We start from the raw sequence: 45045 nt of genomic DNA on the forward strand, positions 1-45045 counted from the left end.
TTCTCCCCAGTGATGAACTTCTCCAACTAAAAGTAGGTCACGATAAACCTCAACAACTGCTGTCAAAGGATTCAACCAAAACACCAAGTTCCGCCACTGCGGTGGAATTGATGAAGCGGGATAAATAATAGGTGTTAAATACATCCAGATGTTTAAAGCTACAACTAAAGTCTGAGGTATATCCCGTAAAAATACGGTGATTCCAGCCGTCAAATAGCCTAATCCAGCTGTTAATAGTAACTGCGGCAGCCATACCAATGGCAATAGTGCTAATGTGGGAAACAAGGTGTGAGAAGTTAATGCTACAAAAAAAATCAACGCCATTAAACCAAAGGAACTTTCAATAAATGTCGATAAAATAGGAACTAAAGGTAATAAACCCAGAGGAAACACTACCTTTTTTACTAAGTTAGGCTGCGCTACTACGGAGCTAGCTGCTAGAGTTAAACCGCCACTAAAAGCAATCCAAGGCAATAGTCCAGCAAATAACCACAAACCAAAGGTAAAGTTATTCTGTGGTAAATGTGTGAGGTTTAGCTTTACTTTCAGTACAATCGAAAACACATAGGTGTAAATTAATAGCTGGGACAACTGATTCAACAATGGCCACAGGTTACCTAAAACAGAACCTTTGTACCGTACTTCTAAATCTCGTCGCACTAGAGTTCTTAACAGGTCAAATTTTGCCCATAACGTTTCATTAAAGGGTAGAATCCGTTTGACCCTCCCTAGGGTACCGACAACTCCTCGCATTGTTCGTTTTTCCTCCCTCACTACCTATAGAAGCCGTTTTGCTCAACTACCAAGAAAAAGCCTGACCTTGGAAATCTTAGTGGACATCATAACGCTTGTACTACAATCCCTCCAAGCTTAAATTTTTAGTAAATTTATTAACTGCCAAACACTAACAGAATATATTGTAAAAGACTCCCAGTAGTTATAAATGCTTACGAATCCTTACGCTTGGATAGAAGAATCGCTAAAAACCATTCATCGCGCTGATTGGTATCGCTCAGTACGAACAGTGGATGGTCTTCCTGGTGCTACAGTTCTTTTAGAAGGGCAAGAGGTGCTTAATTTTGGGAGTAATGATTATTTAGGATTGGCAGGAGATGAACGCTTGATTGCTGCTGTAACTACTGCTGTTCAAGAGTATGGAGCAGGTAGTACTGGTTCTAGATTACTCAGTGGACACCGGGAATTACACAGAAATTTAGAGGTGGCGATCGCCACTTTAAAACAAACAGAAGATTCTGTCGTCTTTAGTTCAGGTTATCTAGCAAATTTAGGTACAATAACCGCTTTAGTAGGCAAGCGTGATTTAATTTTATCAGACCAGTACAATCACTCCAGTCTTAAAAACGGTGCAATCCTCAGTGGTGCAGTCGTAATCGAGTATCCTCATTGTAATATTGAAACGCTACGAACTCAACTCAGTCAGCAAAGGCAAAACTATCGACGCTGTTTGATAATTAGCGACAGCGTTTTCAGTATGGATGGTGATTTATGTCCATTACCCGCTCTATTGGAACTAGCTGCTGAATTTAACTGTATGCTGCTAGTTGATGACGCTCATGCTACTGGAGTACTAGGAACAACTGGAGCAGGATGTGTTGAACATTTTGGTTGTACAGGAAAACAGCTCATCCAAATTGGTACTTTAAGTAAAGCTTTCGGTAGTTTAGGTGGCTATGTAGCGGGAAGTAAAAATCTAATTGACTTTTTGCGAAATCGTTCAGCGAGTTGGATTTACACCACAGCCCTTTCACCGGCTGATACAGCAGCGGCTTTAGCTGCAATCAACATAGTGCAACAAGAACCTGATAGACGCACCCAGTTGTGGAAAAATGTAAATTACTTTAAATTTTTATTACAAAAGCAGTTAGTAAATCTAAAATCACTACCTTCTGAATCTCCTATCCTCTGCTTTGAATTAACAAGTGCAGCAGATGCACTAAAAGTCGCGAAACATCTAGCGAGTGCTGGTATCTTTGCCCCTGCTATTCGTCCTCCTACTGTTCCTACCAGTCGGGTGCGCATTTCTTTTATGGCAACTCATCAACAATGGCATATTGAGAAATTGGTAGAAGTCCTTGGTGATGCTGTAGCAAGGAAAACATAACTAAAGAAGGGCATAGGGCATAGGGCATAGGGCATAGGGCATAGGGCATAGGGCATAGGGCATGGGGCATTGAGTTTTAGACTACCTGCTCCTCTGCTCCTCTGCTCCCCTGTTCGCTCCCACAGGCTCTCAGACTTGTGACAGTCTAAATACTATCCGCTAGTGGCTGTTTTAGCTCGATTTGGGGTGATATCATCATCAAGCAGCCTAAAGTGTATGATATTACCTCTGCCGTAGGAGTGAGAACAAAATTAAATTAATTTGCCGTCATAGTAATTATGAAACTCATTGACTTTTCCCCTAGAACGCAAACTAAATAGGTTTGTCATTAAATCATATGAATCTGATTTACTTTCTTTTGCGTTCGTCTTGGGGGATGATGGCGATCGCTATCATCACCGGACTTTTAAGTGGTACAAGTAGCGCTAGCCTAATTGCTCTGATTAGCAGTGCTGCGAGTGAAAGTACCAATTCACACCTCACATCTATAGCGTGGGGTTTTGCAGGACTTGCCTTAGTCGCACTTATTACTAGTATTATTTCTCAAGTGATGCTGGTTCAGTTGTCTCAAAATGCGGTCTACCATTTACGGATGCGCTTGAGTAACCAAATTCTGGCTTCTGAACTGAGACATTTAGAACAGCTAGGTAATCCCAGGTTGTTAGCAACGCTTACAGAGGATGTGCAGTCAGTATCGAATGCCGTCTACGATATCCCTTTTCTTTGTATAGATATTGCGATCGTTGTAGGTTGCCTAGTTTATATAACTTGGCTTTCTTGGACAGTATTTATGATGGTTTTATGCCTCATATTAGTCGCTGTCGTCACCAACCAGTGGTTATTAAAAAGAGGACAAAAATTTCTCGCTCTGGCGCGTGAAGATCAAGATCTTCTGTTCAACCATTTTCGCACCATCACAGAAGGAGTCAAAGAACTTAAGCTACACTACGGACGACGTCAAGTCTTCCTTAACCAAGATCTTAGAGGAACCGCCGCAACATTACGCCGCCATAACGTTAATGGTCTAACCCTTTTTGCAGGCAGTATGAGCTGGGGAAGGCTGCTGCTTTTTTTTGCTATTGGTTTTGTACTGTTCGCACTTCCTCATCTCCTCACGATTAGTCGCCAGACTATCTCCGGTTACATATTGACCTTCACGTATTTAATGTTACCGATGGACAATATTGTTAATAACCTTCCTCGTTTCATTCGTGCAGGAGTCTCTTTGCAAAAAATTGAGTCGCTAGGCTTATCTTTAGCGGATCGAGCCGAATTTTCATCGGTTCCGCCTGAAATTAAGCTTTCGTGGCGTTGCTTACAGTTAAAAGGAGTCACTCACACGTACACTCATGGGGGAGAAGACAGTAGCTTTATCATAGGTCCGATAGATTTAACATTCTATAGGCAAGAACTAGTTTTCATTGTGGGTGGCAACGGTAGCGGTAAATCGACTCTAGCTAAGCTTATTGCAGGACTTTACATTCCTGAAGATGGAGAAATCTGGCTAGACAATCAGCTGATTACCGAACAAAATCGAGAGTGGTATCGTCAGTATTTTTCAGCCGTATTCTCTGACTTTTATTTGTTTGAAGAGCTTGTAGGGACAGAAAATATAGACATAGATATTCAAGCGCAAGAATATCTGAAACTACTCCAGCTAGATCATAAGGTCAAAGTTGAAAATGGCAGACTTTCCACAACTGCTCTTTCACAAGGACAGCGTAAACGACTGGCTTTACTTACAGCATACTTGGAAGACCGACCCATTTATCTATTTGATGAGTGGGCAGCTGACCAAGACCCAGTTTTCAAGGAAATATTCTACACCCAGTTGTTGCCAAAACTGAGAAGTAGAGGAAAAACTGTGATAGCAATCACTCATGATGATCGCTATTTCCATGTAGCAGACAGGATAATCAAACTAGAATACGGACAGGTGATTTACGACAAACAATATTCCGAGCAGGAGAGGTAAATTCCCCGATAATTTGCTTTATTGAAAATACTCAAATGTACAGATAAAATTAACTTGGTTTTGAGTAAAAACCAAGATATTTACTGTGCTTATTTAAGCAAGCAATCAACAGAAAAATATTGTATACTGGAGTCTTCGATTAGTCAGTATATGGAAAAAATTTTGGTTACTGGCGCGGCTGGGTTTATCGGTTTTCATTTAAGTCAAAAACTTCTGATGCTTGACAAAGAAGTTCTTGGTGTAGATAATCTGAACGATTACTACGATATAAACTTAAAGCAAGCTCGGTTAGCTAAGCTAGAAAATCACAAGAATTTTCGGTTCTACAAATTGGATTTGAGCGATCGCACAAGCATATCTGAATTATTTGCTAGCGAGCCGCCATCCAAAGTTATTCATTTAGCTGCTCAAGCTGGTGTTCGTTATTCACTTTCCAATCCTCACGCTTATGTAGACAGCAATGTAGTAGGATTCCTCAACATTCTTGAGGGCTGCCGTCACACATCAGTAAAACACCTAGTTTTTGCCTCTTCTAGCTCAGTGTATGGAGCTAATAAAAAAAGACCTTTTTCTGTTCATGATAATGTAGATCATCCTATTAGCTTGTATGCAGCTACAAAAAAAGCGAATGAATTAATGGCTCATTCTTACAGCCATTTATATAATTTACCAACAACAGGTTTACGTTTTTTCACGGTCTATGGTCCCTGGGGAAGACCAGATATGGCTCTGTTTTTATTTACTCAGTCTATCTTGTCAGGAAAATCTATCAACGTCTTTAATAACGGCAACATGCGTCGAAACTTCACTTATATTGATGATATTATTGAAGCAATTATTCGCATTCAAAATAAAATTCCTGAGCCCAATTTAGACTCATCGGATTTCATATTAGACCCAAGTACAAGTTATGCTCCCTATAGAATTTATAATATTGGTAGTGACAAACCTGTATTATTAAACGACTATATCGAGATTCTAGAAAATTATCTAGGCAAAAAAGCGAAAAAAAATATGCTTCCACTTCAGCCAGGCGATATTCCCGAAGCCGATGCGGATGTACAAGATCTAGAGAAAGAATTTGGCTTCAAGCCAACTATTCCTGTTGAAGTTGGAATTCCAAGGTTTGTCGATTGGTATCGTTCTTACTACCAAACCTGAAAAACCCTAGTTAATGATAAAACTAGGGTTTTTCGTATTGAGGTGCTATCACTTAGAACCAAGATAAGCTGCTAGTGCCTCAGAACCACCAATTAACTTACCATCAATAAAGACCTGAGGAACTGTACTACCTCCACTAACTGCCTTGAGAGAGTGCATAGTAGCATCTCTACCCACAACAATTTCTTCATAATCCATGCCATGTTCCTTCAGCATAGCCTTAGCGCGAGCACAGAATGGACAACCTATTTTGGCGAATAGGGAAACGAAATTGGGTTTTGCTGCTTCAGGATTGATGTAACGAAGCATTGTATCTGCATCGGATACCTTAAATGGATCACCAGGTTCTTCTGGCTCAATGAACATTTTTTCAATCACGCCATCCTTCACTAGCATAGAATAGCGCCAAGACCGCTTCCCAAATCCGAGATCTGCTTTATCTACAAGCATTCCCATACCTTCGGTGAATTCACCATTCCCATCAGGAATCAACCTGATATTCTCTGCTTGCTGATCTTTTGCCCATTCATTCATGACAAAGGCATCGTTAACAGATAAACAGATAATGTCATCTACTCCATTCTCTTTAAATACTTTTGCCAACTGGTTATAACCAGGAACATGTGTCGATGAACAGGTTGGCGTAAAAGCACCTGGTAATGAGAAGACAACGACTGTCTTACCAGCAAATAGCTCATCAGTCGTAATATCAACCCACTGGTCTTTTTGACGAGTATGGAAGGTAACTTGTGGAACTCTTTGTCCTTCTCGATTGCTTAACATCAGTGAAACTCATCCTCCTTAACCGGCTATTGGCTCTTGTCTCTGAAGCGTACTCATTATGAGTATACTTGTCAATAATTTCAAACTCTTATGGAATCTTGCTCAGTCAGTGTACCGCCCATTCCAATCTGGAGCCGTCTTCCACGCCAGTAGATGCTTTTGCTAACACCGCCACCGACAAAGATAATAAAACTCAATAGATCGCGGAGTGGTAAAGCCCAGAGCCAGGTAGCAAGTTTGGGACAATTCATTGTATAAATAGCTGTCAGTGATTGAACAATTCTAATAACTATAGTGACGATAGATACAATCACTGCCCAGAGTTGAAAACCTGAAAGCAAAAGTAAAGGAACGCAGTATACTGTACCATAAATGAACACATTGCCATAATACAAAAGACCTTCGGTGTAACGGATCGTTATCGCCCAGCGCAATTCCCGTTGGAAAAGTTGCTGGAAGGTTTGACGCCCACCGTCGGTCTCTATGATATATCGCGAAAGTTCAATCCGGTAGCCAGCATTTACTACCATATTTCCTATCAGGTAATCCGAGCCAATTCGGTTAACAATGCTTTGTAATCCACCTACTTGAGTAAGTAAAGATTTACGTGTCGCCATCGTTGCTCCGAAAGCAAACCAAAGACCCCCACCATTCAATTTACGAGCCAACAGCACACTTGGAATATTGTCTAAACACCTTCCCAAAGCAGCTATAGCTGGCACGAGAAAATGAGGTTTGTGAGCAACATAACTGCATGTGACTAGACCGATAGAAGAATCTACTAGCGGAGCAGTGACTGTACGTAGATAATGTGTTTTTACGTATACATCGCTATCGGTAAAAATTACTAATTCGTGTTGAGCAGCCTCTAGTAAATGCATTAGATTGCTGACTTGATGATTAAGACCAAGCACCTCCAGGCAAAAGATTAACTTAGCGCGACCAGGAAATTTTGCAACTACTTCTTCTAATATAGGAACGGCTGGGTCTTTTGGGTTCATAACGCCAAACAACACCTCGTAATCTTCATAGTCTTGCTGGCAGAAACTTTCCCAGTTTTCTCTAGAGTGGTCATCAACTCCACACACCGGAATCATTATTGATACTGGTTGGTAGTTAATGTCCTCTTCTTGTTTCGGAGCTAGGAAGAACTCCGCAGTGGAGACTGCACACCAGATATAGAAGGCTACAGATCCTGCAATGAGGATAAGCAGGACTAACTGTAAAGCGATAATCATAGTAGTTTTTGTGCTACCGGATAGCTTTTCAGTCTGAAAATAGCATATAGTATGCTCACAGTAACTGAGCTTTAGAGTGGAATTTGCTCGCTCTGTGGTGAGAATAGTGAAGTACCTCAACTTGCCTCCGGCTGAAGTTGGGGCTTCCCAACCTAAACACAAAGAACAAGGACGGTCTTATTCGTCTTCTCCCAAGGGGAGACGCTACGCGAACGAGGTTTGGCGCTTCATTCGCGGATGCCTCCCTAAACCCGTGTTTAGCTTGGTCTTACTCTGCGTCCACACCCAGCCGCCTCACTTCCTGGGGCGGGTTCATAGAACACTGTTTCGACAATCGGCTTGATCTCAAGGATCAGTGGTCAATTGCATTTACCGTTGCTCACGCTAGTTACCTTGGCAAGCGTATTACCGCTACTAAGCGCCTTTTGTTGTCAGCCGTGCGGAGGGTCATCAACCAATACTATACTACTACATACTTTGATGTTATTCCGGACAAGTCTATTGGGAAAATTTCGCCGATTTCTAAGAAATCAGCGAAATTTTCCCGGCTATCCATCCCCACCGTAAGACGGATGGGGAATTTCGCGAAATAGGTTAAAATTACTTGTTTATTAAGTTCTAATGACTGACTCTTCAGCTAAAACTCCTAGTTATTTAGAGAAGCGTGAAAAAGGCTCGTATTCACGCCGTCGGTTCGTTATCATTAATGGCGATGATTTTGGATTCTCATCTGGTGTAAATCAAGGAATCATAACAGCCCATAAAGAGGGAGTCCTGACAAGCACAAGCTTAATGGTAACTGCTCCAGCATTTGATGAAGCCGTGGCTCTTGCTCATGAGCATCCAAAATTAGCAGTTGGGTTGCACTTGGTTTTGGGTAGTGGTAAATCAGTATTACCTCCTTCACAAATACCCCACTTAGTGGACTCGAACGGTAATTTCTCTGATAAGCATAATGAAGCTGGAATACACTACCACCTGAGTAAAGGTGCTCGTCAAGAACTACCTTTGGAAATTCGCGCTCAGTTAGAAAAATTTCGCTCCACTGGATTGCAACTCTCTCATGTTGATGGTCATAACCATATGCACTTTAACCCAATAGTGCTGCATACTCTGGTTAGCCTTGCTGAGGAATTCAATATTAAAGTGATCCGGCTACCTTATGAGGAATTGGGGTTCACTTTAAATGTCGATAGCGGCGATCGCGTCATGAAGATCATCTGGTATCTTGTTATGTCTGGTTTACGCCGGTATGGAGAACCTTTACTGAAAGCAAAAGGAATTATTTCCCCTAAGCGTGTTTATGGCTGGCTTGAAAGTGGGCGGATGTCAGAAGATTACTTACTCGGGTTAATTCCGCAGATCCAAGAAGACTTTGTAGAAATTTATTGCCATCCTGCGATCGCAATTCCTGGAGAACCAAGAAATGGACCTCAAGGAGCAGGTCAGTTAGAGCTTAATGCCCTCACGAGTCCACGAATTCGCGAAATGCTCGCTTCTAAGGGCTTTGAGTTGATTAACTACAACAATCGCGATGCGATCGCCTTACAGCAATAGCAACGCCAATTCGTTTCTATACAAAGGTGCAACATGTGTATTATTCACGAAATTACTTAAACTAAATTTAATCTAAGCTTGTATATTCTTTTACTTGCTATAGATATCTTTTGTATTATTTTCTAGTTGGCAATACCAATCCTAAATCATTAGCAAAGTTAAAAAAAGTAAGGTTATTTGACTAATTGCTTTTCCAAGACCTAAAACGGTACAAACGTGATAAATAGGGTATAAAAGAGATACAAGCGGTATTTCGTTCCCCCAGGGAAAGCGAGTCTTCTAGGTTTATCCCCCATCCTCCAGAGGGATGGGGGATAAAAGTGTTTTTGCTAGATTACGGAAATTTCGAGATTATAGCCCAAAGCCCATTGTATAGCGGGCTTTGTGCATGTTAGGTAGTATCCGGATGAGGTAATTTTATGTTTATAGAATTTGGACGTGAAATTTGCGGTTATCTTGACATTGCACAATCAAGGGAGTGGTTAGTAACTAATGGTATTGGTGGTTACGCATCTGGAACCATTGCTGGAGTGCTGACTCGCCGTTATCACGGGTTACTGGTAGCCCCTTTAAAACCACCCCTAGGTCGTACTTTATTGCTTACTAAGCTTGATGAAAGCATTTTTTATGGTGATCAGTACTACCCTCTCCATACCAACCGTTGGGCTGATGGGACTGTTAATCCTCACGGTTATCAAAATATTGAGAGTTTTTCACAAACGGGAACTATTCCTGTTTGGAAGTTTGCTTGTGCTGATGCTCTTTTAGAAAAACGGGTGTGGATGCAACAGGGAGCCAACACAACCTATGTGCAGTATGTTTTACACAGAGCTTCTCAACCGCTTAAATTAACACTCAAAGCAATGGTTAACTACCGTGATTATCACGGTATCACTCAAAGCTATGGCAGAGGTATGACAGTTGAGATAGTTGCACAAGGAATATGCGTTACTGCTTATCCTGATGCTGTACCACTTTACTTGCTTAGCGATAATGCCAAAGCATCTGTTGCAAATATTTGGTATTACGGATTCGATTTGGAGGTAGAACGCTACCGAGGGCTGAGCGACAAGGAAGATCATCTCCATGCTGCTACCTTTGAAGCAACATTGAATCCTGGAGAATCTCTAACCATTGTTGCTAGTACACACAAACAACCAGATTTGAATGGTGAAACATCTCTACAATTACGCCGAAGTCAGCAACAGAAGTTAATTGATATTTGGAAAACCAACCACGCATCCAAGATTAAAGACTCCCCAGCTTGGATAAAGCAATTAGTGCTTGCTGCTGATCAATTTATTGTTGATCGACCATTACCCAATGAACCCTATGGTAAAACTATTATCGCAGGTTACCACTGGTTCAGTGATTGGGGTCGCGATACCATGATCAGTTTACCAGGATTGACTATTTCTACTGGACGTACAGAGGTTGCTCGCTCTATTCTTCGTACTTTTGCAAAATATGTAGACCAAGGTATGTTACCCAATCGCTTTCCTGATGCAGGGGAAGTACCAGAATACAACACAGTGGATGCGACACTTTGGTATTTTGAAGCCATCCGCAGCTATTACAGCGTGACACAGGATAATGATCTGCTCAGTGAACTGTTTCCAATTCTGGCGGATATTATTAATTGGCATTGTCAAGGGACTCGTTTCAACATTCACCTTGATGCGTCAGACGGGTTACTTTATGCTGGTGTTGATGGTGTCCAATTGACTTGGATGGATGCTAAAGTAGGCAGTTGGGTTGTTACACCTCGTATTGGTAAACCGGTTGAAATCAATGCTCTGTGGTATAACGCTTTGCGAACAATGGCTAAATTTGCCCGTCAAATAGGTAAACCATATCTTGAGTATGAGGCGATCGCAGATCGTTCATTAGCCAGATTTTCTCGATTCTGGAACAACACTACAGGTTACTGTTATGACGTTTTAGATGGTCCTAATGGAGACGATCCATCCTTGCGACCTAACCAAATTTTTGCTGTATCATTGCCAGAAAGTCCTCTGACACCTGCTCAGCAACAGAGAGTGGTAGAAGTTTGTGGACAGATGCTACTCACTTCCCATGGATTGCGTTCGCTAACCCCTAAAGACCCGAAATACCAAGGACATTACGGCGGTAGTGAGTACCAGCGTGATAGTTCTTATCACCAAGGGACAGTTTGGGGCTGGCTCCTTGGTCCTTTTGTTTTGGCACACTTGCAAGTCTATAAAAATCCTGCTCAAGCCCGTCAGTTTTTGCAGCCCATGGAGAATCATCTCTGCACCCACGGAATTGGTAGTTTGAGTGAGATTTTTGATGGCGATGCTCCTATGATTCCAAGAGGCTGTATTGCTCAAGCTTGGACAGTGGCAGAAATACTAAGAGCATGGGTAGCAGTAGAGTATTTCAATACCTGAACTACTATGGTCAAAATTTCAAATCCTCTAATTCTTTCACAGCAAAAGTCATTAGTCAAGCCAAACGCATATATAAACATAGTATATTTTTCGACGGCTTCCACATTCCTTAGTTTAACTAGAGACAAAGGAGCAGCTTCACTATACAATCTTCTAAATTCAATAGATAACAGGCAATTATTTGAATCAGATTGTGCAACAAGACCATTGATAGATAAAATGGTTGCTCAACGTAGAAACACTGTAGAAATTCTTCAATAGTGCTTGACGCATGTTCATAGGATACGAAATGATGAGTATAATCTGGGAGAGACAAATTCGGCAACTAGAAAATGGTATATTCAGACACCGAGTGAAGAAACATTGACAGAGATCACAAAGTGGCTAAGTAACCAGATTGCACTCTAGCTGATGAAAGTTGTTTACAACTATTTTTAACTGCATGATTGTTTTTCAAGAAAAAGTGAGGGGAGATGCAAAAGGATGAAGCCAACCTAAAAATAGCTATGAATGGTAATAGTCCTGGAATAATTCCCCCGAAATATTCAACTATAGCTTTAATTGATAAAAATATTAAAAGCTTAAACCTTTCTTAAGAATGCAAAAGCAACTGCTCATCCTTAAGGTTTGCACTTGGCGGGAACTATTAAGAGGCTTTCGCGGACAAGCATTATACAACAAATATTTCCACGGATGGCAAAGGAATGGAATGTGGGCAGAGATTAAAAGCAGCCTTCTGGGACAATTCAATGTTCAAATAGGCAAAATATACCCTCAAAGTAGCAATTATAGGGCACCACTCGGCGACGAAAATAATGGAGCCTCTATAGCTTTGATGAGGAGAGAGTTATTTAATCTTAGATGTCTAAACTTACAACCTGCGGCTTTCTATTTTCTGGTGAGCGCTAGTCCCAAAAGCAATAGGGATGCAAGATTGGTAACGCGGAAATTTAGCCTAGTAGCGACGGTGCATTTACTTGTGGCTAGCGCCGCTGCGCGAAAGTCAAAAGTTAAAAGTCAAAAGTTTTATATATCAAGGCTTATGACTGTTTGAAACGGTTGCTTTATTTACGCCGTGCTGTACTAGTACTATCGCTCAGCTGTTTGAACTTTCTTCAAGAAAATGCTACATTTGCCTACCTTACCCAGCTTACAATCCACTAAAACGAATCAACTTTTGTCCAAGTTACCATTCTCGGCAATCCCAACCTTATTTATGATGAGCAGTTAATTTTTCACAATCTATATTCAGTCTAAGTAGACAATACCCCATGGAGTTGCAATAAATGGATCTATACAGCGATGCATTGAAAATCCTCAAAGGAACTAGCCGAACTTTTTATATCCCAATTATTCGTCTACCCCTTGGCTTGCAAGAGGCAGTGGCATCAGCTTATCTGTGTTTTCGAGCTATTGATGAAATTGAAGATCATCCAGAACTAGATAACCCTACTAAGGCAAAACTTTTACATGCGATTAGCTTAACATTACAAGAGGCTAGGGTTGATGGCTTCTCCATTGATGCCTTCTCCATGGGATTCCGTCCATACGAGCATTTATTACCAGAAGTCTCTACTAGGATTAGAGACTGGACGCTATTAGCACCTGGAACAATTGCTCCTCGAATATGGGATGCTATTGCTGCAATGGCTGACAGAATGGCATTCTGGGCAGAAGTAAACTGGAAAATAGAGACACAATCCGATTTGGACCGTTACACTTTTAGTGTTGCAGGTGCGGTTGGCTTGTTGCTCTCAGATTTATGGGCTTGGTACGATGGAACACAAACAAACCGTACTTTGGCAATTGGATTTGGGCGAGGGTTACAAGTGGTGAATATGCTGCGTAACCATACAGAGGATTTGTCTCGAGGGGTGGACTTCTTCCCCCAAGGTTGGAGTCCGGAAGATATGCAAAAGTATGCCCGTCACAATTTATCAATGGCAGATACTTATACTAATGCCCTTCCTGCTGGACCAGCATTAGACTTTTGTCAAATTCCCCTAACTTTGGCTTATGGTACCCTTCAAGCTCTAGAAAATGGCAAAGACAAACTTAGCCGCAGTGATGTTGTTGCACTGATTGAGCCACTGATTGGTATGAATATGAATGCTATTTAAGAATTCAGGAGCCAGGAGCCAGGAGTCAGAACGAATTTTATGTGTCTGGCGGGTTGAATAAAGGGGTTTAAATGTCAAACTCATTAATTCTGAATTCTGAATTCTGACTCCTGAATTCCGTATTCTGGCTGCTTCTTTAAAATTCTGACCTAAATATAAGGAGAGATCTCGTGAAGAAAACTTTGTTCCTCAGTCCTCCTTCCTTCGATGGGTTTGATGGTGGTGCGGGCTCACGATACCAAGCTAAGCGCGAAATTACCTCTTTCTGGTATCCAACGTGGTTGGCTCAGCCAGCTGCTCTGGTGCCAGGTAGCAAGCTTGTGGATGCTCCACCACACGGTCAAACTGTGGAAGATGTGCTGAAAATAACTTCAGATTATGAACTAATTATTATGCACACTAGCACGCCTTCTCTGGCAAATGATGTAAAGTGTGCTGAGGCCATCAAAGCCCAAAAACCTGATGTACAGATTGGTTTGATTGGCGCACACGTGGCAGTTTTACCACAAGAAACGCTACGTGAAAACCCAATTATTGATTTTGTGTGTCGCAATGAGTTCGATTACACATGTAAGGAACTGGCAGAAGACAAACCTTGGAATGAAATTAAAGGTCTAAGCTACCGTGACAAGAATGGTAATATATGTCACAACCCAGAGCGTGAATTGATCCACGACTGGGATGCTATGCCCAGCGTTCTTCCAGTTTACGAGCGTAACCTGGATATTACAAAATATTTCATTGGTTACTTGCTGCACCCTTACGTTTCTTTTTATACAGGGCGTGGTTGTCCAGCCAAATGTACGTTCTGCCTTTGGCCTCAAACGATTGGTGGTCATCAATACCGATCTAAAAGTCCAGAAGCAGTTGGGAAAGAAATGGAGCAAGCCAAAGCAATATTTGGCGATCGCGTCCGGGAATATATGTTTGATGACGACACCTTCACAATCGATAAACATCGAGCGATCGCCATCAGCGAACACATGAAACGTCTAAACCTGACTTGGAGCTGCAACGCCCGCGCTAATTTAGACTACGATACTCTTAAAAAGCTACGTGATAACGGCTTACGTCTATTGCTAGTTGGGTTTGAGTCAGGAAACCAGCAAATTTTGGACGGCATTAAGAAAGGTATTAAACTGGAAGTGGCACGGAAGTTTATGGAAAACTGCCATAAACTCGGGATCACTGTACACGGCACGTTTATCATCGGGTTGCCAAACGAAACGCAACAGACAATCGACGAAACAATTCGTTTTGCTTGCGAGATTAGTCCTCACACCATCCAAGTTTCTATTGCTGCGCCTTATCCTGGTACAGAACTTTATAAACAAGCTCAGGACAACGGCTGGTTTACTGACAATTCTTTAGTAGCAAACTCAGGCATTCAAATGTCTACTTTGCAATATCAAAACCTTTCCAGCGCTGAGATTGAAGATGCTGTTGAGCGATTGTACCGACGATTCTACTTTCGACCCAAAGCTATCATCCCAATTGTGGGTGAAATGCTCAGCGATCCTCAAATGTTAGTGCGTCGCCTAAGAGAGGGTAGGGAGTTCTTCTCCTATTTAAAAGATCGTCGTACGCAAGCAGCAGCTAAAGCACCAACTGCTGTTAGTAGTTAGTAAAGTGTGTGAGGGATAGCGTAACGCACCATTTATAAAGGGTTGGGATGAACCCGGACAAAAACGGACAACCTTTGTCCCAGTTTGGGATGTAGACTTCTAGGAGAGGGTGCGAAAAAACGCACCTGTCTGGAAATGTCCGGGTATTTTTTGGCAGTAGGGAGGTGCGTTTTTTCTAAGGTTGTCCGTTTTTGTCTAGGAAAAATGTAGCGGTGCGTTACTATTTTGAGAAAATTGCTAAATACAATAAATAATTCCCACTCTATCTAAAACTTTCCATAAATAACAATCAACACCTAACAATGAAACTAGGAAGCGAAGCTCATAAAGAACTGTTTTGCCGCAGTTTTATGGATAGCCACGTAAAGTTTGAGCCAGAGCAACTACCTTGGCCCACTCTTGATAGTATAGGTCTTGAACGTTTGCGAGGTATTCCCTTTTGGTTTGAAGCTCTTCGCACAGAGCTAAATGCCGGTGCGATGGTTAACACTTTTGCTGCAACAATTGACGATCCTCTCTTGCAAGACGCGATCGCTCTCCAAGGTTTTGAAGAAAGCCGTCATGGAAAACTCATCGAGTTTCTCGTTAACCATTACGACATTCAAATTTCTCGACCCCCAGAGCCCGTACTTCCCAGCGATATCAAAACCGCCTTTCTTGACTTTGGTTTTGGAGAATGTCTTGATTCTTTCTTAGCATTTGGATTGTTTGAAATTGCACGTCAAGCAAACTACTTTCCTCAAGGATTGTTCGACATATTTAATCACATTCTTGACGAAGAAGCGCGTCATATTATGTTCTTTGTTAATTGGGTGACTTATCAACAAATAAATCAAGGAGGTAATCCTACTTGGTTACGTGGCGTTTATGCACTTTGGCATTATGGGAGAGCGTTTCAAGACAAAATTCAAGCCTTTAGTGGCTCTATAGAAGATCAAAACGAGGGTTTCACTGCTACTGGAGCTAGTAACTTCACCGATGATTTAACTCCAGAGTTGTTTTTGTCGTCTTGTCTTCAAGAAAACACTCGTCGGATGAGTGCCTTTGACAAACAGCTACTTCAGCCACGACTGATTCCTAGACTTGCCGCAATTGCCCTACGCCTTGTAAGGATTGTACCTGGGCGTCAGTCTAACCCAACAACTCAATTTTCCAAACCTTAACATTTAGGAATTCAATAATGAAAATCGGTTCTGAATCCCATAAGGAATTATTCTGCCGTAGTTTTATGGAAAGCCACCAGCCGATGGATCCTGAACAGCTAATGTGGCCTAAACTTGAAGATTCAGAACTTGAGCGCCTCCAGCAAATTCCCTTTTGGGAGGAAGCCCTTAATACTGAATTGGAAGCAGGAGCGAAGATTGATGCTTACCTGCCTATGATCAGCGATCCACTTCTACGAGATGCTGTAGCACTTATGGGAGAAGAAGAAGCTGCTCATGGTAAGTTATTCAGGTATATGATTGAGCATTACGATATTAAAGTTTCTGGACATCCTCCAGCTGCGCCACCTGCAAACATTGAACAAGCCTTCATTGATTTTGGCTATGGCGAGTGTCTAGATGCTTTTTTGGGATTTGGGCTTTTTAAAATTGCTCGTCAGTCGAAGTTCCTCCCAGAACCAATGTTCAACATATTTGATCGGCTACTACAAGATGAAACACGTCATATTGTGTTTTTCGTCAACTGGGTAGCCTATCTTCAAGCTAGTAGAGGGCGCGGATCTGCATTATTTCGCTCTGCTCATTCAGTTTGGTATTACGTTAGAGCAGTTCAAAGATTGTTGGGTGTGGTTGATCGTAGCTCTGAACAAAATGGTAACGGTTTTTCAGCGACTGAAGCCAGCGTCTTTCTAGAAGGCTTTAGCGTAGACCAGCTTGTGTCAACTTGCTTACAGGAAAATGCACGACGTATGAGCATTTTTGATGACGAACTGCTCAAACCTCAACTCCTACCCGTACTGGCTCGAGCTGCACTATCAGCGACAAAACTTTTTCCCAAACGTCGCCCTCACGACACTAACCAAAATCTTGTAACAGTAGAACACAACAAAAACTGATTGGCGAGCAAAAATAGAGCAGACGGAAAATTCTCCATCTGTCTGCTCTGCCTTGTAATATATGTAACAATTATTGCTAGTACTAATAGCCTCAAATTTTACACAGAGATTGTCCTAAATGTTAAATACAGACTACTGTAGGGACGAACAGATGTTCGACCCTACAAATGTATTACATATGGATAATATGTGTCAGAAAGCTTTAAAGTCTGGAGCTTCTCCGTATATACCCCAAGCCCAGACAGAGCTAGGTTGGGGTAGCGTACAATTAGCTAATGAGTAAATTTATATATTATGTTTAATGCCACTGAAATTTTAATAGATGCTTTTGTAAAGCAGATTCGGGAAGGATATCGTCGCACCTACGGCTGTTTGAAGAATGATTACCAAGACATAATAGCTTGGGCTGGCAATATGGCCTTAGAAAATATTGCCAATAGTGACGCCCTATATCATAACGTTGAACACTCTATTTTAGTCACTCTCGTTGGACAAGAAGTATTACGCGGCAAACACATCCGAGAAGGTGGTGTTTCAAGTGAGGACTGGTTACATTGTATTATCTCCTTGCTGTGTCATGATATTGGGTATGTTAAAGGGGTGTGTCGTCAAGACCGTGAAGAGGAAAGCTTTTATGCAACAGGACAAGATGGGCAGATGATCTCGCTCCCTCCAGGGGCATCCGATGCTAGTTTGACACCGTATCATGTTGACAGAGCTAAACTCTTCATTGAGGAACGTTTTGGTGGTCATAAGCTAATAGATATTGAGGTGATTAAGACCAATATTGAATTAACCCGATTTCCTGTACCAGCAGCAGAAGATCATCAGGAAACCAGTAGTTTTGCTGGTTTAGTGCGTGCTGCTGACTTAATAGGACAACTGAGCGATCCCCGTTACCTAAAAAAGATTACCTCTTTGTTCTACGAGTTTGAAGAAACTGGTATTAATAAATCTCTTGGCTACAACACCCCTGCCGATTTACGCAAAAATTATGCTAAGTTTTACTGGAATGGAGTTTATCCTTACATTCAGGATGGGTTACGTTTCCTGTCTTTGACACAGCAGGGAAAACAAATTATTGCTAATCTTTACTCAAACGTGTTTGTTGTGGAACACGAAAAACATCACGAAGAAAAGCTATCTAAACTGTGCTGTTGATCCACATCTGAAAACAAACTACTCGCCTAAGATATTATTATCTTCCCTACCCCCTAACCCCTAACCCCTACCCCCTGATTATGAATTGGTGGCAAAGATTACAAAAAAATCCCTTGGCGAGATTTGGGGCAATTTTGCTCCTGATATTTTATATAGCAGTTATTGCAGCTGATTTTGTAGCCCCTTACGACCCTTACGCTTCACAAACAAACGGTTCACTACTGCCACCAACTCGGATTTATTGGGTTTCTAAATCAGGGCAATTCATTGGTCCTCATATTTATCCCACAACTCAAGGAAAAACTGATCTCAATACAGGCGATCGCCAACTTATAGTAGATTTTACAAAGCCCTCTCCTGTTAGACTATTTGTTCAAGGTCCCGAATACCGTCTATTTCGCCTGAGTTTACCCTTACCTCCAAAATGGGAAGAACAAGAAATCATTCCTGGGATCCCGTTAAACTGGCATTTGTTTGGCGCTGTTGGTCCCGCAAAATTTAACATTGTTGGTACAGACGATCAAGGACGAGATCAATTTAGTCGTTTAGTGCATGGTGGTAGAATCAGTTTATTTATAGGAATTGCTGGAGTTGCTCTCTCCTTTCCATTAGGAATGATCATTGGAGGAATTTCTGGCTATTTCGGTGGTTGGACTGATAGCATTATCATGCGTTTAACAGAAGTGCTGATGACTTTTCCCAGCATTTATTTGTTGGTGAGTTTAGGAGCAGTATTACCAGTTGGCTTGTCTAGCACCCAACGCTTTTTATTGATTATTCTGATTACTTCGTTTATTGAATGGGCTGGATTAGCAAGAGTGATTCGGGGACAAGTGCTCTCAATTAAAGAGAGAGAATTTGTCCAAGCAGCACGAGCTATGGGTGGTAAGCCACTTTATATTATTCTTCGCCACGTTTTGCCACAAACCGCTACTTATATTATCATTTCTGCTACCCTTACCATTCCTAGTTTTATCGGCGCAGAAGCAATACTTAGCCTTATTGGTTTAGGTATACAGCAACCAGATCCCTCTTGGGGCAATATGCTATCCTTAGCAACTAATGCTTCTATCTTAGTTCTACAGCCGTGGTTAATTTGGCCCGCAGCATTGCTAATTATCCTCACAGTGCTGTCTTTTAACCTGCTTGGTGATGGCTTGAGAGATGCCCTTGATCCTCGCAGTTTACAGCGGTAAGTAGGGAGCAGAGGAGCAGGAATTAGTCTTAGTCTAAAACCCCAATGCCCCATGCCCCATGCCCAATACCTATTGACAAAAAGACAAAAAAGTGCATTCCCAAACAAGGCGTGGCTGTGCGTAGCAAAGTAGGGATTTGCGAGCTTGTTCTAATCGATTGATGATGTTTGGTTGATGTGACTGATGCCAGTAAAATTGTTGGAGATAATCGACTAACCATAATTGAGCTTCTGTATCGATCGCTTTATCAATTTGTTTAGCTACTTCTAAAGCCTCGCGGTAAGATGAAGGTACTTTTGTAACAGCTTTTAGTAGCTCAGGGGGAACGGCTTGCATTTGTTTGTAATAGGCGATCGCTTGCCCTGGACTACCGGATGCAAGGCTTAACACCGCCGGGTGCTGCAAAATTTCCTCGTGTCCTGTTTCTCTCAATACCTGAGTCATCGCTGCTGTATTTAAGCGATAAAAAGGAATTCGTTGACAGCGTGATACCAAAGTAGGCAGGATAGATTCCAGCGACGGAGCAATTAAAATTAGTGTTGCCTGTCCTGGTTCTTCTAAAGTCTTGAGCAAAGCATTAGCGGCTGCTTCCGCCATGGTTTCTGCTTGCTCTAATACGACTACATTCCTCGACGCTACTAATGGAAAGCGACCAAGAAACTCAGTAATTTCCCGAATTTGATCCAGCCGAATTACAGGTGGTGCTTTCCGCTTAAGTCCTTTTTCTGCTGCTTCAGTTGGCGTCAGTCGTTGTCCTTGGTGTAGATAGGTTGGCTGTACCCATAATAAATCTGGGTGATTACCTTGAAGCACACGATTTTGGCTGGAACTAAAAAGCAATTGTACAAAGCAACCCGCTGCTAAACCCCTTCCTACACCTTCAGGTCCAACAAACAGATATGCTGGAGCTATTCGGTTTGTTTTAACAGCTTGAGTTAGTAAATTTACTGCTTGTTCTTGTCCTATCAGTGGTTTAAACTCGTCCATTGAGAAATCCCCAACTCACGAGGCGATCGCGCAAAATTGCCCGAATTTGTTCTTGCACGGCTTCTTGACTTAGGCTTGCATCTACGCGCACAATGCGATCAGGATAAGAAGCATGAAGTTTAGAATATCCTTCTTGTACACGGTGATGAAAAGCTATTGTTTCTTTTTCCAAACGATCAGCTACTACACCACTTCCCTGTTTACGGGCAAGCCCTATCTCTACATCAAGATCCAACCATAAAGTTAAATCGCTTTCTAAGCCTCCTGTCGCAATAGAATTTAACTGGTTAATTAAATTTATATCCAGTTGACGACCATAACCTTGGTAAGCAATGGTTGAGTCAGTGTAGCGATCGCACAAAATAAACGTACCCGATTCTAAATTCGGCTTAAGTTCTTGTGCTACGTGTTGCGCTCTATCAGCAGCATATAGCAGTAATTCCGTTACTTCAGCGATTTGGTTTTTTCCTACTTCTAATAACAAGCGTCGTAAATCTAGCCCTAGCTCTGTTCCCCCCGGTTCACGTGTTACAAGTACAGCTTTGCTGGTAACATTTCTAAGCCACGCTTGAGTAAGCTGTATTTGACTAGTTTTGCCGCAACCCTCCACACCTTCAAATACGATAAATTTGCCTCTACTCATGCTGTTTCAACTTTGCTGCAGGTGACTGATAGACTCTAACTATATCACTGCGCGGCAAATACAGTTCTTTTAATTTTTCTTTCGATTTTTCCTAAAGTTCTGCTCATAGTTACTAATGGGCTAGGACGCTTTAGTGCAATAGGTTTTTGCTCTGGATGTTTGAGAAACCGGTAGTGTAAAAATACGTCTTGATAACAAATATCTACATCTTCACCTGCACATAAACGAGTGAAGCTGATCGCTGGGTACTCCATGTAATGAATACGATGAATAGGCTTTAATCCATCTTTATTATAAAGTATGTTATCAATATTAATGAAAGGATCAGCGTTTGCGCAATTACCAGTTCTTTCTTGTCCGTTAGGACTGAGTGTAAAATTGAATAAAGGAAGATTAGACTTAAAAGTTAAATAATTAAATAAATGAGCGTCATCCCACCAGTTAGTTATCCATTCTACTTCTTTATTTTTCATAAGTTCATCTTGAAATTTTTTTAAATCTTTGGCATTAAATAAACCTCCTTTAGAAGCAAAAAAATCAGAACTGTGTAGTCTGGGACGTATATCTTTTTCATAAAAAAGACCATTATTTTCTAATAACTCTATATTTAATGATACTTTGTTGCGAGGTTTAGTATGTACCCAGTCATCAAAAATAAACTCATACTGGTTCAGTTTATCGAATATATTACTAAACGATTTCATTACTAATGTGTCAGCATCGCAAAAGACAAACTTATCAAAATCTCCGTCAAAAACACACATTTTACGCTGCAAATGTCCTGTAGACCACCAATTGTGAAAGAACCTTAATTGTTTAGCATCTGGATGTAGAGCCCATACTTTATGGGCAAAATTTTCCCAACGCTGAATTGATTCCCAATTGTCATAAAGTGTTACATTGTTTCTAACAGCTATTTCCTGCTTTACCTGCTTCAGTTGTTCATCATAGGGAATAATACAAACGGGAATATCTGGACTAATATTTACCTCAATACTATTCAGTAATGCTACTAATTGATCATAAACTATGTCATTAGCAAGCGTATAAATACCGAAAGACTTCATCTTAAATCTCTTTAACGGATAGATTTTTATAGTTATATAGTTCCCCAGATTTTAGAGAAAGTAACAATTTACTCTTAAAGCCGAGTATTACGAGAAATGTTCAAACCACTTGAAAGGCTTATAGCTAGTTTTTAATGCAAAAAAAAGCCTCTTAGAGACTAAGAGGCTAGACAACAAGTAACCAAGAGAAAAAACTTTTAAGCTTACACAATAACTACAGCCATTGCTCCTCCAAATGCTGCGAATATTGCTGAGACGATCGCCGTCGTAAACAACCACCAAGCCGCTGATGCAGCTGTTTTTCTGGTTTCTTCAGCTTGGCGCTGTGCTTGAATCTTCACTTCTTCTAGGCGTCGCTGAGCTTCTTGTTGAATACGTTCTGCACGCTGTAAGACGCTATTTCGTGATCGCTCAATTTGATCAATAATTCGGTTAGCGTCTGCTTCAGAGATATCTTCGCGAGAACTCATGATAGCAACCAAGGTATCACGGTTAAAAGCAGAAAGGCGATCGCGCAGAGCGTCAAACCCGGCGTGTGGATCGTCAAATAGCTGGCGAACATCACGCTTGATGCCATCATAATTAAGTTCTGGACGATCTAGGGAATTAAGGTAATTGCGGATACGAGCAAAAACTCCTTCAACTACATCTTGAATCCGTCGTTGAATAGCCCGCACTTGGTCTACAAATTGCTCGCGTACCGATACAATATTATCTGCGATCCTTGCGGCTTCCTCTTCTGTCATATCCTCGCGGATTTTGAGTAAGGCGATAATCGTAGAACGATCAAAATGGGAAAGGCGATCGCCCAAACTTTCCACCCCAGTTCGAGGATCATGTAACAATAGCTGCAAGTCACGCTTAATACCTTCAGGGTTCAATTCTTCCTTTCCCGTCTGCCGTAGATACTCTTGCAGATAATCTTGGAAAGTTTGTAGCCTCTGTTGCGTCCTAACGGCTAAACGACGAGGCGCACGAACAGTGTTCCGAATTGAAGTTTGTACAGAGTTAATTATTTCATTAACTTGCTCTTCGCTCAAATCCTGACGTTGGCTCAAAAGCTTCACCAACGTATCGCGATCAACTTGAGACAAACGATGGCTTAGAGCTAAAGCACCCTCTTTTGGGTTGTCAAACAATCTGGCAATATCCCTTTGAATACCTTCGGGGTTTAGTTCTGTTTTACCTGTATTACGTAAATAATCGGCAATTGTGGTTGTCACAGAATCGTATTGATCTTTAGCTTTATCCGCCACAACCTGTGGTACGTGGCGAATGCTGTACCATGAGTGTTCAACAGCATCAAGAATTTGATTGACTTGTTCTTCACTCAAATCTTGACGCTGGCTCAGTAATTGTACTAGGGTATCACGATCAAACCGAGACAAGTGTGTTCTAATCGCAGCTACTCCAGCTTGTGGATCTTTCAGGAGAGTTTTAAGTTCGGCGCGGATAGTGTCGGGATTTAATTCTTCCTTACCAGTGTTGCGTAGATACGACTCTAAATTCAGCCACAGGGTTTCAGCTTGATATTTTGCTTGTTCTGCTAGTCCTTTAGATTCAACTAAAACTTTATCCTTCTGTTTTTCTAACTCATCAAGAATTCTATCTGCTTCGTCTGGGTAGATATCATTACGCTCTAGTAACGTCTCTCTCAGTTCTTGGCGATTAAGCAGGGATAAGCGCCGAGACATAGTTTCGTAATCTGCTTCTGGATCTTCCAATAAAGGTTTAAAACTATGCGCAATTCCTTCTGGTGTCAAATCTGACTTCGTATTCACCAGTAGATAACTTTCTATACGACGCTGTAAGTCTTGTGAAATTTCTCGTTCTTCTTCTGCTGTGACTGTGATCAGCACTTCTTTACGGACGGCTTCTAATTGATCTGCCACACGTTGAATTTCTCTTTGTGTTAGCAAACCTCGTTGCTGAAGAATATTAACGAAATCGTTTCGAGAAAGTTGTTCTAACTCCCGTCGCACTGTTCCAGGAGCGGCGGCTGGATCGTAAATAACATCACGAAACTCTTCAGAGATTCTTGCTTGATTCAATTGCCAAGCGTATGTAGTATGTAAGTAATTTTCTACATCGATGCGAATCGGGCTATAGGTTTGTGATGAGGCAGGTTGTAGAGAGGATACTGTGTCTACAGCTTTATTTTTCGCACTAGACAGAACACCCAAGATTTTTTCTACGTCTAAGTCTGACAAATCAGCCCGTCCTAACACTATACCAGTTAGTGCTGAAATTGACTGTTGCAAGGTTTGCTGAACTCCACCTGGGGCTGGTTTTTGATCAGGCTGTTTTTGAGAATTTATCTGTGCAATTAGTTGATCAATTTTCCTGCTGAGTTCATCTACTCTGGTTTTTCCTGGTTGTAGTGATTTAAGATAGTCAATCAACTCTCCAAAATGGTCTTGTAGTGGTTGTTGCTGATTCACAACCTGCTGCCAGACCCCATATAATGTGTCAGTAATGCGGTTAATATCCCGCTTTGAAAGGTCTGTACGACTGCTAACTAATTCGACAAACTTTTGGCGATCTATATTACGTAGATCGGAACTTCCAGCAATCTCCTTTAGCTGCGGATCATTTAGTAACTTTTCAAATTCACTCCTCATTCTTGATATATCTAGCTCAGGAGGACGTAACATTTCTATGTAGTCCTCAACGTTATCGCGGATTCTGCCAGGATCAATTGCACTTCCTAATTCACGACTGACTGCGGATGCTGCTGCTTCAGCAGTTGCTACAACTTGTTGGCTTACAGCTTTAGCACCCAAAGCTGCTGTTGCTGTTCCCATCAGCGCCTGAAAACCTGATGTCGCCGTGTTAACTATTGAGCCAATAAAAGATCCTACGGCTGTCGAACTCACCCACACTAATAGTAGGAAGTACGCACCCCATATGACTAGGCCTAGAACTGCACCCGTTAACCAACTTAAGATCGGGAGGCTGAGTTTTACTGCTAGAAAAGAAGCAATGGTAAGAGCGATCGTCACAGTAATGACTGTCCACATCCCCACTAACACGCTTATTTTGCGTAGTGTACCCCCGAAACTTCCTCCCCCGTTATGATCACCTGAATCTGAGTCAGGTTGATGTCCCAAATAACTAATACCACCAGCAACTGAAAGGTTAGTTAAAACTAATTGGATGGCAAAAGCCAGAATCACACCTGAGATTATGGTAATAAATAAGCGCGGTCCTGAAGGCGTAATATCTATCGTTGGAGTTTGTGCCACCCAAGATAACCATTTATAAAGTCCTAGAACTATATAATCGCTCTGAAGCATCCTATTTCCTTCCTCTAAACTTTCCTTAATGCGAATAAAAAATAATTCTTGTATCTGTCGAAAAGCTCAACTCTTAAGCCTTAAGAATCCAGGAAGTTAGGTGCTTTCAGCATCCCTCCAAAGTTTGAAGCTTCCTTATACAGAAGGATAGAAATTTATCGACTTAATTTGATTTGTAACTGCCCTAACTGTTGTATTAACAACCTATCTCAGAAGAGTAGTTCTACAACATATTAGTCACGTTTTTTAATCTATTGATGGTAAGTTTAAAGAGTCGAGAGGTGTTGAGTTATTTCTGGGCAAGCCTTCCTAAAGCTTTGATCTTTTCTTTTAAACCACGAAGAGTATATTACGCATAATTTCTTGTCAAAGATAAAATATGTGAGCCTATTTTACTTGATGATTTTTTTTCACAATCTCTAGGTGGATTTATTGAGATAAAAGCAGTCACAGAAGATCATCCACAAGACATGGTTATACGTTGTGCCTATAGATAGAAAAAAGCTTGATTACGAATTGTTACGCTGTGTTTAGAAAGAGCAACAAACTAAAGAATACGAAACAGGATAGAAACATGCCAACTCCGCAAACTCCTCCTTCTACAGGTCTACCCCCAGTTGCCACAGAATACAACGGTATTGATCGCAATGCATTTATCTTTGGCTTCAATCCCCAAGCAGAACTTTGGAATGGTCGCTTGGCAATGATTGGTTTCTTAGCTTATTTACTTTGGGATTTAGCTGGTTACAGTGTCCTACGTGACGTGCTGCACTTAATCGGCCACTAAGAGTGAAAAGAGATAATTTTGGAGATAAATAAAATGGAAACTCGTCCTTCTGCCGATTTACCACCAGTAGCTAAAGCTTATAACGGCGTTGATCGTAACGCATTTATTTTCGGCTTCAATCCTCAAGCAGAACTTTGGAATGGTCGCTTAGCGATGATTGGCTTCTTGGCTTATTTACTTTGGGATTTAGCCGGTTATAGTGTACTGCGCAACGCACTGCACTTGGTCGCATAATTCTTTGTAGAGGCGTAGCATTGTACGCCTCTATTTAAAGTTTCGGAACATGATGAGTGATCTGTATTGAAATCGTCAGTGTTCAGCTGCTTATATTCCGATTACATTTTACGTATTTAGTGATGCTCGTCAGTACTAACGATTATGTGCTTGCAAATAATTTGTAATTAATAATGGGAAATCTAGCAGTGAGCCGGGAATTATAATTAATTGCCCGGATATGTCATGAGATTACCTGCTACTCTTCATCATGCTCCTTGAGCAATGCTGCCTGTCGCAATCAGCTTAACTTCGGCATTGGCGCTTGGGTTAGCAACAAGTGATGCCAACAAGAAGAGAACGATGTTTCTCTTGAAAATAGCAGTATTATTACGGTGAAATATACTCTAATAACGAGATTTTTTGATATTTATACCTAATGGTTAAGCAGAGATTATAGATGGTATAAATTTTTATTAAAATTGAATTTTTCCCCCCGACTTACTGATTCTTCAAGTTGGTATCACGATAAACGCCCTATAAAGCAGGACTTTCACCAGAAGAAAGTAGAACCCGATGGGCTTGATGTTATATAATGGAGTGCTAAGGAAAATTAATTCTTCGTAATGACTGTTTATTCACAAACATTATTCATCGCCACAGGGCCATTACCTAACCCAGAGACTTTACGAACAGAGCAACCTTCGGAGAGTAAGGTCAAAGATGATCCGTTAATTGCCAAAGGTTGGGAAACCTCGGTTTACGTGGGCTCTGTATTCGTCGTATTAGGTGTCCTTGTCGTTGTAGGAATTTTTAGCCAAAAATTTGAACACGTGGTTACTATGGCCTTGATTCTGACGGCAATTTTAATTGCTTGCTTTTTAGTTATGAGTTTATAACTTGCCACTACCTAATGTCTTCATAAAATTTTTTGAGATAAGTTGTGTTAACGCCAATCCCCCATAAAAAACCAATGTAAAAATAGATGGCAGTTGCTTTCCAACTACCCCAACGTGCTACGCGGCGATCAGAGCTTTGAACAACGCGTTTTACGAGGTAAATTCGTCCTTTTGTAAACAGTCTAAGGCATAAATCCCCATCTTCCATAATTGGTAGCTCCTCATTAAAACCTCCGCAGTCCCAAAAGTCATTTCTACGACAGAACATTACCTGATCGCCAAATAACAAACGTAAGCCCCTCAAAAACATGTGAGGCTTAAACATGAGTGGGGCATAGTAAGTTTTGAGATAATTATGTAGGGAGATGCCCCAACGAGTACTTCGAGAACCTACCATTAAAGAAATAAAACCTCCGCAGGCAATGGCTGGTTCTGCTAAGGTTTGCTCAATCACTGCAATCAAATCATCTGGCACCCAAGTGTCTGCATGAAGTAGGCAAAGAATGTCTCCAGTTGCAGCTCTAGCAGCGTAGTTCATTTGAATGGAACGCCCGCGCTTAGGACAACTGAGAACTTGCAGCTTTATTCCTCGAGCAAATAACTCACAGACGCGCTTTGCTACTTCGATTGTTTGGTCTTCGCTACCGCCATCAACGACTATAACCTCGCCTGCTGGTGGGTCAAGTATAGTTAATTGACGCAACGTGCGATCCAAAACAACCGCCTCATTCAAAGTCGGAATAATAATCGAAACACAAGGCATAAAATTTTTGCACCCTATTGTCCCATTACCGCATCAGATCTCAGCAGTTTAGCCCACGTTGCATTGTAGGGATGTATAAGTTTTGCTGAATGGTCGTCTTTAAAAACTGGCCGTTTTTCATTCGCCCACTGGAAGATGCCACCACTCAAGTTAAAGACCCTGGAAAAGCCCTGTATTTGAATTTGCTCGGCAACTCTAGCACTTCTATAGCCTACCGAACAGTATACAACAATAGGAGTCTCTTTCGCAACGGTTAAGCATTGAGATAAATTAGGCTCTGTTGGGTCAATTCGCTGGGCTGCTTTTAAATGACTAACGTTGTACTCCACCTGAGTCCGTGCGTCGAGCAAAAGTGGTTGTGGTTTGGTTTTTTGTTCTAACCACTGAGCAAATTCTTTAGTCGTAATCTGGCGGACTCTGGGGAACTTAACCTTTATGACGAGTGTTACGAAGCTAAGAGCAACAGAACGGATGAGAGCTAGTCCAATTAATCGCACCATTTTCTTTATTCATAACAATAGTTAAATTTTCATAAAAATTTTAATAATCCTGCTATACTTTTTATATTGTTTGATGATAAGTTTAGTGTTCCTCGGAAATCGCAGAGTTTAGCGTTAATCAAAAACGTACTAAGAACCTGTGGTAGATTCATTTGTAAAACATTACATCGACTTTTGGTGAAAAAATAAAATGAGTGCAAGTCTCCTAAAACTGCACAAATGGTTATTTTTGTGCCACTATGCGTCTACAATGTTAACAAAGCAACGACTTTTAAGTTGTTTGGTGGTGATTACCGTACAAAACCGAATTTTAAGGGACACAGTAGAGAAAGCTATGGTATAGTTAAGAAGTTAAGACTAGCTTAGCCAAAGTATAGGACTCTACGCATAGGCAATAATTCCACAACAACGGAAAGCAGTTTTGATTAAGCATTTACTAAACCAAATCAGAATTTAATTGAGCTTATGACTCAGAAAGTGATTCACCCAATGGTGAAATTGCAGCGAAACGTGCAATCGCTCATAGATTCACAAATTATCAAGCCAACCGATAGCATTTGGAAGATCGCTTTGCTTTACGGCAATGACTGGCAGCACTGGAAAAAGGAACTGCTAGACTTCGGCTTCAGTATGCAAGACCCGGTTAGCGAACTGTTGGCAGTAGAAGCTTGGGATGAGGATTAGAAATTGTTTTTTGTTGGTTGTTTTGTTAGACAACTAACGACTAACCAATCAAAAGGCTCCTAAGCTTTACATTCTGCTAATGCTGTTGCCAACTCTTTAGCCGTTTGGTAACGGTCTCGTGGCATTTGTTCTGTGGCACGGTCAATCACTACCCTTAACTCAGGAGTGATTGTTGGAATACTACTGACATCAAATCTAAAATTTCGTCCTCGCTGGCGATAATACCTGATAGGGTGTTCGCCGGTGAGAAGAAATATTAATGTTGGTCCAATAGCATACAAATCTGATTGAGTTAATGGTTGACCTCGCTCCTGCTCAGGAGCACAGTAACCATCTGCACCAATACGGGTTCCAGGTGTTGTACCAATTTCCTTAACAGCACCAAAATCTAATACGACTATGTGATTATCAGCATTTCGCACCATTAAATTGGCGGGTTTGATATCGCGGTGAATAAGTGGAGGGTTTTGGCTATGGAGATAGTTTAAGATGTCACACGTTTGGATCATCCAAGCGATCGCGTCATTTGGGGTTACTGGGCCCTTTAAATAAATAAGCTTTTCTAAATCTTGTCCGTGGACTAGTTCCATCGCCAAATATTTTTTCCCACCTTCCACGAAGAAGTCGTAATATCTAGGAATTCCAGGATAATTCAGAGATTTAAGAGTGTGGGCTTCCCGTTCAAATAATTCTTGCGCCTTGGCAATTTTCGCCATATCCGCATTCATTTGCTTCAACACCAATAGTTGTGGAGAGCCGGTAATGCTTCCCGTACCATCCCAAGCTAAATAGGTGGTACCCATACCTCCTTGTCCCAAGATTTTTAACACCTGATAGTGGCGAATTATCTGTTTCACTGAGATAGGTTGCCCGCAGCGAATACAAAATAAATTGTTAGGTGAATTACCTTCATGGGTGCAACTATAAGGTGAAGTTACAGGCTCCTTTGTCTGTGTTGTTGGCTGCTCCACTTGGAATTTTAGGATCGGACCTCCCTTTGCCAGTTGCAGCACCGCGTTGTCTGGCAACAGGTTATCACCTGCGACCAAAGTTCCGTTTAGAAAAGTGCCATTTGTACCTTGACTAATAACTCGCCAAGTCACACCATTGTGACCAGAGCTAATTTTAGTAATTTCTAAATGATGTCGAGAAACTAAACTATCGTTTAAAACTATGTCATTATCACCTGCTCGGCCAATCCGAATGACGGATTGATCTTTAAAAGACCACTCTTTAAGGGCAGTCTTCTTTTGCGGTTCTAACAAGGTTAGCGTCACCATAAAGGAGTAGGGGGAAAGAGCAGGGAGCAGGGAGTAGGGAGCAGGGAGTAGGGAGCAGGGGGCAGGGAGCAATTTTGACTTTTGACTTTTGACTTTTGACTTCCCCGCAGGGGTGCCCCATGCCCATTTATAAGCTAGGGCGTACTTTTGCCCTAATGACTACGGCAGTAATATTGTCATGACCATTGTAATTGTTTGCTAAATCAATTAAATCGCTAACACCATTTTCCAGACTTGTACCAGAATTTAAGAGGGGTTGTAAGTGAGTTCTCCAATGACTTTCCAATAGCTCATTATCTGATAATCCGTCTGAAGCAAGCAAGAAAAGTGTATCTTCATCGATCTCCAAAAATTGAACGTCAGGAGCGATAAAGTTTTCATCGCGAGGTCCTAAAGCTTGGGTAAGTTGGTATGCATCTGGGCGAGAGTAGGCAACGTTAGGCTCGATCCCTCGGGAAATTTCTCGTTGACCCACTTCATGATCTGTTGTGATTTGCTCGAGTTCCTTCTTCCGAGTTAAGCGATAAAGGCGGCTATCTCCTACGTGAGCCACGGCCACCTGAGTTCCTTGAATTAAGAGTATAATTAGGGTTGTACCCATACGCCCCAAACCAGAGCGAGCATCTTGTTGATTCATATCGTAGATGGCTCTGTTTGCTTGGCGTACTGCCTCACGGATCTGATCTTCGGTTGGTAGTTGGTTAGAAACCCAATGATTTTTAAAGTATTGTCTCAGGCTATCCACTGCTAAGGCACTCGCTACCTCACCACCTGCGTGTCCACCCATCCCATCACACAGGATATATAAACCGCGTGCCTGTATAGTACGATTGTTGGGCAGTTCTACCTTGTTAATTTCGGTTTCAATACCAAAGTAGTCTTCGTTATGATCCCGTTGACGCCCTACATTAGTTAGTCCTGCATTTTCTAAACTAACTAACTGCATTGGTAAAACAACAGTTGACACGTCATCGCTCTTGGATGCGCTTTCTTCCTTTTCATCTAATTGTAAAATTGTGGGTGATGCACTGCTGTTGTCCACTGGTGTGGAATTCTCTTCAAGTTCAACAGCGATCGCTTGCAAGCAGACTTGCAACTCTTTTAGTGTGTTAAACTTACCTAATTCTATATCCCCTAATAACTGTAATATCGAGCCAAACTGAGTGCGTTGAGACTGCTTAAATAGGGTCTGCCAAACTCGCCCTAAAGTTTTTATTGAGAAAGGCTGGTCTTGTGTACTGGCTGTTTGTGTTTCTCCTTCTTGTAGAGATTGATTTGTTATGGAGTATAAATCCTTTGCTATCTGTGTGCTTTGGGGTTCCGCATACAGACGTTGTAGTGCAACTGCTTGATCTTCATCTAATCTCAGATTTGACCACTCTAAAAGACTTTGCCGACAATTTATTGTTTCTAGTAATCCCCAAAGTTGGGTCATTTGATAGAAGCAATGTACGATTTGTAAAGAACTCGTTGTATCTTGTCGCCATAGCTCCAATAAATGCTGCCAATTTGAGCGGTCTTCGATTAAGACTACCTGGATATCTTGATGTTGCCATGCATCATGAATTGTTGGTATACCGAGATTGTGGTGAGATTGCAGGGCAATATACCGCTTAGCGAGGTCGCTTATTCCATCTGTATCCAGTGATGTTGTGGCTAATCCCTTTTGCTGATTTTCTAGGATTGCACTTAGTGGTGATACTTCATACGGCTGACAGTCTAAAACTCTTACACTCACCTCAACTTCAGTGCCAATGTCCTCTTCCCTTGGTAAAGATTCTAGGAGTTGATAACGCTGTTGAGGATCCAGATAAGAGCCAGCAGAGAGATTGAGGAGAGCCAGCGTCGTCTGCGGTTGTTCCGACTTAAGGCTACTGGCGAGAGCAGGGAGAACGAAACCTATGCCTTGCTCGAGTTGTTCTATTTCCTCTTTTTGTGTTGTGTCAACCACGTTTTTGGCAATAATCGCCAACCAAACGGTTCCGCACTCCGCGCCGCAATTGTAACAATATTGTGTATTTAGAGCTACTTCAGCGGCGCATTTGGGACAGACCTTATGGGTCAGGGAAGTGCCACAGTTTTGACAAAATTTGTTGCTATTGGGGTTTTCAAATTTACAATGGGGGCAAATCAGCATTGTGGAAGTTCCTTAATTCCCGTTCCAAAGTGCTTATAGCCACTAAGAGCCAAGGTTCCCTAACAGGCAGCACTTCTTTCTATAGTAAACTTACGAATGATAATAATTTCAAATGTTAATTTTTGTGGCGGCTAGTCTTAATTTTTACTTATTTTAACTAAAAACTTCTGATATTCACAAGTCTATTAACAATGGTAATTCAATAGTAAAGTATGTAAAGTTACATTGACTTCCAACCTGAATTGTTCCTCCTAAATGCTTAATCAGTTTTTGTACTAGTGCTAGTCCTAAACCCGTGCCACCCTGCTTTTTAGGATCATTACTAGGAATGCGATAAAACTTCTCGAAAATACGTGGTAATTCATGAGATGGAATTTCAACACCAAAGTTGGTCACTGTTAATTGAAGGTTATTAGCTTCTAATTCGGCACTAATAGTAATTGTTTCACCCGTAGGACTAAATTTACACGCATTGGTAAGTAACTCTATTAATATACGTTCTAAACTAAATGGATCACAAATAAGCGGAGGTAGATTAGGTGCTATATCTAGTTGTAGCTTATGATCACAGCAGTTGTGGTTGCGCGCGTTAAATAATGCTATCACTTGTTCAACCCACTCCTGGACTCGAATCGTTTCCAAGACAAGCGGCTTATTGCTTGTATCTAGGCGCTGTAAGTCTAGGAAATTGTTGATCAAGTTGATCTCGCGATCGCATTCATTAGTTAAGATCTGGAAGTAGCGAGCCGCTTTATAAAACTCCGTTTGCGGCTTTGCCATTTCTGCGAAAAAGTTGTGATTTTGATTCAGTGAGATGCCCAACATCTGGATTGCCATTTTCATATTGGTCAGTGGCGTCCGTAATTCATGGGAAACAGTACTTAGAAATTCTTCTTTAAGCCGGTTTAGACTATTAGTCTCATCTATGTGTGCTTGCACCATCTGTTGGCTTTGTGTAAGAGCAGCTTCTGCATCAGCAAGAGCCTGAGAGTCTTCAGCCTGTTTGTAGGCAGTGATGTCCTCCCAAACCATCATAATTATTGGATTTTTTTCTCTATCAGGTAATATTACCCGTGCCACAACTTTTACCCACTGGATTTTATTGGTAGGGCAAGCCAACTGAAATTCCCAACTAGTCAATACCTCTAGAGGTGTTTCAGTTAATAGTCCTATCAACGCATTAGCTAACTTTTGCTGATCTTTTGATGCCAACAATTGAAAAATGGGTTTTTGTATCAATTCTTCAGGAGCATAACCAAGATACTCTGCCCCAAATGGGTTTACAGACAAAATTGACCCATTTGCGTCTAAGCTAAAATATACGCAAGGTATATTTTCATACATTGTACGATAGAACCAAAGTTGTTCTTGGGTACGACGTAGGGTTTGTATACAAAGTTCTAACTCTGAAGATCGATCACACACAAATTCGAGATTTGTGGGCATTGTCGATATTGTATCTCTATCTTGGCAGGTGTAATGCGAGCTTGACTGCTGATTGCTGCTCATAAAACTTAAACTTGCACCCAAGAGCCGGTGTTAGGAGGAAATAATCTTAAAAGAAGAGTATTATAATGCTTTTTCGGAAAATTGTCGAAAAAAAAGGGCATAGGGCATGGGGCATGGGGCATGGGGCATAGGGCATGGGGCATAGAGGATTTCACCTCTGCTCAAGAGCTCCCCTACTAAGAGATCCCTGTTTCCTACTTCCTCTTTCCAACAATGCCAGTTCACTGGGGTTAAGATTGCGCCATTGACCAGGTTGTAAGCCATCTAATTGTAAGTGGGCTATACTTACCCTGACTAATCGCAATGTTGGAAATCCTACAGACGCGGTCATTCGGCGCACTTGACGATTTTTACCTTCGGTTAAAGTCATTTCTAGCCAAGCTGTTGGGACATTTTTACGAAATCTAATAGGCGGATCGCGCTCAGGAAGTAACGGTTCTTCCGTTAATAACCTTACCTTTGCAGGTCGAGTCCGGTAATCTTGAATTTGCACACCTGCTTGTAGCTTAGCTAAAGCTTCTGCATCAGGAATCCTCTCAACTTGTACCAAGTAAGTACGCTCGTGTTTAAACTTTGGATGAGAAAGGCGATGCTGCAACTGCCCGTTGTTTGTCAACAGCAGTAAGCCTTCACTGTCCCAATCCAAACGCCCTACAGGATATATATCAGAAATAGATAGATAATCCTTCAGGGTGCTACGAGTGGGAGTATCTTTGGTAAACTGACTCAGAACGCCATAAGGTTTATAAAAGATAATATACCGGTATTGATGTGCCATAAGTTGAGTTTTTTGTTTCAACCCTTAATTAAAGTGGTAAGATTAGTCTCATGCTAGGGGTGCCTGTCACAACAGGCTGAGATTACACCCTTAACACCTGAGTCCGGGTAATACCGGCGGAGGGAAGCTGTTTATTGAGGGAATCAAATATGCGGACACAATGGGTTTCTCTGCGACGTGGGCAAAGCAATGTTACCCAAATGTACTACGCTCGTCAGGGTATCATCACCGAAGAAATGCGTTACGTTGCCCAACGTGAAAATCTTCCCTGTGAGTTAATTCAACAAGAAGTAGCGCGGGGAAGAATGATTATCCCTGCTAACATCAATCACACTAATTTGGAACCAATGTGTATTGGCATTGCTTCCAAGTGTAAGGTGAATGCTAATATCGGTGCCTCTCCCAACTCTTCTAACTTAGACGAAGAAGTTGCAAAACTTCAACTGGCGGTGAAGTACGGTGCTGATACTGTCATGGATCTCTCTACTGGTGGGGGGAATTTAGACCAAATTCGTACTGCTATTATCAAAGCTTCACCTGTTCCAATTGGGACTGTACCCGTATACCAAGCTTTAGAAGGTGTCCACGGCAACATAGAAAGACTAACACCAGATGACTTTCTGCATGTAATTTCCAAACACGCGGAGCAAGGCGTGGATTACATGACAATCCATGCTGGAATTTTGATTGAGCATTTGCCTTTGGTAAGGGGTCGCATTACTGGGATTGTGTCTCGTGGTGGCGGAATTTTAGCAAGATGGATGTTGCATCATCACAAGCAAAACCCGCTTTATACACACTTTCAAGATATCATCGAAATTTTTAAGAAATACGATGTTTCCTTCAGTTTAGGTGATTCGCTGCGTCCTGGTTGTACTCACGATGCTTCTGATGCTGCACAATTAAGCGAACTAAAAACCCTAGGACAATTGACTCGTAAAGCGTGGGAACACGACGTACAGGTAATGGTAGAAGGTCCAGGACACGTACCAATGGATCAAATCGAGTTTAACGTCAGAAAGCAAATGGAAGAGTGTTCTGAAGCACCTTTCTACGTGCTAGGACCGTTGGTAACAGATATTGCTCCCGGTTATGACCACATCACCTCAGCCATTGGAGCAGCCTTAGCTGGGTGGTATGGTACCGCTATGCTATGTTATGTCACACCGAAAGAACATTTAGGATTGCCCAACGCTGAAGATGTACGCAATGGTTTGATTGCTTACAAAATAGCTGCTCACGCTGCGGATATTGCTAGACATCGTCCAGGAGCAAGAGAGCGGGATGATCAAATGTCTCATGCCCGTTATAACTTTGACTGGAACCGTCAGTTTGAATTAGCACTCGATCCTGAAAGAGCTAGAGAATATCACGATGAAACCCTCCCAGCAGATATTTATAAAACTGCTGAGTTTTGCTCGATGTGCGGTCCTAAGTTTTGCCCAATGCAAACAAAAGTTGATGCTGATGCATTGACCGAACTAGAAAAGTTCTTGGCAAAAGATAAAGAAGCCGTAACAAGTTAGAGAGGGAGCAGGGGTTATCAGTGAACAGTAAACAGTTATCAGTGATCAAGGTGTAGGTCGGGGTGTTTCGCGTTCCTATAAACACAAGATTCTTGGCTGATAACTGATAACTGATAACTGATAACTGTTAATCCCCTAATTCCCGATACCGCTTTTCAAGTTCTGGTATTGTAAATACTGCTTCAAAGTTTAATCCGACTGATTGATAGAACTGTGCTGCACCTTGCTGTCTATCTACTAGTGAAATAACTTGGTTTACGGTATAACCCGCTTCTTTTAAGCGTTCAACGGCTTTCATTGCAGATTGTCCGGTGGTGATAGTATCTTCAACAACCACAACTTTTGCTCCGTCTGGCAGTTTGGGACCTTCGATATATGCCTTTGTCCCGTAACCTTTAGCTTCTTTCCGAATAATCAGTGCGGCAATTGGTTTATTTTCATAGGCAGATACTACACTCACAGCACTGACAATTGGATCTGCCCCTAGCGTTAAGCCAGCTACAGCTTCAGTACCAGATGGTAGTAAAGATAACAAAATGCGACCAACTGCTAAAGCACCCAAAGGGTGAAGTGTGACATGTTTACCGTTAATGTAATACGAGCTACGCTGCCCTGAAGAGAGGACAAAATCACCCTCTTGATATGCCAGTTGACAAAATAAATCCAATAATTTTTGACGTACGGTACTCAGATCGGCAGTAGCAGCCCAGGAATCTGAGTTAGTAAGGGTTTGGGCTTGGTAAGTCATTACAATACACAAAAATTTATGTTAAACCAATGGTTGAACTTACAAAAGTTCTCAAATCAAGCATAAGTTAAGATTCGCTTAAAAATAGAGGAATTATCATGATTGGTTTAAATTTCAAAACCCTTTGTGGTTTATTAGTACTATTTGCTAGTATAAATTTTTCTGGTGCTGCTAGAGCTCAAACAGCAACATCTGGTTATGAGAGCCCAAATGACGTCTTTGAAAGAGCTTTTTTTAAAAATGACCCTAACTTCTACGGAAATCAGACTTTCAAGCGTCACATAGACTTAATGTTTGGACCTGGTTCTTTGTTCAAGAACTCCTTCCCAGAAAATGAAATCGCACGAGATGCCGAGTTAGTTAACACTGTTTATCGTGATGCTTTAACCCAACAGGCTAACAACGATCCCTATATTCGGACTCCAGATTTACCAAATCCCTATAACACATCATTGCTGATGTCTCCTCGTCTGAATCCCACTAAACTTCAGACGGGTACCGAATTTCGCTTTGAAACTTTACCACCTAGGTAGTAAACAGTTATCACTTATCAATTATCAGTTATCAGTCAAGAATAAGGTGTTTATCTTAGGGTTTAAGCCTCCCACCATAAGCCTTGATTACTGATAACTGTTCACTGATAACTGTTAAGAGTGCGCCCTACTGGAATCGAACCAGTCTGAAGGCGAATTATGAGTTCGCTGCCTCCCCAATCGGCCAAAGGCGCTTATTTTATTAGGTTTTGATCTGGTGTAAGTGAGTTACTTAACCATACTAACTGATCTTAGCATTAATTAGCTTATCAGATGGTTGTCATTATAGCATGAGTTCAGCAATTTTGGTGGACTCAAGAATCTATACATTTTGTATGGAAGGCTATAATAGCATGTGTGCCGCCATTGGCGATACTTATGGATGGAAAAGATTTGAGTATAAGAATTTCAAAACGAAGAAATGAAAATTCTGGAACGACGTTTTAAGCGAACTACAGGTCCATTGGGTGAGTGGGTACGTTCACTACAAGAGATTTCTCATAGCACATGAAACTAAATTCTACTGTACTTCTAACGCTGAGTTTGTTAACCCTGATGTTGGGTGCTGGTTCTGTGAGTGCTTTTTTGGGATTTGATATTGGAAGCAAAGCACTCAAAGGTGTTACAGCACCAGATGCTCGTCCGACCACTAAATTTGCCACCAGTAAGGCAAATAGTCAGCAACATGGAGGGCTAACGTTATTAAAAGAGGATGAGATTATAAAACTTGTTAAATCACGGATTGAGGGCAAGACCAAGGCCGCTAAATCAAAAAAGCTCGAGGACGAAGACGAGGACAACAGTAGTTCCGATAAACAACAAGATAAAAAACCCCAAGAAGCGGCTGAAGAAAAACCTCAGCTTGGGTTTCCAATCTCCGCACAGAATGGGGGGGTTACCTTTTCTGTACAATCTGCTCGCTTTTCTAGCGGTTCTTTGCTGTTGAAAGTAAAAATGCAGAACAAAGGATCTGAATCTGTACACTTTCTGTATAGTTTTTTGGATGTCACTGACGACAAAGGACGAACACTCAGTGCTAGTGCAGATGGTTTACCAGCAGAATTACCTGGAAATGGTCCATTATTTTCTGGGACAGTCAGTATTCCTACGGCTTTGCTTGATGACGTGAAAAAAATCTCACTCGCCTTGACTGACTATCCCGCTCAAAAACTCCGTTTGGAAGTATTAAATATTCCTATAGAAAAGTAGTCAGTGGTTAGTAGTTAGTGGTTAGTCTTATCCTACTTGAGAGTAAGTATTGGCTCCTCAGAAGGGTTATGATTAATTTTTAACAATCAAACCAACTACTAACAATTTTTACACGATCTTTTACGGTGAGTGGTAATCCTTGCTTAAGTTGGACAGATGTGGGGCTACGATTGTTATCGGTACTATTGCTGATTTCTATCAATGCCTTTTTTGTGACGGCAGAATTTTCAATGGTGACAGTACGGCGATCGCGCATTCACCAACTAGTCGAAGCTGGTGACAGTCAAGCCGTTGCGGTGGAGATGCTTCAACGTAGTATTGACCGACTACTGTCTACAACCCAGTTGGGTATTACCCTCTCTAGTTTGGCTTTGGGGTGGATTGGAGAGAGTACAATTTCTGTGCTAGTTAATTCGTGGTTAAGGGCTGTGCCTTTACCCTCTAGAATGAGTCTGTTTATAGCTCATTCCTTATCTATTCCAATAACTTTTGTTTTAATTGCTTATCTTCAAATCGTCTTAGGTGAACTATGTCCGAAGTCGGTAGCTATGCTGTATTCAGAACAGCTATCGAGATTTTTGGGACCCTCAGTAAGAGCGATCGTCCGATTTTTCAGCCCATTTATCTGGATTCTCAACCAATCAACGCGCTGGCTACTACGACTATTTGGTATTGAATACACAGGTCAAGGTTGGAGACCACCTGTAACTCCCGAAGAGTTGCAACTTATTATTTCTAGAGAAGTTGAATCTACTGGATTTCAAGCGGGAGAACGAGAGCTGCTACAAAACATATTTGAGTTTGGGGATGTGACGGTCCAAGCCATAATGGTTCCTCGTACTAGCATTATAGCCTTGCCTATTAGCACGTCCTTACAAACTTTCCTTAAGGAAGTTGCAACTACATCTCATTCTTGTTACCCAATGATTGGAGAATCTTTAGACGATATTCGTGGCATTATTTACTTTCAAGACCTAGCCGAACCTTTGGCTATGGAAAAACTAACTTTAAGCAATGAAATCCAGCCTTGGATGCGTTCTGCGCAATTTGTACCCGAACACACACCGTTAAATGAACTATTGCCAATCATACTGCAACAAAAGCCAGGTATGGTGATGGTGGTAGATGAATTTGGCGCTACTGTAGGACTAGTTACTATCCAAGATGTGATAGCCCAAATCATCGGTGATTTAGGTGAATCGGGAAACGCTGATGATTTACTGATTCAAATTTTGGATGAGCAAACATTTCTAGTCCAAGCCCAAATAAACCTGGAATACCTCAATGAGGTGTTAGATCTAAATTTAGCCTTAAACAAGGAATACCAAACATTGGGGGGCTTTGTGCTTTACCAACTGCAAAAAATCCCTGATCTTGGGGAAACCTTCTACTATCAAAATATTGAATTCCTTGTGGTATCGGTTATCGGACCACGCTTACACCAAATTCAAATAAGACGATTGGAAGAATAAGGAAGCGGATCAGCTAATCCTAGTTGAGCAAAAGCAGCTAGACGTAAGCGACAAGAATCACAGACGCCGCAAGCTAGTTCGTCACCTGTATAGCAAGACCAAGTCAGCTCCCAGGGAACGCCCAGTCGATTCCCTAACTCGATGATTTCGGTCTTTTTTAAGTGAATTAAGGGGGTGAGAATGGTAATAGGTTGTCCTTCTCTACCCTGTTTTGTGCCTAACCGAAAAACTTCTTGCATTGCGTCAATGTAGTCAGGACGACAATCAGGGTAACCAGAATAATCTAGGGCATTGACACCGATGAAGACACGCTCGGCAAAAACGGCTTCAGCGTAGGCAAGAGCAAAGCTTAGAAATATGGTATTACGGGCTGGTACATAAGTGATAGGGATGTTTTGAGACATTTGGTCTAAGGAACGCTCTTGAGGTAAATCAATAGTTTTATCCGTGAGAGCAGAACCACCCCATAAACGTAGATCGAATTCTACCACCTGATGTTGAACAACCCGAGCCGCAGTCGCGATCGCCGATGCTGACTTTAATTCTCGTTGGTGTCTTTGCTGATAATTAAAAGAAATGGCGTAACATTCATAGCCATCCGCGATCGCTTGATAAAGAACTGTGGAAGAGTCTAATCCCCCAGACAATAAAATTACAGCTTTCATCAGAAAAATTGGGTTTGAAACCCCGTCATTCTAGGACGGCTTTACAATTAATTAGCAACACGCCAACAGTTGTAAGATAAAAACTTACAATCTGTGGGTAGTGCTACTTTAAGTTATGTCGACAAATAGATTTAAAATATTGTAACAAGCTGGTTAAGGTTTGGGTATCATACAAAACAAGGTTTTTTCCGCTCACTCTACACCCTTATAATTTTTTCTTACATCGAAATGCCCTGTTATGATGTCATCGACAAAAAACTTATTAATTTTAATTAAATGCCAATTCTAGTACCATTACGTCTAAATCCCATACTGAGTTTTCCGATTGATAAAAAAACCTTCGTTTTTTTGTATAAACCGTAACAGCAAATTCGAGGAGAATTAAATAGACAAAACAGATCTACGTGGTGGGAACTCATAACTAACTTTGAAATTCTTCATAAATAGAACCTCTATGTTACCATCTGGATGGTTTTAGACGATTTGTCGGTGGCTATCTCAGTATCAAAGCCAAAGACTTAGCGTCTCTAGATTTGGTGGTTGAGGAGAGAATGAGAGTGCAAAACAGCAGCATGTCAGTAGGAGAACAAAATGGTCATGGACATCGCAACCAACTACGACCGATCCGCATAGGCGTAATCGGAGTCGGTAACATGGGACAACATCATGCCCGTGTACTGAGTTCAATGAAAGACGTTGAACTGGTCGGTGTAGCAGATATAAATAGAGAAAGAGGGATAGAAACCGCTAGTAGATATAAAATACGTTTTTTTGAAGACTACTGTGACCTATTGCCCTACGTAGACGCGGTTTGCATTGCCGTCCCTACCCGCTTGCATTTCGCTGTCGGAATTACATGTCTTTTGGCAGGTATTCATGTTTTGATTGAAAAGCCTATTGCTGCAAGTATTTCAGAGGCAGAATCTCTAGTAAATGCTGCTGCTGAGTCGCAGTGTATCCTGCAAGTAGGTCACATTGAAAGATTTAGTCCAGCATTTCAAGAATTAAGCAAAGTGCTGAAAACTGAGCAAATTTTGGCACTCGAAGCCCATCGGATGAGTCCCTACTCAGACCGAGCAAACGATGTCTCTGTTGTGCTAGACTTAATGATTCATGACATTGACCTACTATTGGAATTAGCTGGTTCCCCAGTAGAGAAACTAACCGCTAGCGGTAGTCGTGCTTTAGACTCTGGTTATTTAGATTATGTGACTGCTACCTTAGGCTTTGCTAATGGTATCGTCGCTACCTTAACAGCCAGCAAAGTCACTCATTGTAAAATCCGCCGTATTGCTGCTCATTGCAAAAACTCATTCACTGAGTCAGATTTTCTCAAGAATGAAATTTTAATTCACCGACATACCGCTAGCAATCCTGTGACAGATTACCGTCAAGCACTCTACAGGCAGGATGGGATAATTGAAAAAGTTTATACAAATAACACTGATAAACTGGGGGCAGAACTGGAGCATTTCGTTAACTGTGTGCGTGGTGGTAATCAACCTTCAGTGGGTGGTGAACAAGCTCTGAAAGCTTTACGTTTGGCAAGTTTAATTGAGCAGATGTCTATAGAAGACAACAGGGTTTGGAGTCCATTAGATTGGCAGTCTGAACCAAGAGTGCAATCACTAACTCCTACAGTTTAAAAAGGGAAGATCAAGTCAAAATCTAAAATTTATCGCGACTCTTAGTCGAAAGTGCTACCTGTGAGCTAATGCTTCAAGTGAGGTTTCCCCGCTTGAAGCATTTGATCTTCCAGGGAAATTTCACTAACCTAACTAGGGTTTAATTGTCTCAAATATTTGTTTCATAACTTATGTAAAGTGGTTGTATCCTATAATTCTGGATGGGTGGTTCATGAATGTTCTTTATTTAAGAACGTCCTGTTCCCTACCTAACAGGGTGCAAGCAGCAAAAAGCAGTATGAAGAGGAAAAATTCTTAACCTTTATAGAATAGACAAAAATAAACATTTTTATGTAACAACAAGCGTTTCCTGCGCTAAAATCTGGCAGAAACTTTGCTTTGCTACTCTTGCTTTTACACAGGAGCCTAATGTAGCTTAGCTCTAACTGATGTATTCAGTAATTGTAAGTAGATATCTAGCTTAGGTGTCCTTACCGATAATTACTGATATACGCATTTTTGTAAGATGACCGTCAGCACCCCGACCTGAAGGACGGGGCTTCTCCCAAGGGGAGACCCTAACGCGTAGTTTACTTCCCCGTTCGCGCAGCGTCTCCGTAAGGAGAAGGGGTACGTGCCTCCCCTTTAGGGATAGCTGACCCGTCTAAGTGTTTCGCGCACTACGTTACTGGTAAGCGTTTAAGCTCCTACCTACAGATACATTCGCCAGTCTGTAGCTCTAGAACCAAATGGCTAAACAGGCTTATCGGGTTAAGCCAGTGTTGTTTGGAAAGTACCGACCAGTAACTTTGACAAGGCTAACATCACTCCCTTTTGGGAAGGCTCTTTGGAGCAAAACCATTATGCGTATAGGGCGAAAAACTTGAAATGGTAATTGTCCCATTGAAAGTACAGCACAACGGTACACCGGGTTGAGTAGCCCCAAGGCGGTAGTGGAAAAATATAAAGGTTAAAGCTAAGTAAATACTAGGAGCTTTCATGACAGACCAACCTTCCGCAGCGACCCCAATGAATGCTGCTGCTATACCAATGAATAGAGTGTCGGCATCTACTCCAATCAATGCTAACCCTGTTACACCAAATGTCAGCACTACCACTGGAAAAAAGATTCTCAGTGTTGATTTAGGTAGAACTTCCACAAAGACTTGTGTTAGCCGTGAGCCTAATAATGTAGTGTTTGCCTCTGCTAATGTCAAGCAAATGACAATGGAACAGGTACGAGGAGGTGTTTTTGAAACTCGTGCTACAGACCCGTTGATGGATCTGTGGCTAGAGTATCAAGGCAAAGGCTATGCTGTTGGTCAATTGGCAGCCGACTTTGGTGCAGATCTAGGAGTCGGTCAATCTAAGGTTGAAGATGCGCTGGTTAAAGTTTTATCGTGTGCTGGCTATTTCAAACTCAAAGATGAAATCTCAGTTGTGCTTGGACTACCCTACCATTCCCAAGAGCAATTTGAACGAGAAAAAGCACAAATGATTAGTCAGGTGAGTGGTCCTCATGTGATGAACTTTCGTGGCGAATCTGTCTCACTGAATGTTACTAAGGTTTGGGTGATGCCAGAAGGCTATGGTAGCTTACTTTGGTGTGAAGCTCAACCTAAGAAAGGTGCTACAATTCCTGATTTTACTAAAGTATCCGTAGCAATTGTAGATATTGGGCACCAAACCACTGATTGTTTAATGATTGATAATTTCCGCTTCGCCCGAGGTGCTTCTAAGAGCGAAGATTTTGGAATGAGCAAGTTTTACGAACTCGTTGCAGCTGAAGTTGAAGGAGCAGACAGTCAATCGCTGTCTCTGATTTCTGCTGTTAACAAACCTAAAGGCGAGCGCTTCTACCGTCCTAGAGGTGCAAGTAAACCTACCAATTTAGACGATTTTCTGCCCAACCTGATAGAAATGTTTTCTCGTGAAATTTGTAGCCGTGTGCTAGCATGGCTACCGGAGCGTGTTACTGATGTGATTCTCACCGGAGGTGGTGGAGAATTTTTCTGGGAAGACGTTCAACGCTTGCTAAAAGAAGCAAAAATTAATGCCCATTTAGCGGCTCCATCACGGCAGGCTAATGCTTTAGGGCAGTATATTTATGGAGAGGCACAGTTATCCTCTGCTCGTAGGCCTTAAAACTAATGTTCCAATGGTCAAAAAAGGTAGTTAAATCCGTTACTTTCTCCCCAGTGATGAACTTCTCCAACTAAAAGTAGGTCACGATAAACCTCAACAACTGCTGTCAAAGGATTCAACCAAAACACCAAGTTCCGCCACTGCGGTGGAATTGATGAAGCGGGATAAATA

General features: G+C 41.6%; 36 protein-coding genes, 1 tRNA gene, 1 pseudogene and 1 riboswitch. Of the genes and pseudogenes, 21 read left to right on the forward strand and 17 right to left on the reverse strand.

Annotated features, from left to right (window positions below; genetic code table 11):
* Positions 1-753 (reverse strand): ABC transporter permease (locus G4P69_RS24785; protein WP_208351953.1); only part of this gene is annotated, 753 nt, incomplete at its 3' end.
* Positions 754-943: 190 nt separating this feature from the next.
* On the opposite strand from G4P69_RS24785, the gene bioF reads away from it, so the two are divergent.
* The 3 genes from bioF to G4P69_RS24800 all read left to right on the forward strand — a co-directional run bounded on the left by bioF (position 944) and on the right by G4P69_RS24800 (position 5258).
* Positions 944-2122: an 8-amino-7-oxononanoate synthase gene (gene bioF, locus G4P69_RS24790; protein WP_208339870.1), complete on the forward strand. Its 1179-nt coding sequence runs from the start codon at positions 944-946 to the stop codon at positions 2120-2122.
* 337 nt (positions 2123-2459) lie between these two features.
* Positions 2460-4097 (forward strand): cyclic peptide export ABC transporter, encoded by a 1638-nt coding sequence (locus G4P69_RS24795; protein WP_208339869.1) that lies wholly within the window; start codon positions 2460-2462, stop codon positions 4095-4097.
* A gap of 150 nt (positions 4098-4247) precedes the next feature.
* Complete coding sequence (locus tag G4P69_RS24800) at positions 4248-5258, forward strand: NAD-dependent epimerase (RefSeq protein ID WP_208339911.1); 1011 nt, start codon at positions 4248-4250, stop codon at positions 5256-5258.
* 48 nt (positions 5259-5306) lie between these two features.
* Here the strand turns inward: G4P69_RS24800 and G4P69_RS24805 are convergent, their stop codons facing one another.
* The gene (locus G4P69_RS24805; RefSeq protein ID WP_208339868.1) at positions 5307-6041 is read right to left on the reverse strand and encodes a glutathione peroxidase; all 735 of its coding nucleotides are present in this window, start codon (positions 6039-6041) and stop codon (positions 5307-5309) included.
* A gap of 80 nt (positions 6042-6121) precedes the next feature.
* A complete protein-coding gene (locus G4P69_RS24810; RefSeq protein WP_208339867.1) occupies positions 6122-7279 on the reverse strand; it encodes a glycosyltransferase in 1158 nt (385 codons plus the stop codon).
* Positions 7280-7900: 621 nt separating this feature from the next.
* Between G4P69_RS24810 and hpnK the strand changes: the two genes are divergently transcribed.
* The 8 genes from hpnK to G4P69_RS24850 all read left to right on the forward strand — a co-directional run bounded on the left by hpnK (position 7901) and on the right by G4P69_RS24850 (position 19408).
* Positions 7901-8836, forward strand: coding sequence for a hopanoid biosynthesis-associated protein HpnK (gene hpnK / locus G4P69_RS24815; RefSeq protein WP_208339866.1), 936 nt, complete (start codon positions 7901-7903; stop codon positions 8834-8836).
* Between the two features lie 419 nt (positions 8837-9255).
* A complete protein-coding gene (locus tag G4P69_RS24820; protein WP_208339865.1) occupies positions 9256-11247 on the forward strand; it encodes an amylo-alpha-1,6-glucosidase in 1992 nt (663 codons plus the stop codon).
* Between the two features lie 1286 nt (positions 11248-12533).
* Entirely contained in the window at positions 12534-13367 is an 834-nt protein-coding gene (locus G4P69_RS24825) for a squalene/phytoene synthase family protein (protein WP_208339864.1), read from the forward strand.
* A 170-nt stretch (positions 13368-13537) separates the two neighbouring features.
* On the forward strand, positions 13538-14992 hold the full coding sequence (hpnJ, locus tag G4P69_RS24830) for a hopanoid biosynthesis associated radical SAM protein HpnJ (protein ID WP_208339863.1): 1455 nt from the start codon (positions 13538-13540) through the stop codon (positions 14990-14992).
* A gap of 302 nt (positions 14993-15294) precedes the next feature.
* Positions 15295-16155 (forward strand): ferritin-like domain-containing protein, encoded by an 861-nt coding sequence (locus G4P69_RS24835; protein ID WP_208339862.1) that lies wholly within the window; start codon positions 15295-15297, stop codon positions 16153-16155.
* A gap of 17 nt (positions 16156-16172) precedes the next feature.
* A complete protein-coding gene (locus G4P69_RS24840) occupies positions 16173-17051 on the forward strand; it encodes a ferritin-like domain-containing protein (RefSeq protein ID WP_208339861.1) in 879 nt (292 codons plus the stop codon).
* A 294-nt stretch (positions 17052-17345) separates the two neighbouring features.
* Entirely contained in the window at positions 17346-18212 is an 867-nt protein-coding gene (locus G4P69_RS24845) for an Npun_R2479 family HD domain-containing metalloprotein (protein WP_208339859.1), read from the forward strand.
* 80 nt (positions 18213-18292) lie between these two features.
* Entirely contained in the window at positions 18293-19408 is a 1116-nt protein-coding gene (locus G4P69_RS24850; RefSeq protein ID WP_208339858.1) for an ABC transporter permease, read from the forward strand.
* Between the two features lie 69 nt (positions 19409-19477).
* Here the strand turns inward: G4P69_RS24850 and G4P69_RS24855 are convergent, their stop codons facing one another.
* From G4P69_RS24855 to G4P69_RS24870, 4 genes are all read right to left on the reverse strand, one after another.
* Positions 19478-20395, reverse strand: coding sequence for a DNA polymerase III subunit delta' (locus G4P69_RS24855; RefSeq protein WP_208339857.1), 918 nt, complete (start codon positions 20393-20395; stop codon positions 19478-19480).
* Entirely contained in the window at positions 20382-21038 is a 657-nt protein-coding gene (tmk, locus tag G4P69_RS24860) for a dTMP kinase (protein WP_208339856.1), read from the reverse strand. Before tmk ends, G4P69_RS24855 begins: the two co-directional genes overlap by 14 nt.
* 44 nt (positions 21039-21082) lie before the next feature.
* Positions 21083-22105 carry an Npun_R2821/Npun_R2822 family protein gene (locus tag G4P69_RS24865; RefSeq protein WP_208339855.1) on the reverse strand — a complete coding sequence of 341 codons (1023 nt, stop codon included), beginning with the start codon at positions 22103-22105 and terminating at the stop codon, positions 21083-21085.
* Between the two features lie 203 nt (positions 22106-22308).
* Positions 22309-25401: an MFS transporter gene (locus G4P69_RS24870; RefSeq protein WP_208339854.1), complete on the reverse strand. Its 3093-nt coding sequence runs from the start codon at positions 25399-25401 to the stop codon at positions 22309-22311.
* A 526-nt stretch (positions 25402-25927) separates the two neighbouring features.
* On the opposite strand from G4P69_RS24870, the gene G4P69_RS24875 reads away from it, so the two are divergent.
* The 3 genes from G4P69_RS24875 (at position 25928) to G4P69_RS24885 (ending at position 27300) form a co-directional block, all read left to right on the forward strand.
* Positions 25928-26188 carry a chlorophyll a/b-binding protein gene (locus G4P69_RS24875; RefSeq protein WP_310833915.1) on the forward strand — a complete coding sequence of 87 codons (261 nt, stop codon included), beginning with the start codon at positions 25928-25930 and terminating at the stop codon, positions 26186-26188.
* A 33-nt stretch (positions 26189-26221) separates the two neighbouring features.
* Entirely contained in the window at positions 26222-26422 is a 201-nt protein-coding gene (locus G4P69_RS24880) for a chlorophyll a/b-binding protein (protein WP_208339852.1), read from the forward strand.
* A gap of 605 nt (positions 26423-27027) precedes the next feature.
* Positions 27028-27300: a hypothetical protein gene (locus G4P69_RS24885; RefSeq protein WP_208339851.1), complete on the forward strand. Its 273-nt coding sequence runs from the start codon at positions 27028-27030 to the stop codon at positions 27298-27300.
* A 7-nt stretch (positions 27301-27307) separates the two neighbouring features.
* On the opposite strand, the gene G4P69_RS24890 is transcribed toward G4P69_RS24885, so the two are convergent.
* Both G4P69_RS24890 and G4P69_RS24895 read right to left on the reverse strand, forming a co-directional pair.
* On the reverse strand, positions 27308-28063 hold the full coding sequence (locus G4P69_RS24890; RefSeq protein ID WP_208339850.1) for a TIGR04283 family arsenosugar biosynthesis glycosyltransferase: 756 nt from the start codon (positions 28061-28063) through the stop codon (positions 27308-27310).
* 14 nt (positions 28064-28077) lie between these two features.
* A complete protein-coding gene (locus G4P69_RS24895; RefSeq protein WP_208339849.1) occupies positions 28078-28563 on the reverse strand; it encodes a rhodanese-like domain-containing protein in 486 nt (161 codons plus the stop codon).
* 465 nt (positions 28564-29028) lie between these two features.
* Between G4P69_RS24895 and G4P69_RS24900 the strand changes: the two genes are divergently transcribed.
* The gene (locus tag G4P69_RS24900) at positions 29029-29247 is read left to right on the forward strand and encodes a DUF4327 family protein (protein ID WP_208339848.1); all 219 of its coding nucleotides are present in this window, start codon (positions 29029-29031) and stop codon (positions 29245-29247) included.
* A 59-nt stretch (positions 29248-29306) separates the two neighbouring features.
* Here the strand turns inward: G4P69_RS24900 and G4P69_RS24905 are convergent, their stop codons facing one another.
* The 4 genes from G4P69_RS24905 to G4P69_RS24920 all read right to left on the reverse strand — a co-directional run bounded on the left by G4P69_RS24905 (position 29307) and on the right by G4P69_RS24920 (position 34951).
* Positions 29307-30527, reverse strand: a complete 1221-nt coding sequence (locus G4P69_RS24905) for an FHA domain-containing serine/threonine-protein kinase (RefSeq protein ID WP_208351959.1) — start codon at positions 30525-30527, stop codon at positions 29307-29309.
* Positions 30528-30654: 127 nt separating this feature from the next.
* Positions 30655-32664, reverse strand: coding sequence for a serine/threonine phosphatase (locus G4P69_RS24910; protein WP_208351960.1), 2010 nt, complete (start codon positions 32662-32664; stop codon positions 30655-30657).
* Positions 32665-32838: 174 nt separating this feature from the next.
* Positions 32839-34110, reverse strand: a complete 1272-nt coding sequence (locus G4P69_RS24915; RefSeq protein ID WP_390693022.1) for a PAS domain-containing sensor histidine kinase — start codon at positions 34108-34110, stop codon at positions 32839-32841.
* Positions 34111-34324: 214 nt separating this feature from the next.
* Positions 34325-34951: a pseudouridine synthase gene (locus G4P69_RS24920; RefSeq protein WP_208351965.1), complete on the reverse strand. Its 627-nt coding sequence runs from the start codon at positions 34949-34951 to the stop codon at positions 34325-34327.
* 45 nt (positions 34952-34996) lie between these two features.
* A riboswitch (TPP riboswitch) is annotated at positions 34997-35093 on the forward strand.
* 7 nt (positions 35094-35100) lie between these two features.
* Between G4P69_RS24920 and thiC the strand changes: the two genes are divergently transcribed.
* A complete protein-coding gene (gene thiC, locus G4P69_RS24925) occupies positions 35101-36477 on the forward strand; it encodes a phosphomethylpyrimidine synthase (RefSeq protein WP_208351968.1) in 1377 nt (458 codons plus the stop codon).
* A gap of 127 nt (positions 36478-36604) precedes the next feature.
* Here the strand turns inward: thiC and pyrE are convergent, their stop codons facing one another.
* A complete protein-coding gene (pyrE, locus tag G4P69_RS24930) occupies positions 36605-37225 on the reverse strand; it encodes an orotate phosphoribosyltransferase (RefSeq protein ID WP_208351971.1) in 621 nt (206 codons plus the stop codon).
* 101 nt (positions 37226-37326) lie between these two features.
* On the opposite strand from pyrE, the gene G4P69_RS24935 reads away from it, so the two are divergent.
* Positions 37327-37758: a hypothetical protein gene (locus G4P69_RS24935; RefSeq protein ID WP_208351985.1), complete on the forward strand. Its 432-nt coding sequence runs from the start codon at positions 37327-37329 to the stop codon at positions 37756-37758.
* A 121-nt stretch (positions 37759-37879) separates the two neighbouring features.
* On the opposite strand, the gene G4P69_RS24940 is transcribed toward G4P69_RS24935, so the two are convergent.
* Positions 37880-37952 (reverse strand) — tRNA-Met (locus G4P69_RS24940).
* 313 nt (positions 37953-38265) lie between these two features.
* Here G4P69_RS24940 and G4P69_RS24945 point away from each other — a divergent pair.
* A complete protein-coding gene (locus tag G4P69_RS24945; RefSeq protein WP_208351974.1) occupies positions 38266-38967 on the forward strand; it encodes a hypothetical protein in 702 nt (233 codons plus the stop codon).
* Between the two features lie 125 nt (positions 38968-39092).
* Positions 39093-40439 (forward strand): hemolysin family protein, encoded by a 1347-nt coding sequence (locus G4P69_RS24950; protein ID WP_208351977.1) that lies wholly within the window; start codon positions 39093-39095, stop codon positions 40437-40439.
* Here the strand turns inward: G4P69_RS24950 and queC are convergent.
* Entirely contained in the window at positions 40415-41104 is a 690-nt protein-coding gene (gene queC, locus G4P69_RS24955; RefSeq protein WP_208346615.1) for a 7-cyano-7-deazaguanine synthase QueC, read from the reverse strand. The two genes, G4P69_RS24950 and queC, sit on opposite strands and share 25 nt — an antisense overlap.
* Before the next feature lie 551 nt (positions 41105-41655).
* Here queC and G4P69_RS24960 point away from each other — a divergent pair.
* On the forward strand, positions 41656-42750 hold the full coding sequence (locus G4P69_RS24960; protein ID WP_208351980.1) for a Gfo/Idh/MocA family protein: 1095 nt from the start codon (positions 41656-41658) through the stop codon (positions 42748-42750).
* A gap of 978 nt (positions 42751-43728) precedes the next feature.
* Positions 43729-44874 (forward strand): ParM/StbA family protein, encoded by a 1146-nt coding sequence (locus G4P69_RS24965; RefSeq protein WP_208351983.1) that lies wholly within the window; start codon positions 43729-43731, stop codon positions 44872-44874.
* Positions 44875-44918: 44 nt separating this feature from the next.
* Here the strand turns inward: G4P69_RS24965 and G4P69_RS39460 are convergent.
* Positions 44919-45045, reverse strand: a pseudogene (locus G4P69_RS39460) (ABC transporter permease); the annotation flags it as partial.

Source organism: Aetokthonos hydrillicola CCALA 1050, from assembly GCF_017591665.1.
GTDB classification, from domain to species: Bacteria; Cyanobacteriota; Cyanobacteriia; order Cyanobacteriales; family Nostocaceae; genus Aetokthonos; species Aetokthonos hydrillicola.

What these genes read in the sequence shown, in the direction of transcription:
- bioF (WP_208339870.1), top strand. Translation starts at nt 944, where the DNA reads ATGCTTACGAATCCTTACGCTTGGATAGAAGAATCGCTAAAAACCATT.
- G4P69_RS24795 (WP_208339869.1), top strand. Translation starts at nt 2,460, where the DNA reads ATGAATCTGATTTACTTTCTTTTGCGTTCGTCTTGGGGGATGATGGCG.
- G4P69_RS24800 (WP_208339911.1), top strand. Translation starts at nt 4,248, where the DNA reads ATGGAAAAAATTTTGGTTACTGGCGCGGCTGGGTTTATCGGTTTTCAT.
- G4P69_RS24805 (WP_208339868.1), bottom strand. Translation starts at nt 6,041, where the DNA reads ATGTTAAGCAATCGAGAAGGACAAAGAGTTCCACAAGTTACCTTCCAT.
- G4P69_RS24810 (WP_208339867.1), bottom strand. Translation starts at nt 7,279, where the DNA reads ATGATTATCGCTTTACAGTTAGTCCTGCTTATCCTCATTGCAGGATCT.
- hpnK (WP_208339866.1), top strand. Translation starts at nt 7,901, where the DNA reads ATGACTGACTCTTCAGCTAAAACTCCTAGTTATTTAGAGAAGCGTGAA.
- G4P69_RS24820 (WP_208339865.1), top strand. Translation starts at nt 9,256, where the DNA reads ATGTTTATAGAATTTGGACGTGAAATTTGCGGTTATCTTGACATTGCA.
- G4P69_RS24825 (WP_208339864.1), top strand. Translation starts at nt 12,534, where the DNA reads ATGGATCTATACAGCGATGCATTGAAAATCCTCAAAGGAACTAGCCGA.
- G4P69_RS24835 (WP_208339862.1), top strand. Translation starts at nt 15,295, where the DNA reads ATGAAACTAGGAAGCGAAGCTCATAAAGAACTGTTTTGCCGCAGTTTT.
- G4P69_RS24840 (WP_208339861.1), top strand. Translation starts at nt 16,173, where the DNA reads ATGAAAATCGGTTCTGAATCCCATAAGGAATTATTCTGCCGTAGTTTT.
- G4P69_RS24845 (WP_208339859.1), top strand. Translation starts at nt 17,346, where the DNA reads ATGTTTAATGCCACTGAAATTTTAATAGATGCTTTTGTAAAGCAGATT.
- G4P69_RS24850 (WP_208339858.1), top strand. Translation starts at nt 18,293, where the DNA reads ATGAATTGGTGGCAAAGATTACAAAAAAATCCCTTGGCGAGATTTGGG.
- G4P69_RS24855 (WP_208339857.1), bottom strand. Translation starts at nt 20,395, where the DNA reads ATGGACGAGTTTAAACCACTGATAGGACAAGAACAAGCAGTAAATTTA.
- tmk (WP_208339856.1), bottom strand. Translation starts at nt 21,038, where the DNA reads ATGAGTAGAGGCAAATTTATCGTATTTGAAGGTGTGGAGGGTTGCGGC.
- G4P69_RS24865 (WP_208339855.1), bottom strand. Translation starts at nt 22,105, where the DNA reads ATGAAGTCTTTCGGTATTTATACGCTTGCTAATGACATAGTTTATGAT.
- G4P69_RS24870 (WP_208339854.1), bottom strand. Translation starts at nt 25,401, where the DNA reads ATGCTTCAGAGCGATTATATAGTTCTAGGACTTTATAAATGGTTATCT.
- G4P69_RS24880 (WP_208339852.1), top strand. Translation starts at nt 26,222, where the DNA reads ATGGAAACTCGTCCTTCTGCCGATTTACCACCAGTAGCTAAAGCTTAT.
- G4P69_RS24885 (WP_208339851.1), top strand. Translation starts at nt 27,028, where the DNA reads ATGACTGTTTATTCACAAACATTATTCATCGCCACAGGGCCATTACCT.
- G4P69_RS24890 (WP_208339850.1), bottom strand. Translation starts at nt 28,063, where the DNA reads ATGCCTTGTGTTTCGATTATTATTCCGACTTTGAATGAGGCGGTTGTT.
- G4P69_RS24895 (WP_208339849.1), bottom strand. Translation starts at nt 28,563, where the DNA reads ATGGTGCGATTAATTGGACTAGCTCTCATCCGTTCTGTTGCTCTTAGC.
- G4P69_RS24900 (WP_208339848.1), top strand. Translation starts at nt 29,029, where the DNA reads ATGACTCAGAAAGTGATTCACCCAATGGTGAAATTGCAGCGAAACGTG.
- G4P69_RS24905 (WP_208351959.1), bottom strand. Translation starts at nt 30,527, where the DNA reads ATGGTGACGCTAACCTTGTTAGAACCGCAAAAGAAGACTGCCCTTAAA.
- G4P69_RS24910 (WP_208351960.1), bottom strand. Translation starts at nt 32,664, where the DNA reads ATGCTGATTTGCCCCCATTGTAAATTTGAAAACCCCAATAGCAACAAA.
- G4P69_RS24915 (WP_390693022.1), bottom strand. Translation starts at nt 34,110, where the DNA reads ATGCCCACAAATCTCGAATTTGTGTGTGATCGATCTTCAGAGTTAGAA.
- G4P69_RS24920 (WP_208351965.1), bottom strand. Translation starts at nt 34,951, where the DNA reads ATGGCACATCAATACCGGTATATTATCTTTTATAAACCTTATGGCGTT.
- thiC (WP_208351968.1), top strand. Translation starts at nt 35,101, where the DNA reads ATGCGGACACAATGGGTTTCTCTGCGACGTGGGCAAAGCAATGTTACC.
- pyrE (WP_208351971.1), bottom strand. Translation starts at nt 37,225, where the DNA reads ATGACTTACCAAGCCCAAACCCTTACTAACTCAGATTCCTGGGCTGCT.
- G4P69_RS24945 (WP_208351974.1), top strand. Translation starts at nt 38,266, where the DNA reads ATGAAACTAAATTCTACTGTACTTCTAACGCTGAGTTTGTTAACCCTG.
- queC (WP_208346615.1), bottom strand. Translation starts at nt 41,104, where the DNA reads ATGAAAGCTGTAATTTTATTGTCTGGGGGATTAGACTCTTCCACAGTT.
- G4P69_RS24960 (WP_208351980.1), top strand. Translation starts at nt 41,656, where the DNA reads ATGAGAGTGCAAAACAGCAGCATGTCAGTAGGAGAACAAAATGGTCAT.
- G4P69_RS24965 (WP_208351983.1), top strand. Translation starts at nt 43,729, where the DNA reads ATGACAGACCAACCTTCCGCAGCGACCCCAATGAATGCTGCTGCTATA.